Consider the following 56632-nt stretch of genomic DNA (forward strand, 5'->3'; position numbering starts at 1 on the left):
ACCGGGCGAACTTCGTCGAGCAGAAACCCGGCCTCTACCAGCGTCTTGGCATCCTTTGCCCAACTGGCCGGATTGCAACTGATATAGACGACGCGAGGGATCGAACTCTGGGCAATTTGGAGAATCTGGTCGCGCGCGCCCGCCCGCGGCGGATCCAGCAACACCGCCCCGAATTTTGACAGATCTTCCGCCGTTAGAGGATTGCGGAACAGGTCGCGATGCTGCGGGAAGACGGGCTTGCCCGATCGACGCGCCGCGCTCTGACACGCCAGATGGGCATCGCGTGACGCCTCGGCAGCCAGCACCTTCGAAGGTCCTGCCAGGCTCAGTGCAAAGGTGCCCAGGCCCGAAAACAGGTCCGCCACCGGCGTGATGCCGGCCAGCCACTCCTTCGCGGCACCAACCAATGCGCGCTCGCCGTCTTCCGTCGCTTGCAGAAACGCGCCTGCCGGAAAGGCGACCGGAACACCACCCAAGGTCATCGTGGCAGGCTCCGGCTCCCAAACTGTTTCAGGCCCCAAGCCGTCGTCTAGTGAAAGCCGCGCAAGATCATTGTCGCGAGCAAAATCCAACAGCGCCTCGGTTTGGCTCAGCCCCACTGCACGGATGCCCTTGATCCCGCACGCAACACCCTGATCAATCAACGCCAGTTCGATATCAGCGGCCAAGCGGCCTTCCCACAATTGCAACAGCTCGCGCAGCGGCGCGACCAGGGAAAAGAGCTCTGGGCGCAGCACATGGCATTCCGACAGATCAACGAGCTTGTGCGAGCGCCCCTCGCGATAGCCGATCAGGACCTGTGCGCCCCGGCGCATGGCATGAAAGGTCGCGCGGCGGCGACTGCGTGGTGGCGAGAGGTGGGCCGGAGCGACCTTGGCGGCAACGATGCTCTGTCCTTCGGCGGCATAGGTCACGCGCTCGGAAACGAATTGCGCCAGCGCGACATCATCAGCATGTTGCAGCTGGCAGCCACCGCAATTCGCAAAATGCTTGCAAGGCGGGGATTGATGGCGCGGCCCGAATTGAAGCGTACCGTCTGCCGCCAACACGTCACCTGGAACTGCGCCAGCCACATGCTGCCCATCTGCGGTAACGCCATCGCCACGTGCGGCGATGCGGAGAATCTCTTGGGCCTGGTTCACAAATACGCGGCGTAGGCGCTTGAAACCGCGTCCGCCAGCGTGCTTGCCGAAAAGGCCACACCTGCTTGCCGGGCGGCCTCATGATGGACCCAAACGCCCTGTGCGGCGGCCTGTGCGGGTTCTTCACCAGTCGCCAGCCGACTGGCGATGATCCCTGCCAGGACATCACCGCTCCCGGCGACCGAGAGCCAGCTTGATCCGGCGGGGAAATACCCCACCCCCTCGGCATGGACGAGAATTGTGTCGGGTCCCTTCGCGAGCACGATCATTCCCGTGGCCCGATGCAACGCCTCAGCGCAATCACGCTTGCTGTCGGACTTGATCGCAAAGGCGGAAGACAGGGCCTGTAATTCACCTTCATGCGGGGTGATCACAATCCGGGTCGCATCGACACCTTCCAGCATTCCCGGCTCCAGCAGCATCAAGGCATCGGCATCGAGAACCTTGCCTCCCGGGCCCGCCAGAGCCTGCGCCAGCATCTCGCGCGCGTCCGGTCCCCGGCCCAGTCCCGGACCAACCAGCACGGCCTTGATTCTTCTATCGCCCAGCGCATCAGCGAGATCAGTCAGGTCGACTACCAGATCGGCAGGAGAACTCTCTAGCTTCCGCGATGCGAACAGCTTCACATAGCCCGCCCCGCCCCCCATTGCCGCCTTTGCTGCAAGCAAGGCAGCGCCGGGCATCTCACCACCGATGACAGCGAGCAGCCCGCGCCGATATTTGTGGGAATCCGGCGTTGGCACAGCGAGCACAGGTTGCGGCCATACGGCTTCGCCACTCGCTTGGTCTCCCACCCCGATATCAACCAGTTTCTTGCTGCCCATCTGGTTCGCGGCGGGCCCGGTCCAATGTGCACGCTTCCATGCGCCAAGGGAAATCGTGCAATCATAAGCAGCAAGGCCCGCTTGCCAGCTGCCGGTATCGGCATCGACGCCGCTTGGGACATCTATCGCCACGCTGTGCACGTGGCTGTCCAGCAATTGTGCAATCATGGCAACATGCTCTGGCGACAGGGGCCGCGTCAGGCCGCTGCCAAATAGGCAATCGACAAACACGTCGCCGCTCGCATCTGTGGCCTCTGGTGAAATCTCACCGCCAAACAGGTCTGCGGCCCGCTGCGCCGCCTCCGTCTTGGGCGGGATCGGCGCAATCACGCAGACTTCCCCGCCACGCTTGGCAATTTCGCAAGCGATGACGTAGCCGTCCCCGCCATTATTGCCCGGCCCGCACAGTATCGTGACAGGGCGCCCGCCGGATATGCGCCACACCCATTCGGCTGCTCCGCAACCGGCCCGCTGCATCAATTCATGGACCGAGATTCCGGCATCCATCAGGGCCTGCTCGGCAGCCTGCATTGTGGCGACGGACAGGACCTGGCTACTGGGCATCTTCGCCCGCATTGGCCGCAGCCGGGAAACGATAGCGGTCCACCCCCACGGTCACTTCCAGAACATCGCCATCCAGCCGGTTGACCGCCCCTTCTGCCCCGTCATGGGGGATCAGCCCGGTGCCATCTCCGGCAAGGTTGAACAGCCGGAATCCGCCGCGCGGGTGATTGACCCGGAACACGGTTTCTCCCTCGCGCTCAAATTTCTGCAAAGTGCAGGACTCGGTGAAATCGGTGCCCGGGCCTATCGCGCAGGACAGCATCTGGTCCCCCTGTGCGGCGGCCATTTCGTCGACGGGATCGCTCTGCGAACAGGCAGCAAGGCTGAACAAAAGGACTGCACTAAATATCCGCATAGACATGCTTTTCCGCTTTGGCTCCGGGGTGGGTCACCGCGCCTTGATAAGCCGGGCCGACATTCTGTGCAAAGCGCCAGAGCGCGCCTGCCTGATAATCGTTCTCGCGCGGTTGCCATGCCGTGCGCCGCCGTTCGAGGATGGCCGGCTCGACCTCCAGCTCGATCATGCCGGTTTCGGCATCGATGCTGATCATATCGCCGTCCTCGACCAGGGCGATGGGCCCGCCATCGGCAGCTTCCGGGCCGACATGGCCGATACAGAAGCCCCGGGTTGCGCCAGAGAAGCGGCCATCGGTAATCAGCGCGACCTTTTCACCCATGCCCTGCCCATACAGCGCAGCGGTAGTCGACAACATTTCCCGCATGCCCGGGCCACCCTTGGGCCCTTCGTAACGGATCACAATGACGCACCCTTCGGCGATATCGCGCCGTTCGACTGCCTCGAACGCTTCTTCCTCGCACTCGAACACCCGCGCCGGACCGGTGAATTGCAACCTGTCCATCCCTGCGACTTTCACGATCGCCCCTTCCGGCGCAAGCGAGCCCTTGAGGCCCACTACGCCGCCTGTGGGCGTAATCGGGGACTTCACATCGTAGAAGACCTTCTGGTCGGGATTCCAGGTAATCTCTTCGAGGTTTTCACCCAGAGCCTTGCCCGTTACGGTGATCGGCTCGGGATCGAGGAAGCCGCCATCAAGCAGCGTTTTCATCGCCATGTAGACCCCACCTGCCTCATGCATATCCTTGGCAACATACTGTCCACCAGGCTTGAGGTCTGCGATGTAAGGCGTTGATTTGAATATCTCGGCGACATCGAACAGGTGAAAATCGATGCCACATTCATTGGCCATCGCCGGCAGATGGAGCGCCGCGTTGGTCGAGCCTCCGGTGGCCGCCACCACGCGCGCTGCATTCTCGAAAGCAGCCTTTGTACAGATGTCGCGCGGGCGCAGGTTGCGCTCCAGCAAAGTCATCACCTGCCGACCGGCGGCGACGGCGATTTCCTCGCGCGAACGATAGGGCGCAGGGGCCATATTGCTGTTGGGTAGCGACAGGCCGATCGCCTCACCTACGCATGCCATGGTGTTGGCGGTGAACTGGCCGCCACAGGCACCGTGGCCGGGGCACGCGACCTTTTCGAGCGCCTGCAGCTCCTTCAGCGGGCAATTCCCGGCGGCATGTTGCCCCACAGCCTCGAACACATCGACCACGGTCACATCCTTGCCGTGATGGGTCCCGGGCAGGATCGAGCCGCCATAGACGAAGATCGAAGGTACATTCAGGCGCAGCATAGCCATCATCATACCCGGCAAGCTCTTGTCACAACCGGCAAAGCCGACCAGCGCATCATAGCAATGCCCGCGTACCGACAGCTCGACAGAATCGGCGATCACTTCGCGGCTGGCGAGCGAGCTTTTCATGCCCTGGTGGCCCATCGCGATGCCATCGGTTACGGTGATGGTATTGAACCGGCGCGGCATGCCGCCGCCTTCCTCCACTCCGGTGCGGCAGATATCGGCCTGCGCATCCAGCGTGGTATTGCACGGCGCGCTGTCATTCCCCGCGCTTGCCACTGCAACAAAAGGCCGCGCGATTTCTTCGGAAGATAGCCCCATGGCATAATAGTAAGACCGGTGCGGCGCACGCTCCGGTCCGACCGAGACATGGCGGCTCGGCAGCCTGGATTTGTCGAATGTGTTGGTCACGCGAATTTTCTCCCGTCACCCCGGCGAACGCTGGGGTCTCGTCCCACACGGTCCGGCATTGCGGATCGAAATCCCAGCTTTCGCTGGGATGACCGATGTTTTCAAGCGCAAGCAGGCTTTAGCAGGCCCTAGCCCGCCTTCTGCCGGGTCAAACGCCGCGCAGCGCCAGGGCTGTGCGATTGGCGACATCTGCCACCAATGCAGCCCAGCGAGCCTGCTCTGCCTCGGACACGATCAGATCCTGCCGGATCTCGATGGTAAGATAGGGGCGCCCATGCGCCTCTGCGTGCCGATCCATCGTCGCGTTGAGCTGTTTGCCTGAATAGGGTTCGTTGTCGCCAACCGTCAGCCCTTCTTCACCGAACAGGCGGATGGCATGGCGCGCGGCGCTATCGTCCTGGTTGTAGAGCAATGCCACTTCCCACGGGCGCTCCTCGTCGCTCGAACGCAAGCTGGGGGTGAAGCTGTGCAGCGCGACGATCAATTCCGGCTGCGCGGCATCGAGCCACCGGGCCATCTCCGTGTGGTATGGGCGATGGAACCGGTCGAGGCGCTTTTCCAGATCGGCGCCGATATTGCCCGGGATCAAGTGCCCGTCACTGCTGATCGGCATCACACCTTCCTGGTCCTCATGACGATGCAAATCGCACACCAGCCGGCTGGCAGTGGCGATATGGGCCGGGATGCCATGCCGGCGGGCCAGCCGGTCTGCGATCCCTCCGGTGCCGATATCTACCGCGATATGCGTTTCCAGCAATTCCGCAGCGATGCCGAGCGGCACGTCGTCCGGCACAAAGTTCGAGGCATGGTCCGCCACACACACGATCCGGCCCGGAACGGGCTCGCCAACCTGGCGATAGGGCAGATCGTCCATCATCGTAAGCATCCTTGCATCTGCCACCAGCCGGGCTTCGAAAAAGCCAGCTTTTCTGCGGCCTCGCGCATGACGTCATGACGTTCATACAGCGCATAACAGGTGGCACCTGAACCAGACATACGGGCAAGAAGCGGATTGGTTTCGCGAAGCGCGGCCAACACATCCGAAATCGGCGGACACAGCGATATCGCCGGTTGCTCCAGGTCATTGCGGCCCTGCATCGCAATCTCGCGGACGCTACCCTCAGGCATTGCACCTCGATCCTCGCCATCCCACGCCGCAAAGACTGGGCCGGTCGCCAGAGGGATGCGCGGATTGACCAGCAGCACGGCCATTCCTTCAAGATCATTGGTGATCGGCAGCAACTGCGTGCCGGTTCCCCTGCCGATGCAAGCAACACTTTCCACACAGGCGGGTACATCGGCGCCAAGCCTGGCGGCGCGCTCCTGCCAATCCTCGGGCAGGCCATCCAATGCGCGCACAATCCTGAACACTGCCCCGGCATCGGCCGAGCCACCCCCCAGCCCCGCAGCTACGGGCAGGTTCTTCTCAAGCGCAATCGCCAAGCCACCTGCACGCGGCAGAGCATTCAGGGTCTTGGCAATGATATTATCAAATGGATCAGTCAGTTGCTGTCCAAACTCGCCAAAAGTTCGAACTTCGTCCTGTGCGGCCTTTCGGGCAGACAACACATCGCCGCCATCAATAAAGGCGAACAGCGTTTCGAGCTCGTGATAGCCATCCTCGCGCCGCTTGCGGACATGCAGCGCGAGGTTGATCTTGGCATAAGCGGTTTCGGTAATGGACACGCTTTAGCGGCGCAGGTCACATATTCGGATAGTTCGGTCCGCCGCCACCCTCTGGTGTGACCCAGTTGATGTTCTGGTTCGGGTCCTTGATGTCGCAGGTCTTGCAGTGGACGCAGTTTTGCGAGTTGATCACGAAGTTCATCTCGCCGCTATCCTCGTCAGCCACCCATTCGTAGACGCCGGCCGGGCAATAGCGGGTCGAAGGGCCGCCATACACCAACAGCTCGCTTTCTTTCTGCAGCTCCGGATTCTTGACCTGCAGGTGGACCGGCTGGTCCTCTGCATGGTTGGTATAGCTGAAGGCAACCGATGTCAGCCGGTCAAAGCTGATTTCATTGTCCGGTTTGGGATAGTTGATCGGCGGGAACAGATCGGCCCGGCCGGTATAGGTATAGTCCGGGCTGTGCTTCATCGCGAGCGGCAGGCCGATCTTCAGCGTGCGCATCCACATGTCGGCACCTGCCAGCACTGTACCCAGATCGCCACCAAATTTGGCCACCAGTGGCTGCGCATTCTGGACTTTCTTGAGCTCGGTCGCGATCCAGCTCTCCCGCAAATTCGCTTCGTAATCAGCGAGTTCGGTGTGCTCCTTGTCAGCCGCCAGAGCTTCTGCAGCGGCCTCTGCGGCCAGCATGCCGCTTTTCATCGCGGTGTGGCTGCCCTTGATCCGGGGCACGTTGACGAAGCCCGCTGCACAGCCAATCAGTGCGCCGCCCGGGAAGGCGAGCTTGGGCACAGACTGCCAGCCGCCTTCATTGATCGCCCGCGCGCCATAGGCCACACGCTTCCCACCCTCGAGATATTCCCTGATCGCCGGATGTGTCTTCCAGCGCTGGAATTCCTGGAACGGCGAGACGTAGGGGTTCTTGTAATCGAGCGCGGTCACGAAACCGAGCGCAACCTGGCCATTGGCCTGGTGATAGAGGAAGCCCCCGCCCCAGCTGTCGCTTTCGGAAAGCGGCCAGCCCTGCGTGTGGATCACACGGCCCGGCACATGCTTGTCGGGATCGATATCCCACAATTCCTTGATACCCAGGCCATAGACCTGCGGCTGGCAATTGGCCTCAAGGTCGAATTTCGCCTTCATTTCCTTGGTCAGGCTGCCGCGAGCACCCTCGGCGAAGAAGGTATATTTCGCCTCGATTTCCATGCCGGGCTGAAAATCGCCCTTCTCGCTGCCATCGGCGGCAATGCCCATATCCTGGGTGATGACGCCTTTGACCGCGCCATTGTCGTCAAACATTACTTCCGAAGCGGGGAAGCCGGGGAATACCATCACGCCCAAGCCTTCGGCCTGTTCGGCCAGCCAGCGGGTCAGATTGCCGAGCGAACCGGTGTAGCACCCGTCATTGCTCATAAAGGGAGGCATCATGATATGCGGCATGCCGAACTTGCCGTTCTTTGACAGCATCCAGTGCCAATTGTCGGTCACTGGCGTTTCTGCCATCGCGCAATCCATGTCGCGCCATTCGGGCAGCAGCTCGTCCAGAGATTTCGGATCGACGACCGCGCCGGACAGAATATGCGCCCCGATCTCGGAGCCTTTCTCCAAGACGACGACTTCGATCTCTTCGTTGATCTGCTTGAGACGGATCGCCGCTGCAAGGCCGGCCACGCCGCCCCCGACGATCACAACGTCACATGGCATGGATTCGCGTTCGCTCATGTCCTGTTGGACCTTTCGTTCAAACCGGTGAAACTTCGCAGAAAGCCTTGATTGCTGGGGGCGTTGAGGTCAAGACCTGCCCACGCCCATGGACACACTCGCTACCCCTGTTTCAAAGAGCGATATCGCTGCTGCGTATGACTGGTGGAAGCTGGCCGGCGTGGATCTGGAGCTGCGGGATGAGGCCACAGGCTGGCTTGATCAAGAGACCAAGCACGCTGCAGCAGACGCTACGGAAAGCGAGCCGAAAGCGGTGGTGCGCAAGCGCAAGCCGGTGGAGCCGCGCCGGGCCGCTGTTGCCTCTGCCGGAATTGCCCCGGTCGGCAGCGAGAAAGCAGAATGGCCAGGCGATCTCGCCGCATTCCGGCAATGGTGGGTCGAAGACGAAAAATTTGCATCCTCCGGTGCGTTTCCCCGAATTGCCCCGCGCGGCCCGGCGCAAGCGGAGCTGCTGGTTCTCGTTCCGCAACCCGAGGAAGGCGATAGCGATACGCTGCTGTCGGGTAAGCAGGGCGCGCTTATCAGCGGGTTCCTGAGAGCAGCTGATCTGGATGAGGAGAGCGTCTATTTCGCCTCCGTCCTGCCGCGTCATACGCTTCAGCCTGATTGGGAGGAAGTTGGCCGTGTAGGATACGGCGCGTTATGCGCGCATCACATCGCGTTGGCGGCGCCGAAACGGATAATTTCCTTCGGCCGACTCGTCGCGCCGCTTTTGCCGCACGAATCAGCGCAAGCCTCTGCAAATTTACCTAGTTTTAACCATGAAGGTCTCAGCATTCCGCTGCTGCCAGCGCGCGATGTAGCGAATTTGCTGCGTCGTCCCGGATTCCGGGCCCGGTTCTGGCAAGAGTGGCTCGAATTTACGGATGGCTAGAATGGTCAAAGCGCGCACCCTGAAAACAATGTTGGCGGTATCCCTGATGGCAGGCGGTGTCCTGGCGAGCCCTGTGCCGGTGCAGGCAAAGACCGCTGCCGAATATTTCCGCGCCCGGGCCGAGAACAACAATGTCCCCGAATTGCTCAGCAATGCGGAAAAGGCCTATTACGCAGACCTGTTCCGCGCGATCGACCAGCAGAAATGGAGCGACGTCAACGCCCTGATCGCAGAGCGGGATGATGGTCCGCTGCACCAGGTCGCCCTGGCCGAGTACTATCTTCACGCCAACAGCCCGCGGGTGGAACTGCCCCAGATCCAGAGCTGGCTGGCCAAGGGCAGTCGCCTGCCGATGGCCGAGAAGATGTCCAATCTGGGCCTCAAGCGTGGCTTGATGTCGGCGCCGTATTTGCCGCGTGAACAAAGCTTTACGCGCCAACCCTACATCACCAAGCGAATCCGGCCGCGTAGCATTGACGATGGCTCGATGCCCGCTTCTGTGCGCCGCGCGATCCTCGACCGGATCAAGAATGACGATCCCGACGGTGCCCGCCAGCTTCTCGACGGTATCGATTCCTCGCTTAGTGGCTCGGCCAAGGCAGAATGGCGCCAGCGCGTTGCGTGGAGCTATTACATCGAGAATGATGACCCTGCCGCTCTGGCCATGGCCAAGACGGTTTCGCAAGGAGCCGGCCCCTGGATCGCCGAGGGTGAGTGGGTTGCCGGCCTCGCCGCATGGCGGCTCAACGATTGCGATGAAGCGGCCGACAGCTTCCGCCGGGCCGCTGCCTATTCGATGAACCCGGAACTGGGCGCCGCCGCCCATTATTGGGCCTCGCGCGCGCTGATCCGGTGCCGTGAACCCGAAAAGGCGGCCGAGCAATTGCGCGGCGCGGCGCTGATGGACGAAACGCTTTACGGCATGCTGGCCCGCGAGCAGCTGGGTCAGCAATTGCCGGATGCCGGGGAAACACCGGATCTTTCGCCGGCCGACTGGCAACGCCTGCGCGGCAATGACAATGTCCGCGCGGCTGTTGCCTTGTCCGAACTGGGCCGGGACGATCTTGCCGACGATATCCTGCGTCATGAGGCCCGGATCGGTGATCCGGAGCAATATGATGCCTTGTCCCGCCTCGCCCGCGAACTGGGTCTGCCTGGCACCCAGCTGTGGATGGCGCGCAATACGCCGCGCGGCGGCACACCCGAACCGGCGCTGCGCTTTCCTGCCCCGAAGTGGCAGCCGATCGATGGCTGGCAAGTCGATCCGGCGCTGGCCTATGCGCACACACTCCAGGAGTCGAACTTCCGTGCCAAAGTCGTCAGCCCTGCCGGTGCGCGCGGCCTGATGCAGATTATGCCTGCTGCGGCCCGTGATCATGCAGCCAAGCTCGGCGTGCGCGGCACTGCGAGCGACTTGTCCAAGCCGGAAGTCAATCTCGCTTTCGGTCAGAAGCACTTGCAAATGCTGCGTGACAGTGGCGCGACGCAGGGCCTGCTGCCCAAAATCATGGCCGCCTATAATGCCGGCCTGACCCCAATTACGCGCTGGAACGGTGAAATCCGCGACCAGGGCGACGCGCTGCTCTATATGGAAAGTATTCCCTATTGGGAGACACGTGGCTACGTCGCGATCGTGATGCGCAATTACTGGATGTACGAACGGCAGGCCGATGCCACGTCGTCGAGCAGGATTGCCCTCGCCGAGGGCAAATGGCCGACCTTCCCCGAAGTCTCCGGCTCGGGCGGTGTCCGCATCGCCGCGCGCGACTGATGGGGATTGACGAGAGCCTCGCATTCAAGCCGATCCGGATGGCTTTGCTCACGGTATCGGACACGCGCACTCTCGCCGATGATACGTCCGGCGACATTCTGGCGGAGCGGATCGAAAGCAAGGGCCACGAACTGGTCAGCCGGGAAATCAGCAAAGACAGCATCGAGGAAATCGCCGCCCATCTCCACCGCTGGATCGACGATCCGGAGATTGACGCAATTGTCACGACAGGAGGCACCGGCTTGACCGGGCGCGATGTGACGCCCGAGGCGCTGGACAAGATCAAGAGCAAGGACATCCCTGGTTTCGGCGAATTGTTCCGCTGGCTCAGCTACGACAAGATCGGCACCAGCACCCTCCAGTCACGCGCCTGCGGTGTGGTCGCACGCGGCACCTACATCTTCGCACTGCCGGGTTCGAATGGGGCGGTAAAGGATGGCTGGGACGGCATTCTGCACTACCAGCTCGACAGCCGTCACAAGCCCTGCAACTTCGTAGAGCTCATGCCGCGCCTAAGGGAACGCTGAGCCACTTCCATTTGTTCTTATTTTGTTCTATCCATTGCCGATGGAACAGAGTCGTGAAAAACCAGTCGCTGGTCGCGGGGCGCAATCTGCGGCTGTGCCGGACCGGTTTGGCCTGGCAAGCCGCGAGGCTGATGGCGATTGGCGCGATCATGTTGCGACACTGGACGGTCCAGCCCCAAAGCTGCGCACCACGGTCACCCAAGAACATCCCAAGTCGATTGTCAGCTTCAACCAGTCGCCCGACATCTTCTTCGATCGATCCATCAATGCCTATCGCGGCTGCGAGCATGGCTGCGTCTATTGCTTTGCCCGCCCTACCCACGCCTATCACGATCTCTCGCCCGGCCTCGATTTCGAGACCAAGCTGTTTGCAAAGCCGAATGCTGCAGAATTGCTGAGGGCAACCCTGGCCAAGCCGAAGTACAGGCCAAAACCGATTGCGATGGGAACCAACACCGACCCTTACCAACCGATAGAGGCGCGCTTCCGGATTACGCGGGAGCTACTGGAGGTCTGTCTCGACACGCGCCATCCGGTCACCATCACGACCAAGTCCGACCGGGTCCTCGCTGATCTCGACTTGCTGAAGGAGTTGGCGCAGCGCAGATTGGTCGCTGTCGCGATTTCAGTCACCAGCCTCGATCCGCATCTGTCCCGCTTGCTGGAGCCGCGCGCAGCGAGCCCGGCCAAGCGAATGACTGCCCTGGCTGCACTGGTCGACGCCGGGATTCCCACCCACTGTTCTGTCGCCCCGGTCATTCCCGCCATCACGGATTGTTACATGGAGGCGATCGTCCAGCGCGCTGCGGCCATCGGGGTCGCATCCGTGGGGTGGATACCGCTGCGTCTGCCGCATGAAGTCGCCCCGCTGTTTCGCGAATGGCTGGCAGTCCATTTCCCAGAACGGGGTGACAAGGTGATGTCCATCGTCCGGTCCATTCGCAACGGGAAGGACAATGATCCCAACTTCTTTACCAGGCTGAGGCCAAGTGGTGTTTGGGCGGACCTGTTTCGGGCGCGGTTCGCCCTCGCCTGCAAGCGCGCTGCCATCGGCAAGGCGAAATTCGAGCTTGATTGCAGCCATTTCCGGCGCCCGGCCACAGGTGGTCAGTTGAGATTGTTGTAATGCGTCGTATTCTTACAAGCCCTGCAGCTTGCGTTCGCTAAGAAGGCAATGTTACCAACACACTGTATTCCAAGGGGGGACCATTATGCGCCATCTGATTTTTGCCGCCGCACTTGCAACCGGAACTGCAACCATGGCGGTCGCACCTGCCAATGCGCAGGCCTTCAATGCGTCACGCACGATTTCCAGCTTCGATTATAATACCCTCAAGGCGGTCGTCGAACAGATGGGCGCGACAATCGAACCCGGCCAGAACAATGGCTACTTGATCAAGTTCAGCAACGGCACGGCGGCGACAGCACGCTTCACCGCCTGCAGCACCGGCCAATGCCTGGGCACCAACATCTCTGCCCGCTTCGGCCTGCCGAGCGACAAGACAAAGGCGCAAGTCGCCGAGCTGGTTCGCGATTTCAACAGCCGCTGGTCAGCCGGAAAATCGTATGTGATCGAAGACGGCCGCGCGGTTGTTCAAGGCTACATGATTGCGGACGGCGGCATCTCGATGGAAAATTATCGCATGCAACTGGTCGTTTACGCCAGCATGCTGAAGAAGATGCGCGAGACGATCTACACCGACGGGTAAGCCGTTTCGTTGCACCAAAAGGGGCGCGTGATCCGATGATCGCGCGCCCCTTTGTGTTTCTGGCTTGTGTGCCCGAGCTAAGTCTCAGCCAAGATCAGCCGAAACCGTCTCCGCCCTCCCCGGGCTCGAACCGCATCAATCTGCTATCGACCAATGCCGCCGTCCGGTTGACCACGGCCAACTGATAATCGGGATCCTTGATCATTTCGAAGAACGCCCCGCTATTGGGGTATCGTGCCACGAAACCGTCGTGCCAATCCTTGTCGCCCGGCCCGGTGACCATTGCCTGGAACGCGCCGCGCCACACGATGCTGCCACCCACACGCCGGAAGATCGGGCCACTGGCTGCCCCATATTCCTGATATGCCCGCCGGCCGGACCACCCCTTGCCGGCATGGTCATGGCCATCGGGATACTCGGCCTCGTCGCGAAACCGCAGCAGGTTGAGCATATGGATCGGTTCATCGCGCGGCAGGGCCTTGAACGCATCAAAGCCCTCGCGGCTCGGATCAATGTAATACTGCGCCATCTCTAGGTCTCGAGCGTGTAGTCTGCGAAGCGATCGCGCAGATCCTTCTTGCTGATCTTCCCGGTGGCTGTGTGGGGGATGTCGTCCACAAACTCGACTGCATCGGGCAGCCACCATTTGGCAATCAGCGGCTTGAGATGTTCGATGATATCATCTGCGGTCACGTCGGAGCCTTCGTTGCGGACCACAAACAGGACCGGCCGCTCGTCCCATTTGGGATGGTACATGCCGACACAGGCGGCTTCCAGAACACCCTCATGGCCCACCGCCGCGTTCTCCAGCTCGACCGAGCTGATCCACTCGCCGCCAGACTTGATCACGTCCTTGGTCCGGTCGGTCAGCTGCAAGGTGCCGTCGGGATGGATAATGCCGACATCGCCGGTATCGAACCAGCCATCATTGCCGACCGCGTCCTCTTCGGCCTTGAAATAGCGTTTGATGATCCACGGGCCCCGGATTTGCAGCGCGCCCGATGTTTCACCATCGCGAGGCAATTCGGTGCTCATGTCGTCGAGGCTGACAATGCGCAGCTCCACTCCAAAGGTGGGGCGGCCCTGCATCGCAGTCTTGTCGACCTTCTCTTCGAACGTGAGCTGATCCCAATCCCAAGTCGGGCCACCCACTGTGCCGATCGGCGATGTTTCGGTCATGCCCCAGGCGTGCTGGACGCGCGTACCGTTCTTCATCAACCGTTCGATCATGAAGCGCGGACAGGCCGAACCACCGATGGTGGCAGCCTTGAGCGGCGGCAGATCGATGCCTTCCTTGTCGCAATACTGGAAATGCGCGAGCCAGACGGTCGGCACACCGGCGCTATCGGTCACGCCTTCGTCGATCATCAGATTGTGCAGCACCGATGGATCGTTGACGGCGCTGAACACAAATTTGATGCCCGCCATCGCGCCGGCATAGGGCAGGCCCCAGCTGGCGGCATGGAACATCGGCACCACCGGCAACATCACCGATGACGCGCTGAAATTGAAGGCGGCCGGCTGCAGGCCGGCGAGCGCATGCATCAGGGTTGATCGATGCTCATACTGCACACCCTTGGGATTGCCTGTTGTGCCGCTGGTGTAACAGATCATGCAGGGATCGGTTTCGGGGCCGGTCACCCATTCGAAATTACCATCCTGCGCGCCGATCCAGTCTTCGAAAGCGGGGCTATGCTCCCCGGAATCGTAGCAGACATAGTGCTCAACCGTAGTCCAGCGTTCTTTCATCCGGTCGACAATCGGCTGGAATGCCGCATCGTAACACAGCACCTTATCCTCCGCATGATTAACGATATATTCGAGCTGGTCGTCAAACAGCCGCGGGTTTACGGTGTGCAGCACGCCGCCCATTCCCGCGACGCCATACCAGCTGACCAGATGGCGCGAATGGTTCATCGCCAGGCTGGCAACCCGTTCACCCTTCTTGATACCGAGTGCCTGCAGCGCCTGCGCCATCTTGAGCGCATCGGTGCGCACACCGCTCCAATTGGTGCGCGTCAGCGTTCCGTCTGCCCAATGCGTAACAATCTCGCGCTGGCCCGCTTCGCGCGCGGCGTGATCGATCACATGTGTGATCCGCATGGTCCAGTCCTGCATGGCTCCGAGCATGCTGTCTCCTCTCTCTATATGTGTGGGTGCACGCCCCCCGGACGCTGCCCTGTTCTTGTCTTGAGCTCAGAATGTGCGCGAATTGCCCGCCTCGCAAGAGCGAATTTGCCGGATCTGCACTCAGGCTGCGCGGTTGAAGCGGCGCCCTTGCGGTCCGGCCTTGGGAATGAGCGTGACCTTGTCGAGTCCCTCGATCGCCTGCAATTGCTCGGCCAGCGATCCAGCCAGCTTGAAGTCGTGACCGAGGCACATCAGCGCTGTACTGTCCGGGCCCAGATGCAGGCGCGCCTGCACTTCGCCATGGCCGCTCTGGCCCGGTTGCAAAGCCAACGCCAGCTCACCCAAGGCAGCTTCGTTCAGGACGTCCAAAGTCAGCAACATCCGCTGGCTTCCGGCGACCGCCGATAGCGGACGCGCACCGCGCACCGTCACCCTGGGCGGTTCATCCGGCGACGGCGAGTCCAGCTCCACCGTCAACAACACACAGGTTCCGTCCTCGGCCCACTTCTCGAAGCTGGGGACGAGCGAATCCTCAAAACAGGCTGCGCTGAACTGGCCCGAGGAATCGGAGAAGTCGGCGCGGACAAAATCGGCCCCGCGCCGCGTCTTGCCCTTGTTCACCTTCTCCACCATCGCGGCCATTACCGCGCGTGACCTGCCACCTTGGGGCGCACCGGCCTCCATCAGCGATGCGTAAGGCCGCGCCCCATTTGCGCTGGCGACATCGCGATAGGCCTGCACCGGATGGGCGGAGAAATAGAACCCGAAATTCTCGCGCTCTTTCGCCATGCGCGTGGCCCGGTCCCAATCTTCGGCCTCGGCCAGACGCAGGCTATCACCTTGCGCCATATCGCCTCCGAACAGGGCTTCCTGTCCACTGGTCCGCTCTCGCAGAGCGGCGTCAGCGGTTGCGAGCAGCAAGTCCACATTGGCCGCAAGCTTGCCGCGATTTGGGTCCAGCCCGTCCAGCGCCCCTGCGGCGATCAAGGCTTCGAGCTGGCGAGAATTCATTGCTCCTTGCGGAAGACGCTCGAACAGATCGGCCAGACTTTCGAACGCGCCATTGGCCTCGCGCTCTTCGACAATCGCCGTCATCGCCTTGCCACCGACATTGCGAATTCCTGCCAGGGCATAGCGCACGGCATAGCCATCATCGGTCCGCTCGACCGTGAATTCGGATTCTGACCTGTTGATGTCAGGCGCAGCAACCTCGACGCCGTTTTCCTTGCCCGGATAGCGGCGTGCATCATCGACAAAGACCGCCAGTTTTTCCGACTGGTGCATATCGAAACACATTGATGCGGCGAAGAATTCTTCCGGATAATGCGCCTTGAGCCAAGCGGTCTGGTAGGCAAGCAAGGCGTAGGCGGCCGCGTGCGACTTGTTGAAGCCGTATCCGGCAAACTTGTCGATCAAATCGAACAGCTCGTTGGCCTTGGCCTTGTCGATGCCCGAAACTTCCTTGCAACCATCGACGAAGCGTCCGCGCTGCTGGTCCATTTCGGCCTGGACTTTCTTGCCCATTGCGCGGCGCAGCAAGTCGGCGTCGCCGAGGGAATAACCTGCCAGAATCTGGGCCGCCTGCATCACCTGTTCCTGATACACGAAGATGCCGTAAGTCTCTTCGAGTATTCCCTCCAGCTTGGGGTGCGGATACTCAATCGGCACTTCGCCCGCCTTGCGCTTGCCGAACAGCGGAATGTTGTCCATCGGGCCCGGCCGATAGAGCGAAACGAGCGCGATAATATCTTCGAACTTGGTCGGCTTCACCGCTGTCAGCGTGCGCCGCATGCCTTCGGATTCAAGCTGGAAGACGCCGACCGTATTGCCCTGCTTCAACAGTTGGAACACGGCGGGATCATCCCATGCCAGCCCGCCCAGATCGACTTCGATCCCGCGCTTCGCGAGCAAGTCGACGGCCTTCTGCAATACGGACAGCGTCTTGAGACCGAGGAAGTCGAATTTGACCAGGCCGGAGCTTTCGACATGTTTCATATCGAACTGGGTCACAGGCATGTCGGATCGCGGATCGCGATAAAGCGGAACCAGTTCTGCCAGTGGCCGGTCACCGATCACCACGCCAGCCGCATGGGTTGAACTGTTGCGCGGCAAGCCTTCAAGCTGCATCGCCAGATCGATCAGCCGTTTGGCCTCGTTATCGTTGTCGTATTCTTTCTTGAACTCCGCCGACCCGTTGAGAGCGCGCGGCAAGGTCCACGGGTCCGTGGGATGGTTGGGCACCATCTTGCACAGGCGATCGGTGCGGCCATAGCCATAGTCGGTGATCCGGCCACAATCCCGCAGCACAGCGCGCGCCTTGAGCTTACCGAAAGTGATGATCTGGGCGACCTTGTCCTGCCCGTAACGCTCTTGCACGTAACGGATCACTTCGCCGCGCCGCGTTTCACAAAAGTCGATATCGAAGTCCGGCATCGAAACACGTTCCGGATTAAGGAAGCGTTCGAACAGCAGGCCGAGCCGGATCGGGTCGAGATCGGTGATCGTCAACACCCACGCCACCAGCGATCCTGCGCCTGAACCACGGCCCGGGCCGACCGGAATGCCATGATCCTTGGCCCACTGGATAAAGTCGGCAACGATCAGGAAGTAACCGGGAAAGCCCATCCGGTTGATAATTCCGATCTCGTAATCGAGCCGGTCATAATAGACTTTGCGTTCTTCTTCCGAGAGGTCTTCATAGGGCTCCAGGCGTTTTGCCAGGCCAGCCCTGGACTGCTCTTCCAGCAGCTTCTTCTCGCCCTCCAGGTCACCTGCAAGGCTGGGCAGGATCGGATCTCGATAGGGCGGCGCATAAGCACAGCGCTGCGCAATCACCAGGGTGTTGGCAGTCGCTTCGGGAAGGTCTGCAAACGCCTCCTCCATCATCGCAGCCGTCTTAACGAAGCTCTCATGGTCGCTGCGCGGGCGCTCGTCCTGGTCCAGTTTCCAGTTGCCGGCGATGCACAACATCGCGTCATGCGCCTTGTGGAAATGGGCCTCGGCGAAATTGGCGGGATTGGTGGCGACCAGCGGAATGTCGCGCGCATAAGCGAGATCGATCAACGCGTCTTCGGCCGCTTCCTCTACCGGATTCCCGCGCCGTGCGAGTTCGATATAGAGCCGATCCGGGAACAGCGCCTGCAACCGGTCGAGATAGGCCGCCGCATGATCCGCCTGCTCTTCTGCGAGCAATTGTGTGAGGCCGCCTTCGCTCGCGCCGGTCAGCGCGATCAACCCCTCGGTATGACCGGTCAGATCGTCCAGCTGCACATGCGGGACCAGCTCCAGCGGGCGATCAAGATGGGCCCGGCTGACCAGATGGCACAGGTTGAGATAGCCTGCATCATCCTGCGCATAGAGCGGAAGATGATCGATAGCGTCGGAGCCCGGCCGCGCCACCCCCAGCAGCGAGCCGATAATCGGCTGGATGCCCTCACCCTTGCTCGCACCGGAGAATGCGACCGAGCCATAGAGCCCGTTGCGGTCACAAATCGCGATGGCGGGAAATCCGCGCTCTTTCGCCAGTTTCGCCAATGCCTTCGGATCGATCGCGCCTTCCAGCATCGAATAGCTGGACAGCACACGCAGCGGTACGAAGGGTTTGAAGGCCATTCCGATACTATGGATACGGCACCCGGATTCGCAAAGCCTGACTGGGGATAATCCCGTCTAAAAAGCGCACTATCCGCGCCAACATGGTGCGATAGTTTGTTGCTCTGCAGCTTAAGGCGTCTCGCCGCCTTCTTTGGCTGCGGCGATCTTCTTGCGAGTCTCGCGTATCTGGCTGACCGCCCCATACACAATCAGGGCGGCGAGGAAGATCCATACCCACACCGGAATGTCCTGCCCGAAAATCGCCAGATAGATATAGGCCGAAACGAAAAAGAACCCTGCCGCCATGGTCGGCAGCACAGTTGATTTCCCGGCCCGTGCATTCTTCACCAGCCACGCGATCGAGGCGAGGAAGAATGGCACCGCACCGACATAGATCGCCACGAACACATACGGATTGACGTTGTACTGGGCACCCTGCGCCAGAATCCATTCGTTGATTGCTTCAAGCATTGTTCAAATCCCCATCTGAATATGCTCTTGTGTTCGAGCAGTGGGCAGCGCCGGTTACAGCGATCAGTTGTCAGAGAAGCTTTTCGATATGTTTGGCAATCGACTTGGGCGAATCCTGCGGGGCGAAGCGTTTGACCACATTGCCCTCACGGTCGATCAGGAACTTGGTGAAATTCCATTTCACGTTGGTGCTGCCCATCAGGCCCTTTGCCTCTCCCTTCATCCAGTCGAACAAGGGCGAAGCATTTGCGCCGTTCACATCGACCTTCTCCATCAACGGGAAGGTGACGCCGAAATTGATCTTGCAGAATTCGGCAATCTCGTCGGCATTGCCGGGTTCTTGTGCCCCGAACTGGTTGCACGGGAAGCCGAGCACTTCGAAGCCCTGATCCTTGTATTCCTGAAACACCTCTTCCAGCCCGTCATATTGCGGGGTGAAGCCGCATTTGCTTGCCGTGTTGACCACCAGCAGGACCTTCCCCTTCTTCTCCGCAAGGTCGAGCGCCTCGCCGCGATTGGTGGTGACGGTAAAATCGGCAATGGTGGTCATTTCGGGGGATCCTTGGGACGATAGATGAAGTCGAAGCTTGTCTGCCACGAAAGGCCATGGTCCGTCGAGGCTTCTCCGTGCTGGCGTACGCTCCCGTCAGCATTCGCGGTATAGCTCATCCTGATCAACTGGTGTGGTGCAGCAGGACTCGGCCAATTGCCGGTCAGCACCATGCTTCCCTGCGCCACTCCGCCCGAGAACATCACCGCACCGGGCGAGGAACCGACCCATTTCTGGTGCCAAATCCCGGTTTCCGGATCGAGATGGTTCAGGCTGGTCCCGCCTTGCCCACGAAGCGGCATCCAATTCTCGATCACGGCGCAGCCATTGTGTTTGCGTTCGATCCGGCTGTTGGCGACTTTGGTATCTTGCCCGTTGGGGTAAACGTCCCATTCTCCAACCCAGAAGTCGAATTCGGCATGGGCCTCACTGTCGCATGATGGCGGCGCTGCAGCAGGGGCTGACTGAAGTGCGATGGCGACGAAAATTGAATACAACATAGAACCCCCAGGAATGCGTGCAGTGAGCCCCATCGACGATGCGGCAACTGCCAGGCAAGCGGAACTCGACTAGCTGCGTCGGCAGTTCCACCGAGGGATTATTCGAGAAGCCCTTCGTGCAGCCGGACGATACGGTCCATCTTGGCAGCAAGGCGTTCGTTATGCGTCGCGATCAGGGCCGCACTGCCCTCGCCCCGGACCAGTTCGAGCAATTGTTCCAGCACCGTATCCGATGTTGCCTCGTCCAGATTACCGGTCGGTTCGTCGGCCAGAATCAAATCGGGCCGGTTGGCAAGGCCACGGGCGACCGCGACACGCTGCTGCTCTCCGCCAGAGAGCTGGCTGGGCCGATGGTCGAGCCGGGCAGCAAGGCCCAGCGCCGACAGCAATTGTTCCGAGCGGGCTTCGGCTTCTGCGCGATCCGTACCGGCCACCAATTGCGGCAACACCACATTCTCTCGCGCCGAAAAATCGGGCAGCAGGTGATGGAACTGGTAAACGAAGCCAAGGTGATCGCGCCGCAAGGTCGTGCGCGCCTTTGAATCGGACTTCTCCGCCGGAGTTCCGGCAATAACGATCTCGCCCCCAAAGCCGCCTTCCAGCAGGCCGAGCGCCTGAAGCAGCGTCGATTTGCCTGAACCGGACGGGCCAAGCAGGGCCACGATTTCCCCCGGGCGAATGGTGAGATCGACTCCGCGCAAGACATCGATGCGCACCCCGCCTTGTTCGAAACTGCGGGTGACCGACCGGAGCTCTGCAACCGCCTCACTCATAGCGTAGCACCTGCACCGGGTCTGTGCTCGCCGCCTTGTAGGCCGGATACAGCGTCGCGAGGAAGCTCATTACCAGCGCCAGCAGGACGATGCCTGCAATCTCCACCGGATCGGTTTTCGAAGGCAGCGTGGTGAGGAAACGTATGGAGGGGTCCCACAGGTTCTGCCCCGTCACGATCTCGATCCCGCGCACAATCGGTTGCCGGAACGTCAGGACCAGGAAGCCGAGCGCGAGGCCAGCCAACGTGCCGATTGCGCCGACAGTGAAGCCTGTCGTTACGAAGATCTTGAGCAGGGATTTGCGTGTCGCGCCCATCGTACGCATGATGGCGATGTCGCGGGTCTTGGCGCGGACCAGCATGACCAGGCTCGACAAGATATTGAAGGCCGCGACCAACACCATGAAGCTAAGCGCGAAGAACATGGCCACGCGCTCGACCTGCAAGGCCTCGAATATCGAACTGTTGATTTGTTGCCAGGTCCGTACCTGCGCCGTCCCAGACAGGTTCTGGGCAATAGGCTCCATGATCTCCACGACGTTGTCGGCATCCTCGGTTTTCACCTCGATCATGCCGATTGTGTCGCCAGTCAGCAGCAAGGTCTGAGCGTCCGGTATCGGCATCACGACAAAGGCCTGATCATAATCATACAGGCCCACTTCGAATATCGCGGCGACTTCGTATCCGACCTGTCGAGGTACAGTCCCGAAGGGCGTAGAGCGACCGGCCGGATTGATAATCGTCACCACATCGCCGACTCGCGCACCGATATTCTCAGCGAGCCGGGCCCCGATCGCCACCACTCCCGCATCGGGTTGCAGGCGAGTAATGTCTCCGAGCACGACCTTGTCAGTCAGCTCGCCAATATCTTCCTGCGTATTGCCGCGCACAAACACGGCTTCGACCCGGCCGTTGAATGTGGTCAGAAGCGGCTGCTCGATAAGCGGGGAAGCTTCGGTCACACCGGGTGTTTCGCGGATATCGGCAAGAATATCTTCCCAATTGTCGAGTCGCCCACCGTAGGCCTGCACAATGGCATGGCCATTGAGACCAACAATCTTGTCCAGCAGCTCCGCGCGAAAGCCGTTCATCACGCTCATCACGATCACCAGCATGGCGACCGACAGCATGACGACACCAACACTGATCCCCGCGACAAGCGCGATGAACGCTTCGCTCTTGCCCGGAAGCAAGTATCGTTTGACAATGGTCCATTCAAAGGGGCTGAGCAGCAAGGTCGATCCGGTCTGTTGCCTGTTCGACAGGCCTTAGGAAGGCGAACCTTTCTGCGCAATGAAATCCGCAAGTGTTATAACCGCATTATCGCCCTTGTAATCGAGCCGTAACATCGCCATTGGGTGGCTCGCAGCGGGGAGGCAGCGGGCGCTACGCGATGATCAATACCCATCCCTTCTACGATGAACACGGCGACAAGCTTCGCGAAGAGTGCGGCGTGTTCGGTGCAATCAATGCTGATGACGCCGCGGCAGCGACCGCGCTGGGCCTGCATGCTTTGCAGCATCGCGGCCAGGAAGCGGTCGGAATTTCCAGTTTCGATGGCAAGCAATTCTACACCAGGCGCGGCCTCGGCCATGTCGCAGAGAATTTCTCCAGCCAGGAATCAATCGCCGAATTGCCCGGCTTCATGGCCTCGGGCCATGTCCGCTATTCCACCACCGGCGGTGCCGGGCTGCGCAATGTCCAGCCGCTCTATGCCGAGCTGGCGACCGGCGGATTTGCCATTGCCCACAATGGCAACATTTCAAACGCAGGGACCCTGCGCGAAGAACTGGTCCGCAAAGGTGCGATTTTCCAGTCGACCAGCGACACCGAGGTCATCATCCACCTGGTCGCCACCAGTCGATATCCCACCCTGCGCGACAAGCTGATTGACGCTCTGCGTCTGGTCGAAGGCGCCTATGCGCTGATCGTGATGACGCCGCAGGGCATGATTGCCTGTCGCGATCCGCTCGGCATCCGCCCGCTCCAGATGGGGAAGATTGGCGACGCTGTTACATTCGCGTCAGAGACTGTGGCGTTCGATGTTGTCGGCGCAGAATTCGAACGCCAAGTCGATCCCGGCGAGCTGGTGGAGGTCGGTTTGGACGGCAAGGTAACGTCCCACCGTCCTTTCGGCAGCGGCGCAGCGCGTCCGTGCATTTTCGAACACGTCTATTTCAGCCGCCCCGATTCCATTTTCGACGGACGTTCTGTTTACGAAGCGCGCAAAGCAATCGGCACCCAGCTGGCGATCGAAAACCCGTGCGATGCCGATCTGGTCGTGCCCGTGCCCGACAGCGGCGTTCCTGCCGCGATCGGCTACGCCCAGGAATCAGGCGTTCCGTTCGAACTCGGCATCATCCGCAGCCACTATGTCGGCCGCACATTCATCCAGCCTTCCGATGGCGCGCGCCATTCGGGCGTCAAGCGCAAGCACAACGCCAATCGCGGCCTTGTCGAAGGCAAACGAATCGTCCTGATCGACGATTCCATCGTGCGTGGCACCACATCGATGAAGATCGTCGAGATGATGCGCGATGCCGGCGCGACCGAAGTCCATTTCCGTGTCGCCAGCCCGCCGACTGCGCATAGTTGCTTCTACGGCGTCGATACGCCCGAACGGAGCAAACTGCTCGCGGCCCAGATGGATGTCGAACCGATGCGCGAATATATCCGCGCTGACAGCCTCGCCTTTGTTTCCATCGACGGCCTCTACCGTGCCGTCGGCGAAAAACCGCGTGATGCAGCCTGCCCGCAATTCTGCGATGCCTGTTTCACCGGAGACTATCCGACGAGCCTGACCGACCTCAGCCTCAAGGAAGACGGCGCGGCGCAGCTTTCCTTTCCTGTCAACAAAGTCGCATAAATGACTGAAGCAAAACCTCTTTCGGGCAAAACTGCCCTTGTCACAGGCGCGTCCAAAGGAATCGGAGCCGCCACCGCAAGGGCGCTCGCGGCAGCCGGTGCCCACGTGATCCTGACCGCACGCGATGTTCGCGGGCTGGAGGAGGTGGAGGACGCGATCCATGCCGATGGCGGCAATTCCACCATCGCACCGGTCGATCTGACCGAAGCCGATGGTCTGGCCCGCCTCGCAACGGCCATTGCGAGCCGCTGGGACGCGCTGGATATTCTCGTGATTTCTGCAGCTTACTTGCCGCATCTCACACCCGTCACCCAGATCGACCAGAAGCAGTTCAATCAGGCGCTGACGATCAACGTGCTCGCAACCCAGGCCCTGCTCGCCAATTTCGATCCGATGCTGAAACGCGCCGATGCCGGGCGTATCATCGGCCTGACCAGCAGCGTCGGTGCCGGACCTCGCGCCTATTGGGCCGCCTACGGATCCAGCAAGGCCGCTTTCGACAACCTACTGGAAAGCTATGCCCAGGAAGTCGAAAAGATCGGCAATGTCCGAGTCGCTATCGTCGATCCGGGGGCAACTCGCACTGACATGCGCGCCCGCGCCTATCCGGGTGAAGATCCGCAAACGGTGAAAGCGCCGGCGGAAGTTGCTGATCGGCTTGTGGAATTGCTGGCTGGCGACTTTGAAACCGGCCACCGCGAGCGGGTTGGTTAAGGGCGCTTAAGTCTGGATCGTTACCTGCGGGTAAATGCCTGCCTCCCAAAGTCATCGAAAGCGCACGTGACCTACGAGCGCAATTGGGACCAGGTGCAGGAACCATGCAAGAAATCGATGATCGCTACGCTCTCGCCGCTCAGGAAGATCGCTGCTCGCCCCGGGCGAAGCTTTCCATTCCGGCAGAACTTCGTCCGTCCGGTGGCCGCCGCTATCACACGGTGGTCCACGACCTTTCCATTTCAGGCTTCAGTGCAGCGGCGATCAACCGGATGCATGAAGGCCAGGTCTGCTGGCTAACTCTGCCCGGGCTAGAATCGCTGATGGCCCATGTTGTCTGGTGGGACAACTCCATGGTCGGCTGCGCATTCGCCGACCTGCTGAGCCCGATCGTGCATGACAACATTCTGGCCCGTTACACGGGGCAGACGGGAATGGTCTATCGGCCTCTGGGCTAACGGCAGAGGGCGGGCTAGCCCCCAGCCCTACTCTGCCGCGACTGCTTCCGCTTCTTGCATGATCGGGCCAGCCTGCCTGTCGATGGCTGCTTGGACCGCGCGATAGAACTCCTCACGCTGCGAACCCACGCCCTCGTAATCGGTCGCAGTCGGCCAGTTGGAGTTGGATGCGATCACCAGCTTGCGGGCCGGATCGATGAAGATGCCCTGGCCAAAGATGCCTTGTGCTGCGAAGCTGCCATCATCATTGGTCCACCACTGATAGCCATAGCCCTTGCCCGGCGCGCCGATATCCGCCTGCTTCACGGTGGCGGCTTCGAACCAGCCATCAGGCACGACTTTCTCGCCACCGGCAACACCGCCTCCGAGGACAAACAGGCCAAACCGCGCCATGTCGCGCGTCGATGCTTGCACGCAGCACCCGCTGATCTCATGGCCGGTTGAGCCGAGCAGCCAGGTTGCGTCCTGTTCCATCCCGAACGGAGCCCAGATCTTCTCCGAGAGATACTCGCCCAGTGGCTTGCCGGTTGCTTCGCTCACCAGCACACCGATCAGGTTGGTCTCACCCGTCTTGTAGACCCACTTCTCCCCCGGGGGTGCCTCCTGCGCCAGAGTCTTCATATAGCTGACGGTTACGTCCTCGCCATCGGCTGCCTGATGCTCGTTAAAGCGTGCGACGTCCGAATTCGGGTCGGTGTAATCCTCGTTCCACATAACGCCTGATGTCATCGTCAGCAGCTGTGCAACGGAGACGTCTTCGTAGGGCGAGCCCTCCAGCCCCGTGATATATTTGGTTACCGGATCATCGATGCTCTCGATCGCACCGTCCTTGATGGCCGCGCCGACCATGGTCGATGTCAGGCTCTTGGCGACCGAGAAACTGGTCCACTTGCCCTCCGGCCCGAAATCGAGGCCGTACCGCTCCAGAACGACCTTCCCGTCATGGACGATCACCAGAGCTGATGTGCGCTGGTCCGCGAAATATCCATCAAGATCATAGTTCAGGTCCAGTGGCAGCCCTTCCGGCAATGGATAGGTCGCTTCACCCGCCTCGATCACCCGCGCCTCCGCCAGTACCGGCAGCGCATCCATGGTGCGGAAGGCCGCATCGCGCTGTTCGACGGACCAGAAAAGGACATTGCGATCAGTCGGCAGGTTGGAAAGCAACATGCGCTGGTCGCGATCAAGGCTGAAATAGCCAACGCCCAATACCACCGCGATCACCGCGACCGCCCCCAAAATCCACTTTGTCATGCTGTTCTCTCCCCGGGCAATGTCAGCTCTTTACCAGCGTCACCTGGTGCACGTCGATATTGCCGGCGCGAAAGCCGCCCTCGCAATACATCAAGTAATAGCGCCACAGGCCCACGAACCTGTCGTCGAACCCGTCAGGCAAGGTGCCGCGCGCCACGACCTGGTCAAAATTCTCGCGCCACATGCGCAAGGTCTCTGCATAGTCGATCCCGAAATCGTGCTGGTCTGTCCATTCCAGCCCCCGCTCTTGCGCCAATTGGCGAAACTCGCTGGTCCGGATCAGCAGCCCTCCGGGAAAGACATAGGCCTGGATGAAGTCCGCGCTTTCGGCATAGGCGTCGAACAGGTCGTCCTCGATCGAGATATACTGGATCGCGGCCCGACCGCCCGGCTTCAGATTGCGCGCGATGCAGTCCATAAAGGTCGGCCAGTATTCGCGCCCCAGCGCCTCGACCATTTCGACGCTGGCGACTGCATCATATTGGCCGGTAGTATCGCGATAATCCTGCTTCAGGAAGCGCACTGTGTCAGGTGCATGGGCACGGGCCCAGGCCAATTGCTGGTCAGACAGGCTGATCGCATCGACCGCCGCGCCGCGTTCGGCTGCTGCCTTGGCCAGCGTGCCCCACCCGCAACCGATTTCCAGCAACGATTGGTCAGGCCCGACAGACAGGCGATCAAGGATCGCTGCCATCTTGGTGGCTTGCCCCTTATCGAGGTCTGCCTGATCCGTTCCGAACATGGCGCTGGAATAGGCCATTGTTTCGCCCAGCCACGAAGAATAGAAATCGTTGCCCAGATCGTAATGCGCCTGGATGTTACGCTCTGACCCTTCCTTCGTATTGCGATTGAGCCAGTGGGCGCGTTTCAAGGCCCGGCGCCAGAAGCTCTTTGCCCGTGCAGCATCGCCCAACGAGCGTGCATTGTCGCCAAAGGCAGCAAAGATCGGAACAAGGTCCGGGCTGGTCCATTCGCCCGCTTCCCACGCCTGGTACCAGCCAATCGATCCATGGGTTGCGAGCCGGAGCAGCGCGTGCCAGCTGGTGACACGGACCTCGGCCTCAAATCCGGGCTGGCGACCGCCCAGCAGGCGGGTGCTTCCATCCGGTAGATGGCCCAGGATAGAGCCTCGTTCCAATCCCGCATCGATCCGGTCCAGCACCTTGCTGAATCCCGGCGCGAGCAAGCGTGCCAGCAGCCCGGGCGCACGTTCGAAACGCGCCGCGCCCTGCAGCAGGCCCATGCCCCGGTTTGTCCCTTCGCTCGCCATGGCGAAACCTATGCCGCCCTGCCCTGCGACGGGCAAGGCTGCGCGGGCGTCATTTGGTGACCTGTCCCAACTTTGGTAAGCCAATGAAAGGAGAGACATCATGATAAATAATCCGGTCGTTCGGGCAATTGTTGCAACAGTATCTGGGTTGCTGGTGGCAGTGTTCGTGATCGCAGCTGTCGAGAGCGCGGGTCACATGATCTTTCCTCCGCCGGAGGGCCTGGATCTCACCAAGCCTGCCGATCAGGCAAGGCTGATGTCGGTGATCCCCTTCGGGGCGCAACTGGCCGTTGTGATTGCCTGGTTCCTTGGTGCCTTTGCCGGGGCCAGTGTTGCCACCTATCTCGGACGCAGTGTCATTCCGGGCTGGATCGTGGTCGGCTTTCTGGTGTTGGCCAGCATCTGGACCACCCAGATGTTCCCGCATCCGATGTGGATGATCGTGGCCGCCGGGGTTTTGCCTGTTTCAGCGAAATTGTTGGCGGACAAACTACTCGCCGCGCGACTCAATCCTTGATCGCGCGATAGGCTGCCAGCGCCCGTTCGCGGGCCTCTTTGTGGCCGATGATCTTGGCGGGATAGTCCTGCGGCAGACAACCATGCTCTTCCGGGTCATGGATGTAAGGCGTATCCAGCTCTGATAGCTCCGGCACATAGGTGCGGATATAGCCTGCAGCATCGAATTTCTCCGACTGACTGAGCGGCGCCATGATCCGCACGAACATATTGCTGTCCACGCCGGTGCCACTAACCCACTGCCAGTTGGCGCCGTTGCTGGCATAGTCGGCATCGACCAGTGTATCCCAGAACCACTGCTCGCCCACGCGCCAATCAATCAGCAGATGCTTGATCAGAAAGCTGGCGGCGATCATCCGCACGCGATTGTGCATCCAGCCCGTCTGCCACAGCTGGCGCATTCCCGCATCGACAATGGGGTAACCCGTCTGGCCCGTTTGCCACGCCTTCAGATCGGCAGCGGCCTGGGGATCGCCGTCCGGATCGCGCCACTCCAGCTTGTCGAAATCTTCGCGATAGGATTGCTTGGCATAACTGGGCGTCTGGCAAATCACGTTCTGGGCATAGTCACGCCAGATCAGCTCTTTCTCGTAGGTTTTCCAACCCTCGCTGCGTTTGTCTTTCAACGCATGCCAGATCTGAACCGGGCTAATCTCGCCGAAATGCAAATGGGGTGACAGACGGCTGGTCTTATCGACCGAAGGCAGATTGCGGGCCTCGTCATAATCGATCACGGGGTCTTCCCACTCCGCCAGCCGCTCATGCGCAGCCGCTTCGCCGACCTGCCAGAAATCGCGCATGCCGCCAGCCCAATCGGGGCGCGTGGGGAGCAGGTTCCAATCTTCCAGCGTATCGCTGCGGGGCCAGCTATCGGGGGATGAAAGCGTGTCCGGCTCCGGCACCACATCGCGTGGCGGGAATTGCGCGAGCGTTGCCTTCGAAAATGGCGTGTAGATTTTGTAGGGCGTGCCCGATCCGGTTGTCACCGCGCCCGGCGGCAGCAGGTAATTGCCGTCATGAAGCTGGAGGTCGAGCTTGTCCGCCAGCTCGCCCTGCGCCTTGCGCCACCACGGCTCGTAATGGCGATTGGCATGGATGGTTTGCGCCCCGACCTCTTCGGCAACCTTGCACAATTCCTCCACTGCGTCGCCGCGCCGCAGGACGATCTGCGCATTTCGCTGGCCGAAGGTCTTCGACAGGCTCTCCAGTGAATGATGCAGCCACCAGCGCGAGGCACCGCCGTAGGCATGGCTGCCGGCACGCTCGTCATCCAACACATACACCGCGACAACCGGGCCCTGCTGGGCCGCGTGATAAAGCGCGGGATTGTCCGCCATGCGCAGATCGCGCCTCAGCCACACAATTTGAGGTTTCGCCATATTGGCTTAGCGCCTCACTCGGCGAGAGGTTCCTGCGTTAAAGGCTCGCACCGCACATTAGGGAGTGCCACGGTGAACCGGTCCCTGGCCAATGGATCATAGAACCGCGCATCCCGCATGATCACTGAGCCGTCGTCCGCCCGTTCAGCGAAGGGCGAGCGTGACCAAAGCATGAAGGCAGCGGCTTCCTTCGACTGCTCAGCCGCATTCCCGGGAATAGCGCAAAGAACAGCTTCGGGAGCTTTGTAGTCATAGCCAATATCGGTGCCGGTCCACGCATCGGAAAACCAGCGCCCGTCTTCGGTCTGGATAATCCGTTCGCGGACCCAGAATGCGAATGGCGGCGGGCTGGCAATTGCTACAACAGGGTAAGGCTCTGCCATGATGCCGCGATTGGTCTCTGCCAGATAGGTTATCACCCAGTTCAATCCGATATAGGCGAGCGCTGCAGTCAACGCGATCCGCGCTGGCTTCATCCACTCCTTGCCACGCTTCTCGCGCCGCAGAGAGAACCACGTCGCGAAGCCCATCAGCGCCCACAGCCACACATCGATGATGAACAGCGTATCGCCGTAGAACCATTGGTTCGAAAACGGTTCCAGCAGACGGATGCCATAGACATTGAGCCAATCGAGCGCCGGATGCGTCAGACAGCCGATAAAGCTGAGCAGGAACAACCATTTGAAGCTGACCGGGCGACGATCTTCGGGCCGTTTGCCACGGCTCGCCTGCCAACGGTCAAACCCATAGAGCAACCCTGCCAGTATTAGCGGCAACAGCACCAATGCGGGCGGCCCGTGGGTGATCCCGCGGCGAAAGCCGAGATGTTCCTGCCCCTCCAGCCAGAAGAAACAGGCCGCATCAACATCTGGCAGATTCGCCCCGATGATGAGCGCGGGCATCGCCAGCCCGGTCTTTTTCTTAAGGCCCGCTTGCCCGATTAGCGCGCCGACCAGGCTGTGAGTGAGATTATCCAACGGTGTTGACCCCTAGACCGGGTCTTGCGCTGTTCCGCTCACCGTCCAGGTCTGTCCAGTGCCGAGCAGTTTCGCCAGATTGGCCGTCTTGCCCGCCGTCGATTTTGCGCGCTCTTCAGCCACCGAGGCTTCGAAGGTCGGGCGTGGATCGTCATAGAGGACACCCAGCGCCATCGGGAACGGACCAAATGGCATTTCGACCAGCATATGCGCGATCACGCGGTTGGTGGCGTCATGGACCAACACACCCGCCTCTTCCCAATTCTCCTCGGTCGCATCGACGACTTTGAGCGCCAACCCGTCGCGATCGAGCGCAATGCCCTTGTCCAGGCCTGTCTTGGGGTCGCCGAACAGCATCGGCTTGCCATGTTCGAGCCACAGCTGGCGGTCGCCGGCACCCTTGGGCGCGGCGAAATCGTCAAACACATCCTTGTTATAGACGATGCAGTTCTGGAAAATCTCGATGAAGGCAGCGCCCTGATGGGCATGGGCTGCCTTGAGCACGTCGGGCAGGTTCTTCGATACATCGAAGCCGCGGCCGACGAAGCGAGCCCCTGCGCCCAGCGCAAAACTGGCGGGATTGGCCGGACGATCGACCGACCCGACCGGGGTCGACGGACTCTTGGTCCCCTCGCGGCTGGTGGGCGAATATTGCCCCTTGGTCAGGCCGTAAATCTCGTTGTTGAACAGCATGATCTGCATGTTCACATTGCGCCGTAGCACGTGGAGCATGTGGTTACCGCCGATGGAAAGCCCATCGCCGTCGCCTGTTACCAGCCATACATCGAGATCGGGATTGGCCAGCTTCGCCCCCGTCGCCAGTGCCGGAGCGCGGCCATGGATCGTGTGGAAGCCATAGGTCTCCATGTAATACGGGAAGCGGCTGGAGCAGCCGATCCCGCTAATGAAGACCGTGTTTGACGGATCACAGCCCAGCTGCGGCAAGGTACGTTGCACGGCTTTCAGGATCGCATAATCCCCGCAACCTGGACACCAGCGGACCTCCTGGTCCGTTTCCCAATCCTTCAGAGTGGTTTCGATTTTCGTCATCTCGTTCATGACAACGCCTCCTCGATGGCGGCTTCAAGTTCGGAAATGTAAAATGGCTGCCCGCTCGTCTTGGTCAGCGGTTGGGCGTCGACCAGAAACTGGTCGCGCAGCACGGTCTTGAACTGGCCGGTGTTCATTTCGGGCACCAGCACCTTGTCATAACTCTTGAGCAATTCACCCAGGTTGCCGGGCAGCGGCCAGATATGGCGAACATGGATCTGGCTGACATCCATACCCTTCGCGCGGCTTCGGTTCACCGCCTGATGGATGGGGCCATAGGTAGAGCCCCAGCCAACAACTGCGAGTTTGCCGCCCGCCTCGCCGACGGCGATTTCCTGGTCGGGCACGGCAATGCCCAACACCTTGTTCTTGCGCGCATCGGTCATCGCCTGGTGGTTTTCCGGCCCATAATCGATGTGGCCGGTGCCTTCCGCCTTTTCGATGCCGCCGATGCGGTGCATCAAGTCAGGCGTGCCGGGCTTGATCCAAGGGCGCGCACCCTTGGCATCACGCGCATAGGGCAGCAATTCCTCTTCGCCATTGTCGTTCCGGGCGTTCTTCTGGTCGAGGAACTTGACCGGAAATGGTGTGTAGCTGGCCGGGTCCGGCACTTTCCACGGCTCGGCAGCATTGGCGATATAGCCATCGGTCAGCAGCATGACCGGGGTCATATACTCCACTGCGATACGGCACGCCTCGATCGCGCAATCGAACGCATCGCCGGGGCTGCAGGCGGCGATGACCGGCATGGGTGCATCGCCATTGCGGCCATACACGGCCTGATACAGATCGCTTTGCTCGGTCTTGGTTGGCAGGCCGGTCGACGGGCCGCCGCGCTGACTGTTGACGATGACGAGCGGCAGCTCGGTCATGATCGCCAGGCCCATTGCCTCAGTCTTGAGCGCAATTCCTGGGCCAGAGGACGACGTAACGCCGAGGCTACCTGCCCAGCTGGCGCCGACAGCGGCACAGATCGCGGCAATCTCGTCTTCCGCCTGGAAGGTGGTAACGTCATACTCCTTCAACCGCACCAGATGATGCAGGATCGCGGAGGCAGGCGTGATCGGATAGCCGCCGAAGAAGATCGGCAGATCGGCCAGTTGCGCACCGGCGACGAGGCCCACAGACACCGATTCCGCGCCGGTAATCGTGCGATACAGACCCGGCTCCGTCGGCTTGGCCGGCATCGCCACCTGCTTCAGCGGGCCAGAAAGCTCTGCCGTTTCGCCATAGGCATGACCGGCATCCAGCGCAGCAATATTGGCACCGGCAATGTCCGGCTTGTTGGCGAATTTCTGCTTCAGCCAGTCATGGATCGGCTCACGCGGGCGATCGAACATCCACAGCGCAAGGCCTAGCGTCCACATATTCTTGGACCGCAGCGCATCCTTGTTGCCAAGGCCGAACGGCTTGACAGCTTCGATTGTCAGGGCACTGATATCAAACGCCAATGTGTCATATTTGGCGAGCGTATCATCGTCCAGCGGGCTGACATCATATTTCGCCTTGTCGAGATTGCGCTTGGTAAACTCGCCCGTGTCGATGATCACCAGGCCGCCCGGCTTTAACGCGGGCAGATTGGTCTTCAAAGCGGCCGGGTTCATCGCCACCAGTACATCGGGCGTATCGCCCGCGGTGTTGATCTCGCGGCTGCCGAAATTGATCTGGAATGCCGACACGCCGAACAACGTGCCTTGCGGGGCGCGGATTTCCGCCGGGAAATCGGGGAAGGTCGCAAGATCATTGCCGGCCAGCGCAGTAGACAGCGTGAACTGCCCCCCGGTCAGCTGCATGCCGTCGCCGCTGTCGCCAGCAAAGCGAACAACAACTGCGTCGGCTTGTTCGGAAGTTTCGGGGCGTGGTGCCGCCTCAGTAGCCATAGTCTATCCTTCTTGCGCCAGTCCGTGCGCTCGGCCCGTCTGGGGGCTTGCGACCTAGGTGCGCCGATGCAGCGCGGCAATCAAGTTTTTCTGTCCCACATGCTAACAGTCTACGCGATCAGCAAAGTAGACAGGCCTGCCTTGCGCACCCTATCCCACCCGATAAATCGGGAGAGACAGAATGAATGACGGCAATCCCTTCGTGCGCGATGATGTGGCAGCCTTCCTCGCCTTGCTGGAACAGGCAGGCGGCCCGCCGATCAACGAAGTCTCGCTGGAGGAAGCGCGCGGCGCCTATATGGCGCTGCACCAGATGGCTGACCGCCCGGCCCGTGATCTCGCCGTGATCACCGATCTGACATGCCCAGGCCCGGGTGGCGATATACCCCTGCGCCTGTATGATTCCCGTGACAGCCGCGATCCTGGCCCGGTGATCTGTTTCTACCATGGCGGCGGATTCGTGATCGGCGATCTCGATACCCACCACAATCTGTGCACCGAAATCGCGCATCAGATGGATTTGCCCGTGGTGGCGGTCGATTACCGGCTCGCGCCGGAGCACCCCTTCCCCGCCCCGATCGAGGATTGCATTGCCGCCAGCCGCTGGATCGCTGACTCGCCCGAAGCATTGGGCCGCCCGGCCACCGGCATTATCCCGATTGGCGATAGCGCGGGCGGCAATGCGACCATCGTTGTAAGCCAGGCGCTGGCCCGGCAACCGGCGGACACGCCTGTCCTCCTGCAGGTGCCGATCTTCCCGCTCGCCAGCGACTCGGCAGGCTCAACCAGCCTGGAAGAATTCGCCGAGGGATTTGTCCTCACCAAGGTCGCGATCGAATTCTTCGAAGCGGGCTACCAGCCCGACAAGGCCGATCCCCGAGCCATGCCGATCCTGGGCAGCCATGCGGGCACACCGCCCTCGATCGTAGTCACCGCCAGCCTCGATCCGATCCGCGATTCCGGGCGTGATTATGCTGCGGCACTGGCGCAGGCCGGGATTGATCATGTGTTCCTGGAGGTTGCCGGCGGCACTCACAGTTTCACCAATCTGCGACAGGCAGTGCCCAGCTACCAGACCGAGCTTGAGCGGGTCTTTGCCGCGATGAAGCTGATGCTGGCGGGGAACGCCTGACCATGACCGGCAATCTCGGTTACCGTCCCTGCGTGGGCGTGATGCTGGTCAACGCGCAGGGCCAGGTCTTTGTCGGCCAGCGCCTCGACAATCCTGGCAGTGATGCGTGGCAAATGCCGCAAGGCGGGATCGACAAGGGCGAAGAGCCTGAGGCCGCCGCCTTGCGTGAACTGCGCGAGGAAACCGGCCTCGCGCCCGATCATGTCAGCATCATCGCCAGGATGGACGAACCCGTGCGCTACGATTTGCCCGAGGATCTGGTCGGCCGGATCTGGGGTGGCAAATATCGCGGGCAGGAACAGGAATGGTTTCTCGCACGATTAACCGCAGGCGACGACGCCATCGACATCGATGCCGACGACACGCCGGAATTCTCGTGTTGGAAATGGGCCGATCCCGAAACCCTGCCTGAGTTGATCGTCCCCTTCAAACGACACGTCTACCGCCAGGTACTGGAGGCATTTCGGGAGCTGGTGTGAGGAATGGCGGCTAGTGACCTCTGTCTCGGCCATACGGGTCGAGCACTACGTTTAACATAAGCGGGCTCAGGAGAACCTTATATAGCCGGTCATCTATCTCCATGAAGCTGCCAGACCATCCTGCTATTGCCTATCAAGCCAAAGATAGAAGTGCGCTGGGGAGCAGAAAAAGTCCTCCCAAATGTCTTCGCCAGCAACGTCTTCGCCGCACCACTGGCAAACCTGGCCTAAAGACTTGATTGTTTTCCTTGCTGGGCGGGTCATCATGTTACTGGTGTATTCACCTTCCTGCGTACGGTCCTCACTTACAGAATTCATCAATCGCTCAGCATCGGCAAGGTTCAGCCTACAAAGTTCATTGCCCGCCTCTGCTCCCTTACGCCACCACTCGCAGGCCTTTACCAAATCAATGGGTGTGCCACTTCCGGCGTGGTAGAAATTGCCTACATTCAACGCGGCACTTACATCACCCTGCTGGGCAGACTTAAGATACCATTCGAACGCCTTCACAAAATCCGTATTGGTGCTGATGCCACGCTTATAACGATGGCCCAGTTCTCGTTGGCTGTTGCTGTCGCCTTGTTCCGCTGCAAGTTGAAGCCAATTGAAAGCAGCGTCTTTCTCGTTGAAGCCATATTGGTCACCTTCAAGCAATACAGCGAGCACATACTGGGCTTCCGGCATGCCTGCGCTGGCTGCTGCTGTAAGATGCTTGCGAGAAGCGTTTACATCTTGATCAATCGTCTCACCAAGCATGAGTTCACGGCCAAAGAGAAAATGCCCAAATTCGCTCCCTTCTTCTGCCGATTGCTGGATCAACTCCAGATATTTGTCTGGTGCTTTCGAACAGCCGTCTCCTTTCAGATAGAGCAATGCAAGATCGGCCTTTGCATCCGCTGCTCCTAATTTCTGTGCCGCCTCGGTGTCTGAGTTTTTGGCGGCCTCCTCAATCCAGTAGAAAGCGTCAGCCTTATCTTGGTCTACACCAATTCCGCGGAGACGAGCCCTACCATACGTCAGTGCAGCCAGCGACACGCCTTGTTCAGCGGCCAATTTGGCATAACTCGCACCCAGCTCCCGATTTCTTGGAACTTGCTGGCCGTTCCAATAGCGCCAGCTAAGACTATTCATCGCTGCTTTGTTGCCTAGTTCTGACGCGGATTTTAGCGCACTAATGCCCTTCGGTATGTCTGCTGACCACCTGTTCCCGTCCAAATACAGAATACCAAGCCAATACCAGGCTTTGTCAGAACCCGAGTTGGCAATGTTTTCGATTTCCTCAAGTGCGCGTTTCTTTGTTATATTTTTGGATGCTTGTTCAAAGTTAGAAACCTGTTTGCGAAGTTCTTCGTCTTTCACTTTGCCCAATCTATTTCTCCACCTTCCATCGAGTTGGATAATATTAGCTATAGTCTTACTAAGGCAAGAAATTGCCAGTAACACCGCGAATGGTCCGAAATTGGCTCGCAAGCTGACATTCGCGGGTTACGGAACATAGGTCCACTTTTGGCCATGTCGATCTGGAAGCCGACCTTCCGCACTCTGCCCGCTGCAGGCCTTTGCGAAAACGTCGGTCAGTATTCGCCGAACTCGCCAAATCCCTACAAGCACCAGCGAGCCCGGTGAAAGACACTCAGTTCTGCGTCACCACGGCCTCGGGCATCACCGCTTCCGCAGTCAACACTCGCGGTTGCGGGCCGCGGGCGATGGCTGTGGCGAGCTTGCGGGTTTCGGGGCAGTTGGAACCGCAGAGCGACTCAAGGCGCGTCAGGTTCAGGCGTGCCTTTTCGACGGCACCCTTTTCCACCAGGGCTGCGCCCTCGCCCGACATGGCAGCGAAATTGTCCGGATCGCGCTTTAGCGTCTCGCGGTAATAGCTGATGGCCTTGCCTTGCAGCCCTTCGCGGCGCGAGGCCTCGGCAAGGTCAAGATAGATCGGGGTGAATGCCGGGTCGACGGCCAATGCCGCCTCGAACGAATCGGTTGCCTTCTGGGGTTGCCCCGCCGTCAGCGCCGCGCGTCCTTCGGCGATCAGGATCGCCGCGCGCGGATCGGGTTCGCGATCTCCGGCCTGACTCACACTCGCAGTGACTGCAAACAGCAGTGACAAAGCAGCGGCAGCAGGGGCGAAGCGCATCAGCAATTCCTTCCAGCGGGGATTCGCGGTTTCCAAGCCGTCAACCATACCGCCAGCGGTTAGCATGGCAACTGCGCGCGGGCGATGAAGAATCCATCCGTGTCGTCTTGATACGGTGTCAGGCGCATTCCCTGTCCACGCGCACTGCCCAGCGGCAAGTCGGGCGGATCGGCAACCCAGTCAGGATTGCGCAGCAAGAAACTCGCGAACCGGTCTGCGCCTTCAGCATCGAGCAGTGAGCAGGTGACAAACACCAACCTGCCGCCCGGTTTGACCAAATGCGCGGCAATATCGAACAGCCGATCCTGAATGTCGGCGAAGCGGGTCAGGCGCGAATCGCTTAGCCGCCATTTCGCTTCCGGTTTGCGCCGCCAGGTCCCCGTTCCCGAGCACGGTGCATCAATGAACACACAGTCTGCAGCGCCGGAAAACTCTTCGAGCGCCTCCAGTTCCTTGCCCGGATCGAGCAGGATGGAGCGGATCACACCTGCGCCCGCGCGCTCTGCCCGTGGAGCCAATTTGGACAGGCGCCCGCGATCAGTGTCGCTGGCCACCAGCACGCCCTGGTTTTCCATCGCAGCGGCTAGCGCAAGCGTTTTGCCCCCGGCCCCTGCGCATAGATCGATGACAGTTTCCCCGGGCTTCGCTTCGGCTGCGAGGCAGGCAATCTGACTGCCATGGTCCTGCACCTCGATCTGGCCCTCGCGATAGGCGAGCCATTGATCGACATGGCTGCCCGTCGGCAGACGCATGGCACAAGGTGCAGCGAGATGCTCTGCCTGCTCCGGCAAGACGCAAGTCTCCCGACTGGCCTTGAGCGCATTGACCCGGATATCGAGCGGTGCCCGGCCCCGCATCGCGGCCAGGGCTTCCCCTTCGATCCCGGATGCGGCGAGCTGTTTCTCGATCCAGGGTGGAGCCACGCCGCCTTCTGCGGGCGTTTCCCGGCTACCAATGGCTGGCGGGCCGTATTTGGACCCGTCGAACAGCGGTTTCAGCGCGCTATCCTCCTCCGCCAGTCGCAGCATCGCTGTGCGCCCTGTCTTGGGCACTGGTCCACAAGCCCGGATTGCGCCGTAGACCAACTCGCGCACCGCGCGCCGGTCCTTGGACCCGGCATAGCGATTGTTCCGTGCCCAGTCCGCGAAGATCCGGTCTGCCGGGGCGCCATCAGCGGTGGCCGCGGCGATTACCCGATCGAGGATTTCGATGGCAGCCTGAACCCTAGCAGAAGGGGTCACTGCTCCGGGTTCCGGTCCGGATTGGCACGATCAGAGAAGGCGCGATCGAACACGCCGTCCAACTCGTCATCGCCAGGAACAGGAATACAGAAATAGCGATACCGCGCAGGGAACTTGGCCATGTAGTCCTTACGATCCTCGAGGAACTTGGTGCCCTGCGCCTCGCACGCAGCCTGGCTGATATGCAGTGAATGCTGCAGTGCCATAGTCTCGGAAGGCTTGTCGGGATCGAAGCCGATAATGATCAGAAGGTAGGGGATTACAAGTTCCATCACAGTCTCCTACCGGGTCGGGTAATTGGGCGCCTCGCGGGTGATCGAGACATCGTGGACATGGCTCTCGGTCAGGCCTGCCCCCGTGATGCGCACAAATTGCGCACGCTCGCGCAGATCATTGATCGTGTGGCTGCCGGTATACCCCATCGCCGCCTTGATCCCGCCGACTAGCTGGTGGACTACATCCTTGGCCGGGCCTTTGTACGGCACCTGCCCCTCGATCCCTTCCGGAACCAGTTTGAGCGCCGAAACATCCTGCTGGAAATAGCGATCGGCACTGCCGCGCGCCATCGCACCAACACTGCCCATTCCGCGATAGCTCTTGTAGCTACGGCCCTGATAAATAAAGGTTTCACCCGGTGCCTCGGTGGTGCCAGCCAGCATCGAACCGATCATCACGGTCGATGCTCCGGCGGCCAGCGCCTTGGCCGCATCACCGCTGGTGCGCAGCCCGCCATCGCCGATCACCGGAACGCCGGACTTGGCCGCTTCCTCAGCGCTTTCCATGATCGCGGTCAGCTGGGGTACGCCCACTCCTGCCACCACGCGGGTGGTGCAGATCGAGCCCGGACCAATCCCGACCTTGATCCCGTCGGCCCCGGCCCCGATCAGGGCTTTGGTTGCCTCAGCAGTGGCGACATTGCCGGCGATAATCTGGACCGAATTGCTCAGCTTCTTGGCCCGCTCGACAGCCCGCGCCACGTCCTTGTTGTGACCGTGCGCCGTGTCGATAATCACCACGTCGACTTCGGCGTCGATCAGCGCTTCGGTCCGCTCGAATCCCTTGTCGCCCACGGTCGTCGCTGCGGCGACCCGCAAGCGTCCGCCGCCATCCTTGGTCGCGTGCGGGTAATTGACCGCCTTTTCCATGTCCTTGACCGTGATCAGGCCGATGCAGCGGTAATCGTCATCAACCACCAGCAGCTTCTCGATCCGGCGCTGGTGCAACATCCGCCGCGCCTCTTCCTGGCCGGTACCCAGCGGCACGGTCGCAAGATTGTCGGTCGTCATCAATTCGCGGACCAGTTGGCCAGGATTCTCGGCGAAGCGGAGATCGCGATTGGTCACGATCCCGACCAGCTTGCCTGCGGTATCGGTCACCGGAATGCCGCTGATGCGGTGCTGGTCCATAATTGCCTGCGCATCGCCCAAAGTCGCCTCGGGCGTGATCGTGATCGGATTGACCACCATGCCGCTTTCAAACCGTTTTACCGCGCGTACGGCGGCGCATTGATCGTCGACATCCAGATTGCGGTGCAAAACGCCGATCCCACCCATCTGGGCCATCGCAATCGCCATATCCGCCTCTGTCACCGTATCCATCGCAGCGGAGACGACCGGGATATTGAGGCCGATCTCGCGGGTCAGATGGGTACTGGTGTTGGCCATGCTGGGCAGCACGTCGCTTTCAGCCGGGCGTAGCAATACGTCGTCGAATGTCAGGCCGAGGGGAATGTCTTTGATGGGCACGAGGCGGCTTTCTAAACTGGAGCAGCGGGAGGAATCGTGCGCCGCCCCTTAACCGGAACCGCGCCGCGCGGCTAGAGGGAGTTCCTCACTCCTCCCCGACCGGATAGGCGACAGTGCTGCCAAAGTGCTTCAAAAGCGCAATATGGAGGAAGATGTCGTCTGTGGCGCCGCCCAATTCCATATCAGGCGACCATTCGTCATTGGCCTTGTGATAGGGCCCGTTGAGGAATGCGGAGAACGCCTCTTCATCGCCAAAGGAACTGGTCACCAACACCACCGGCACATCGCGGCTGAGCAAAGCCCAGCCATCCTGACGGCGGACAAATTGCTGATGCTCTTCCAGCACGTCCAGCTCGACACCGATGGCCTCGGTCACCTGTTTAATACCGGCATCGAGCGGCGTGCGCTCCCACCCGATAACCGTCGCCGGGGCCCCGCGCGGAGCGATGGCGACTGTATCCATGTTGAAGGCCGCCACGATTGTCGGGAGCGGAAATGGCGGATCTTTGGCGAAGGCTTCCGCGCCCAGCAGGCCCAGCTCCTCCGCCGTGGTGCCCATCACGTACAGATCACGGTCGAGCGGGCCGTCTTGCGCGATCCGGCGTGCAGTCTCCAGCATCACGCCGATCCCGCTCGCATTGTCGACCGCGCCGTTGCACAGTCGGTCTTCCGCATCCTCGGGTCCGCACATGCCCAGGTGATCCCAATGGGCTAGCAGCATCACTGCGCCACTATCCGGAACCGAGCCGGGAAGCTTGCCGATCACATTGGCCGTCTCGGTCCGGTCTACCGCGAAAGTACCACTGATCGCCACCGGCGTACGGCGCTGGAAGGCCCCTGCCTCTTGCTCCTGCGCCAAAGCGAGCAGCGAGGGCACATCATGCCCCACCGCTTGCGCAAATTGCGCAGATGCCTCTGGCGAAAGGGCCACATAGGGCACCGCACCCGGCTTTGCCGAGGAAAGGCCCCAGCTTCCGCGTGCGAAGGACCGACTGGCCTGGCCGAAACGCTGCGTATCCTCTTCGCCGAACAGGATGATGATCGCATCGAAGCCCGCATCGGACATGGTCCTGCCCTCGCCCGCAAAGATCGCGTCGGCAAACATCACTGCCGAGCGTCCTTTTTGCGATCCGTCCGGCGGCGGCTCCGCGCCAGGTGCCAACACTGTCAGGCGGCTATCCTCGATAGCCAGCGCTGGTTGATCATGCCGGACAACCAATTGATAACCGGAAATCGCCACATTGCCGATGGTAAGCTCTGCCGTTTCGGGCCGGATCCGCACCAGTTCCACCGGCTGGCGCCAGCTGCCATCTGCTACCCCTGAAACAAAGCCATAGCTTTCGAGCGCATCGACCAAATAGGTCTGCGTCTTGCGACCGCCTTCGGTGCCTGGCTCGCGCCCGCCATATTCTGCCGATGCGAGGGTACGAATGTGATTGTCCAACGTGGCTTGCGCCAGTTCGAACTGGCGTTCTGCATTGGGTGTCGTCTGGCATCCTGCCAGTGCCAGCACCGCCAATGCGGCAAAAACGCCTCTTGCCCCGATCATATGCGCCCCGTTCTTTCCTGTTGCGCGGCAGCCCTATTCCGCTGTCCAGCCGCCGTCGATACTCCAATTTGCGCCCGTCACATTCCCCGCTTCTTCGCGGCACAGGAATACGGCCAATGCGCCTATCTCGTTTGGCTGGACGAATTTCTTCGTCGGCTGCTTGGCAAGCAGGACATCGTTGATCACTTCCTCGCGCGATAGGCCGCGCGCTGTCATCGTATCGGGGATCTGGCCTTCGATCAGCGGGGTCCAGACATAGCCAGGGCTGATGCAGTTCGCCGTCACGCCTGTTTGCGCCAGTTCCAACGCGATTGTCTTGGTGAACCCGTCAATCCCGTGTTTCGATGCGTTATAGGCGCTCTTGAAGGGCGATGCGGTTTTCGAATGCGCGCTGGCGGTGTTGATGATCCGGCCCCAGCCCTTTTCCTTCATCGAAGGCACAGCCAGCCGCGTCGTGTGGAAAGCCGCTGTCAGGTTGAGTGCGATAATCAGGTTCCACTTGTCAGTCGGGAAATCCTCCACCGCGCTGACATGCTGCATCCCGGCATTGTTGACGAGGATATCGACCGGCCCGGCATCCGCCATCATCGCCTCGACCGCTGCCACATCGGTCAGGTCGGTGTCGAAATGTGTGGCGCCTCCCATCTCTTCGCGCAGGGCGGCGATTGCCTTATCCTCGCCGAAACCGTTGAGGATCACTTCGGCACCTTCGGCATGCATGGCACGCGCGACTGCAAGCCCGATTCCCGAGGTTGAACCAGTGACCAGCGCACGTTTGCCGGAAAGGGACATCGATAACTCCTGCCTAATGGGTGGACGTGCAGCCGGTTTTGCGGGCAAAGTGGCGCATGTCCAGCCCAATTGACGGGTGAAGAGAGTTTCGGGGAGCGGGAATGCGGCTTAATCCATTCAACACAGACAATATCCGGGTTCGTTCCAGCGGCGGCGGGGGACGTGGCTTCCCTGGCGGCGGCGGAGGCAAGGCGGGCTGCGGCACGCTCGCTATCGTGCTGGTCGGCGCGCTCGTTTTCGGGATTGATCCGGGCCAGATGCTCGGCGTGGTGGACGGCGCGCAACAATCAGCGCCGACCCAGCAGCAAGGCGGCGCGTTGAGCGAGCAGGAAATCTGCACCAGCAGCGAGTACGCGCAGGAAGCGTGTAACGCTCTGCAATCGCTCAACCAGACATGGGAGCCGGAATTCCGCCGTGCCGGTATTCAGTTCGAACAACCCTTCCTCGATCTGTATCGCGATGGCCGGGTCAGCACACAGGGATGTGGCAATGCCTCCTCTGCTGCCGGGCCGTTCTACTGCCCCGCTGACATGGGCATCTATATCGACACCAGTTTCTATGACACGATGGCGCGCCAGATGGGTGCCGGGGGCGACTTCGCCCGCTATTATGTGATGGCGCATGAATACGGCCATCACATCCAGAACCTGACCGGCCTCGCCACACAGGTGCGCAGCCTGCAGCAGCAGAATCCGCGCCGGTCCAATGAATTACAGGTCCGGATGGAGCTTCAGGCCGACTGCTATGCCGGCGTCTGGGCAGGCAAGAACCGCAACCTGATCGAACGCGGCGATATGGAAGAAGGCATGCAAGCAGCCAGCGCGATCGGCGATGACACGCTGCAACGTAATGCGGGCCAGCGGATCAATCCCGAAGGCTTCACCCACGGCACCAGTGCCCAGCGCATGGAAGCCTTGCGTGCCGGGCTACAATCCGCAGATGACACCGTTTGCGACCGCTACTTCGACTTCAGGTGAGTATCATGATCAAGACAGCACTATCGTCCAGCTTCGCCATGATGATAATGGCGGCGAGTGTACCCCTTGCGGCACAGGACGAGCCCGAACGGGTCGATAAGGGGCCTGATGTTGAAGACGTCGCAATGACCCCGATCCAGGACCTGAACCTGGCCAAAGACGAGATTCCGGCGGTGCTCGCAACAGCCGCAGCTGATCCCTATGCCACCGGCGACCTGGGCAATTGCCGGGCTATAGGCAATGAAATCGGCGATCTGACAGCGGTGCTCGGGCCCGATCTCGATGTCGAGGACGGGGAAGACGGCTTGAGCGTTGGCAAGGCTGCGCAAAGCGCGGTGGGATCGCTAATCCCGTTCCGCGGCATCTTGCGCGAAGTGACCGGCGCTGCCGACAACCAGCGCAAATTCGAAGCGGCCATTCTCGCCGGAGCCGTCCGTCGCGGTTTCCTGAAAGGCCTGGGGCAACAGCGCGGTTGCGCCTATCCGGCCCGCCCTGCCTTCACCGGCGAAATCACGGTCAAGGATGGGGACGAATAGCGGCCGAAAGGGCGCCATCCTTCACTCGGTGCGGATGACGCCCCCTCGCTAAGAGCTCCTTGGGGGGTAGCTCTATTCGGTGAACTTCAATCGGCTTGGTTGAGCTCGCGAATGGCTTGCTCGACGCCGGCCAGAGCTTCGCGGCGTTGTGCATCGGTCAGGCTGCGTTCTTCACGGATCGCTGCGCGCGCTTCCTCGAGCGCTTCAGCCGCCATCTGGCGGGCGTCCCGCGCAATTCCCTCTGCACACAGGGCAAAGGCGAAGGTGCCATCGCGCGATGTGATGCTGCGCGCCTGGCCATCGGCCTTGTCGCAATCCAGCTTGGCCAGTTTGGCCACCTTGCCTTCGAATTCCTTGCCGTAGCGAAGCTCGATCCGGTTGCTCAAACGCTCGCCCAATTCTTCCCAGCGGATTTCGCGGTCTTTCAGACGCTTTTCGAGGCGTTTCTCGAGCTTCTCGCGATCTTCGTCGGACAGGCCTTCGCCATCTTCGTCAAAGAACGCGAAGGTGTTGACCCTGCGATTGACGATCTTGACCTTGCCGTCTTTGCCCTTGCGATTGATGACCGTCACGGTCTCTCCGTCATCGCTGTCGAATTCACGCTCGATCACGATGCGGCGGGTTTTCTTGCCGTCTTCACCACCGCCCATTGTCGCGTCGAATTCTTCGTCAAGCGTCGGGGCAAGCGGAGCCGCAGGTGCTTCAGGCGCCCTGGGTGGAGCAGGTGGAGCTGGCGGCAATTCAGCTGCCGGAGGCGCAGGCGGCGCAGGTGGTTCTCGCATCGTTTCCGCGTAGGAAATCGACGCCGTCAGCGGCAGGGCCAGTGCGCCTGCCAGCAGCAGCGCACGGCCGCCCCAGCGACGCGTGGTGGAAATATCGGACATTTTCAGGCTCCTCAAACGATGGATAATCGATTTGTCGCCAAGCACCGGACAGGCCATCGGAGCGGCCAGCGCAGCTCCTCTGGCAAAAGCGGGACCTGCAGCAAAACTGGCTATGGTATGCGCATATGTTGCACGCATCTCGGCATCCGCAGTCCCCACGACGCGCGCATCGCACGCCGCCTCCTGGTCGCGCCGCAAGGCACGCCAGCCAACCCAGCCGAGCGGGTTGAACCAATGCAGCGCGAACAGCGGCTGCACGGCGAAATTCACAATCAAGTCGCCCCCGCGATGGTGGGCCAGCTCATGCGCCAGCGCGAGATCACGCACCGAACGATCGGACAGGGCGAGGAAGCGCGGCGGGAGGGCAACGACCTTGTCGAACACACCGAAGGCCAGCGGCGTTTTGGTGGCAGGCGTCTCGACCAGGCGAACACCGCCCTCGCGCCCCACTTCGCGGGCATCGGCCAGCAGCGCGTCCCGCATGTCAAAATAGGCGCGAAACCGCATCACCATGAAGACCACAGCACCGGCCAGCCATATCGCCAGAAGAAACGGCACAATGTCAGAGAGTGACATCGCAATGCTCGTCGCGGCTGCAGGCACGGGCGTTCCTATAGACTCCGCCGACATCAGAGCGGGATTACTCGCAATCACCATGACAGGATCGGCGCCTGGTGCGGCGGCAACCTGTGGATTCGGGTTCATCCAGGCCGGCAGGGTAATGCCCGGCATGATCAGGCGCAGGAAAGGGAGCAGCCACAGGGCATAGGCTGCCTGAGGCCCGAACCAACGGGATACCGGCCGGCGTAACAGCAAGACGAATCCGATCAGCGCGCCTGTCCACAACAGGGTTTCCAGCAGCCAGCTCATGGGCGCAGCTCCTTCAACAGCGCCTCAATCTCAGCCAAGTCATCATCGGTCAGCGCCTCGGTATCGGCGAGATGCGCCACCAGAGAGGCGGCTTTTCCTCCAAACAGTCTATCGACCAACCGGCGGCTCTCGCCCCCAACATAATCGGCGCGGGCAATGGCGGGGGTGTAAAGGAAGCGGCGACCGTCAGGCTCGGTCGCAACCGCATCCTTGGACACGAGGCGCGAAAGCAGCGTCTTGACCGTGGCCAGGCTCCAGTCGCGGCTGCGGCAGACAGCTTCGCACACTTCGGCAGCGGTCAGCGGGCTTGTCTCCCACAGCGCTTCCATAACGGCATGTTCGGCCTCGCTGATTTGCGGCGGGGCGGATTTCCGATTGCTGTCCCTCATGCTCATCTCCCGTGATGCGCTACTGACTACATCTGTAGGCATAACGATTACGTCTGTAAACATGAAGGCTGGATGAACATGCATCGCCCATCGACGAACGACATTCCTGGCAAGATTATCGGGCGATTTGCGGCATTTGGCAAAGCAGGTTAGCCTGTACGCAAGACACGAGAGGAGCCCCCGAAATGCCAATCCTTGCCCTCGCCCCGTTTCTGGTGCTCGCCCCGTTGGCGGGCCAGAACGGCGATCCCAAGCCACCCACCGCAGAGGAAGCAGCACGGGAGCGGCCGATCGTGGTGACCGGCCAGCGCGAGGAAGAACGGGTTGGTGTCCAGTCCGATTCCCGCATTCGCAAGAAGCCCCGCTTCACCAACGAGAACATCCGCAGCGCCACCGGCATTGCCGGCCTTTCGCCGGGATCAGGCATGCGCCCGCTCAGCGGTCGCAATCCGGTGTTCAAGAAGCGTATCATCCAATGCGTCAGCGACAATGAAGCCATCGGGGAGCGCGCCACCTGTTTGCTGGCTAATGCGCAGGAGGATGTCGCTGCAGGCAATATCGGCCTTGGTGCTGACGCCTATCGCTACCTCGTATCGTCCGACGAATTTGCCGCAACCGAGCGACTGGCAGGGGGCCAGAAGCTGTATGCGCTGGGCGAAGAAACCGGCAATGATGGGATGCGCGAAGAGGCGCTGATCCGGCTGGTGGAAAGTGACACGCTGCCTGCCAACCAAGCGCGTTCTGCACGCCGGACCCTGGTGGCCATGGCGCTCAAACAGGATGATACCGTGCTGGCGATTGACCGGTTGGAAGATGTGGTCGCAGCCGACCCCGCCGATGCGCAGAGTCTCGCCAATCTTGCCATCCTGCTGCGGCGCGAAGGCCGCTCCGGAGCCAGTGATCGCATGCGGCAGGCCATCGCAGCGATTGAACAGTCGGGCCAGCCCGCCCCGCAAGCCTGGACCGATTTTGCCGAGGCTTCGGAATGAAGACGCTCTGGAAACATGCTCTCGCCCTTGTCGCGATGTTGTCCACGCCAGCACTGGCCGCACAAGACAGCGCGCCGAACCCGCCACCGCAACCGGAGTTCGAAACCGTTGATATCGTGCTGGAGACGACGTTGGGGGACATCACGATTGCGCTGGAAACCGAGCGCGCACCGATAACGGCGGCCAATTTTCTGCGCTATGTCGATCAGAAGCGCTTTGATGGCATCGTCTTCTATCGGGCTATGACACTGGGCCGGGGCGATGAACCCAACGGGCTGGTCCAGGCCGGTACACAATGGGACCCGGACCGTATCCTCGATCCCATCCCGCACGAGCCCACCACGCAGACGGGCCTGACCCATACCAATGGCGCTCTGTCCATGGCGATGGGCGAACCAGGCACCGCCAATGGCGATTGGTCGATCATGGTCGGCGACCAGACCGGAATGGACGCGAACCCCGAGGCGACCGATCCGATCTGGCAAAACGGCTATGCGGCATTCGGCTATGTCACGGCGGGGATGGATGTCGTGAAGGCGATCCACGCCGCACCGACCGATCCCGACAAGGGCGAAGGCTGGATGAAAGGCCAGATGCTGGCCGACCCGGTCACCATCGTGACAGCGCGGCGCGCTGGGCCAGAGTAAGAACTATTCCTTGAAAGAAGGCTGCCCGACCGGCTCGGTCGCTGTCGCAGGCATCGCGGCTTCCAAGCTGGTGAGCCACTCGGCAACATTCTCGCCAATCACTACTTGCGGAAGCGATGGCCGCAGGCGGCTGCTTTTTTCCCACTTGGCAATTTCCAGCTGTGCCTCGCGCGAGGCATCGGACAGGTTGACCGGCTTGCGCAGAGCCCGGTTGATCAAGGCGTCTCCGAAATAGGTCCAGTCATTCTCCGCCCGGCACCCGAATGACGGGCGCTCGGCATGTGCCGCCGTCAGGATCGCGGTGTCCGCACTCTTCAAAGGCTCCACGAACACGCCGGAATAGCAGGCACTTATCATCAGGATGCGCCGCTTGATCTCCAATTCTTCGAGTATCTTAAACAACCGTTTGGGCGAGAGGATGCCATAGCCGGTATCGCCATAGTGATAAGCCACGCCCATCGGCAGGCCATGGCTGGTTGAATAAAGGACCAGCACGTCCTCCTCCGGATCCATCAGCTCTGCGATCCGGGCCAACCCCAGTGTCAGCGCAGTGATCGAACCTTGCGGCAGATTGTCTCCGCCGCGCCCATCCGGCCCCGCCAGCACCAGCGTGCGTCCGTCGGCACCATAACGCCGGCCAAGAACCCGCCCTGCCTCGCGCGTTTCGCGCGAAAAGACCGGATCACTATCGAGCGCCACCGTCAGGACATAGGCATCGACCGTGCCGGGCCGATGCGGCTGAAGCTCTGCCAACGCCGCATCAAGCCGACGCCGCTCCTGCAAAATATCCTGCACCGACAGATTGCGCCGCAATTCCGGCCCCAAGGCCAGGCTCCTCTGCACCGCATCACGCGCTGCGCCACTGCCCAATCCGGGCCATGGCTGCGTGTGTTCAGGGGGTTGGTCGGGCACAGGCTCGGGCTGAGCCTGGGCTACTGACATTGTCGCAAAACCGCCCACAATCATAGCGAGGCAGAGAGGCGTTATCGCGACGAGTCTGGTCCAAGACATTCAAGTGGCAGACTGCCCCTTGAATGCTCGTGGCGTCAAGAGGGCTTACCTGAGTGGCAAAATTGCCCTTCTAATATGGACCCCATCACCAATTTCGACGGTTCGGAACCCTTTAGACTGAGCGCAAGACCCCATTCCTGTACCGCGTTAGATCGACCGCCATCTGCGCGGGACGAAAGCCCTCGCCTTGCAGCAGCCGTTTCCAATCGGCGGCATGATCGAAATGCTGCAGCTGACGATGGTAGTAGTTGATGTATTCCAACACTGCGAGCGCCGCCGCAATGCTCGCAGTGCAGCGATCACCGAATGAGGCTGACATCGAAGGATACAGCCAGCTAATGAGGCAGAGCGCCGCCACGCTGAAACTGCTTACGGCGAGAGGCCACTGGAGCTTGGCCGCGAGTGCCATGGTGCGAAACAGCGGCGTATGCAGCCCTTGGACACTCAGCAGCTTGGCCCGCCAATACAGACCGCCGATCACCAGCAAGCCTGCCATGGGCACAATCGAGATGAAGCTGAGCCAGCCGAGCGAGTAGCCCTGTATATAGGACAAGGCGATCATCGCTGCCGGAAGCAGGAGGACGTTACCGAGCTCCATTTTCCAATAGCCACTCAGCCGATCAACGATTGCCGACTTGCGATTGCTCATAGCTTGCCGGCAGTTTTGCCTAGTACACCCGCTTCTTCGGCTTGATGTACTCCGCATCGTCGGTCAGCGTGTATTCGTGGACCGGGCGGTAGTCGATTTTCATATCGCCTTTGCCGCTGCCCTTGGCGCCGCCGCCCCAGCCGTCAAACCAGGTGATGGTGTGCTTCATCCATTCCTTGTCGTCACGATCGGGGAAGTCCTCATGCGCGTGCGCGCCGCGGCTTTCCTTGCGGTTTTCCGCGCTGGCGATGGTGACATTGGCCTGCGCCATCAGGTTGTCGAGCTCGAGCGTTTCGATCAGGTCGCTGTTCCAGATCAGCGAGCGGTCTGACACGGCAATATCGGCCATGCTTGTGTTGACTTCTGCCAGCAGATCCTTGCCTTCGGCCAGCAGCTTGCTGTCGCGGAACACTGCGGCGTGTTTCTGCATGCCCTTTTGCATGTTCTCGCGGATTTTGGCGGTCGGCGTACCACCCGACGCATGGCGGAAATGGTCGACCCGCGACAGGGCCAGTTCAGCACTGTCAGCCGGTAGCGCATCATGCGCGGCATTCGGCTTGAGGTTTTCTTTCAGGTGCAGACCGGTCGCACGGCCAAACACCACCAGATCGATCAGCGAGTTGGAGCCAAGCCGGTTGGCACCGTGCACTGATACGCAGGCAGCTTCGCCGACAGCGTAGAGGCCGGGCACGACGTGATCAGGATCATCCTTCTTTCCGGAGGTGACCTGCCCGTGATAATTGCACGGAATCCCGCCCATGTTGTAATGCACCGTCGGGGTGACTGGCAGCGGCTGGCGGGTCAGGTCGACGCCGGCGAAAATCTTGCCGCTTTCGGTGATGCCGGGCAGCCGTTCAGCCAGAACCTTGGGATCGATGTGGTCGAGGTGCAGGTGGATGTGATCGCCATCCGCGCCCTGTCCGCGCCCTTCGCGCATTTCCAGCGCCATCGAGCGGGAGACAACATCGCGACTGGCGAGATCCTTCGCACTCGGCGCATAGCGTTCCATGAAACGCTCGCCTTCGGAGTTGGTGAGATAGCCGCCCTCGCCGCGAGCACCCTCTGTGATGAGGACGCCGGCGCCATAAATGCCGGTCGGGTGGAACTGGACGAATTCCATGTCCTGCAAAGGCAGGCCAGCGCGCAGCACCATGCCGCCGCCATCGCCGGTGCAGGTGTGGGCGCTGGTCGCGGTGTAGTAGCACCGGCCATAGCCGCCGGTCGCCAGAACCACGGCATGCGCCTTGAAGCGGTGGATGGTGCCGTCATCCAGGCACATCGCGATCACGCCGCGGCATTTGGGGCCGTCGGGCGTGTCTTCCATGATCAGGTCGAGCGCGAAATACTCGATGAAGAAGTCGGCGTCATATTTCAGGCTCTGCTGATAGAGCGCGTGCAGCATGGCGTGGCCGGTGCGGTCGGCCGCGGCGCAGGTGCGCTGCACGGGCGGACCATCACCCATGTTCTGCATGTGACCGCCAAACGGGCGCTGGTAAATCGTGCCGTCTTCATTGCGGCTGAAAGGCACGCCAGCATGTTCCAGCTCGTACACTGCGGCGGGGGCTTCGCGCGCGAGATACTCGATCGCGTCCTGGTCACCCAGCCAGTCGGCACCCTTCACCGTGTCATACATATGCCATGACCAGTGATCGGGCGTGTTGTTGCCGAGCGAAGCGGCGATGCCGCCTTGTGCCGCCACTGTGTGGCTTCGGGTCGGGAAAACCTTGGAGATATTGGCTGTCTTGAGCCCTGCCTCGGCCGCGCCCATCGTAGCGCGCAGGCCCGAACCGCCGGCACCCACGACGACAACGTCAAAAGTGTGATCGATTATCTGGTAAGCAGGAACGGTGTTGGTATCGGACGCCATCAGGCGGCACCTCCGGTAACAGGGGCAAGAGCAAGGCGGGCGACGCAGAAGATGCCGAAGACACCGCCTGCGATCACGGCCAGATTAAGAGCAGCAAGCGTGGCAAATTTCAGGCCGGCTTCGTGGACGTAATCCTCGATCAGCACGGTCAGGCCGAGCCGGGCGTGCCAGAAGATGCTGACAATCAGCAGAACCATGGCCGCCGCCGGGATCGGCTGGGCGAGCCAGCTGCTGACGGTCTCATAGCCAAGATCCGGCAGCAGGATGAAGCTGGTCAAAAGCCACAGCGCCAACACCAGATTGCCAATCGCGGTGAGGCGGTGGACGACCCAGTGATGCGCGCCCTCTTTGGCAGAGCCGAGGCCGCGAACACGGCCGATGGAAGTTCCGTTACCCATGGTTCAGTACCTCAGCGCAGCAGGATGAGGGCCCAGAAGCCCGCAGTCAGAAGAATGGCGATAATCGGCGAAGCGATCGACCAGAACCGGTTGGTATCCAGTTCATACCCGGCACCGATATCCAGTACGAAGTGACGCAGCCCGCTCATCATATGGGTGAAGAAGGCCCAGCTCAGGCCGATCAGCACGAAATAGCCGAGCGGGGTCGTGGCCAGGAAAGAGAAGGTCTCGTACGCCTCCGGCCCACTGGCCAATGCGCCCAGCCACCACAGGAATACCCCGAGGCCGACAAGTGCCATCCCGTCGCCCGTGATACGGTGCAGGATGGAGACCAGCATATGCGGGCCCCATTTCCAGATTTGCAGATGCGGTGAAAGTGGGCGGTTGGCCATAAAACGTCTGTCCCGAAAAATACCGGTGAATTGCGCACCCACTTAGCGAAAGTGCGCGCGCACGCAAGGATGGGCTTTTGGTTGTATCCCTGTTTTGCCCCCGGCGACCTGCCCCAGAACCGGGTTGTCCGTCAACGCTCGACAGCACGGCCGATTTCTGTGATTTGCCGGAAGCATGACGACTATCCTTCTGACCGGATCGAGCCGCGGCATAGGTGCGGCAACCCGCGACGCGCTGGCCGAGCGTGGTGCCAAAGTGATCGGCCACTCCACCAAAGGGGCAAATGAAGGTGAAATTGCCGCCGATTTTACCGAGCCCGTCGCCCCCCAGATGCTGTGGCAGGACGCGCTTGTCCAAGCGGGCGGCACGATCGACGTGCTGATCAACAATGCCGGGCTGTTCGATCCCAACCCGCTAAATTCCGCCGACATCCGGTGGCTGGATGCGTGGGAAGATACCTTGCGGATCAACCTGACGGCTTCTGCCCAGCTGAGCCGGTTCGCGGTGCAGCATTGGCTCGAACGTGGGGTTGAAGGCCGGATCGTCCACATAGCCAGCCGCGCAGGGCATCGCGGCGATTCCCCCGCGCACTGGCATTACGCCGCCGCAAAGGGAGGCATGCTGGCCATGCACAAGACCATTGCCCGCGCCTATGCCAGCGAGGGCATCCTCAGCTACGCCATCACCCCCGGCTTTACCGATACCGCCATGGCGGGCGATTATCTTGATAGCCGCGGTGGGCCGGGCCTGTTGGCCGATATCCCCCTTGGCCGCGTGGCCGAGCCGGAAGAAATCGCCACGATCGCTTCCTGGTGCGCGCTCGACGCCCCACCCAGCCTGACCGGTGCAACTCTCGACGCAAATGGAGCAAGCTATGTTCGCTAGGAGAGCATTTGTCGCACTCGCCTTCGTCGCCTTGGCCGGATGCCATACCGCAAGCGGAGGAACCGCGGTTCCGCTCGATCTCGATACGATGGAGGAATTCGCGGCCTCCTGCGAACCATGGGACACTTGGTCAAAACCAGGCCCGATCTTCGCCGTGGACGACGATGTTTACGGCGGAACCCGCTATGTCGGCAGCTGCGGGATCACTATGCTGGCTGTCCACACCGATGACGGGGTGGTTCTGCTCGATACAGGCGAAGCGCAGTTCCATGATCAGTTGATCACCAATCTTGGCCGTGCGGGCATCAAGCCTGCCGATGTGAAGTATATCCTCACCAGCCATGAGCATTACGACCATGTCGGCGGGCTTGCCGCTATGCAGAATGCAACGGGCGCGCGGATTGTCACAAGCGAACCGGCCAAACCGGTCATCGAGAGCGGTAAGCTTGCCACGGACGATCCGCAATCCGGCATGCACGACCCGATGGAACCGGCGCGCGTCTGGCAGACAGTGGGAGACGGCGAGACCCTCGATCTCGATGGCAAATCATTCATGGCCATTGCCGTTCCCGGTCACACACCCGGGGCCTTGGCGTGGCAGTGGGAAACACAGATCGGCAGCCGCCGCGTTACCATTGTCTATGCGGATAGCCTTTCGCCGGTCAGCGGCGACGCGTACAAATTCTCGGCAAACCCTGACTATGTTGCACAATATCGCGCCGGGTTGGAGCGATTGCGCGCAGCGGATTGTGATATCCTGCTGACACCGCACCCGAGCGCGAGCAAAATGCTCGAGCGCGCGGCTTCCGGCAGTCTGGTAGGCGGGATGACCTGCACCGAATATGCCGACAGTATTGAACAACGCCTCGACAAAAGGCTGGCCGAGGAAGCGGAGTGAGCACGTCGTGGAAAATCACGGCCTTCGCGCCCAAGCCCGCGGTCCAGGCCGCGCTGTTGGCACAGGACGCGATCGAGGATTGGGACTATGACCTTGTCATCTCGGGTAGCGAAGTGGCCGAGGATACGCCCGACGACTGGGTGCTGGAGGCTTGGTTTCCCCGCAAGCCGGGCAAGGCACAACAGAATGCGTTGAAGAACCTGTTCGAGGGCACACCGCCCGAATTTCAGGTGGAGAAACTGCCAGATCAGGATTGGGTGACGCTCAGCCAGCTGGGTGTCGATCCGATCCGCGCTGGCCGTTTCCATGTCCACACGCCGGAACATGATGCCGACCCTGCGCCCGGGGTGGTCAACTTTGCGATACCGGCCAGCCAGGCCTTTGGCACCGGCCAGCACGAGACGACAGCCGCCTGCCTCGCCATGCTTGACCGGATGAAACAGCAGGGTGTGGTTGCCCGCAATATCGCGGATATCGGCACCGGCACCGGATTGCTGGCCTTTGGCGCACTCGCTCTGTGGCCGCGTGCGGTCGCCACAGCGAGCGATATCGACGCAGTCTGTGTCCCCGTGGTGGAAGAAAACTGCCGCCAGAATGGCATCAGGCTGGGCAGCGGTCGTGGGTCCCTGACCATGGTCGTTGCTGCGGGGACCGACCATCCGCTCATCCATGCTCGCGGCCCCTATGATTTGCTGATTGCCAATATTCTCGCCGGACCTCTGATCGCGCTCGCGTCGGATTTTGCAGCGCAAGTCCCTAGCGGCGGCAACTTGTTGCTGGCCGGGCTGCTCGAAACGCAGGAACGTGATGTCAGGAGAGCCTACCGTATGGCGGGCTTCCGGCTTTCACACCGGATCATCAATGGCGATTGGTCGATCCTGTGGCTGCGCAAGCGACCTTAGCCAGAACCAGCCAACTGCAAGAGTCCGGGCATCGGATCGTCTTGGCTGGACGACGTCCTTCCGCCACGAAAACGTACGTGCCAGACCCGGCAGCCAGCGGATCAAATTGTCGCGCCATCCCTGCACGCACTGCCAGACCGGAACTTAGACCGTCGCCAAGGTTTGGTCAGGGGTAGTCACAATTCTATCAAGCGAGACCCAGATCATGGCAAAAACCCTCCTAATTACTGGCGCATCTTCGGGTATCGGTGCGGCAACGGCCAAAGCCGCTGCAAAGGCAGGCTGGAATGTCGCCCTGCTCGCCCGATCCGCCGAGTCGCTCGACACCTTGGCCGAAGAGATTGGTGACGCTGCCCTGGCCATCCCCTGTGATGTGACCGATCGCCAGGCGCTGGTCGAGGCAGTGGAACAGACCACGGCGCGTTTCGGCAAGCTCGACGCAGTTTATGCAAACGCCGGAACCGGTGTGAACAGCCCCGGGATCGAGCAGGGCGACCCGGATGAATGGCACGATCTAATTCACATCAACATCCTGGCCGTGCTTTACACCGCGCACGCCACTCTGCCCGAATTGCGCAAGACCAAGGGGCAATTCATCGTCACCGGATCCAAGGCCGGCCGCGAACATTTCAAAGGCTCGGTCTACAGCGCGACAAAATGGTTTGTGCACGGCTTTGCTGGCAATCTGGCGGAAGAAATGCGCGAATTTGGCGGGCGCTGCTGCGTGATATCGCCGGGCATGGTCAACACCGCGTTTTTCGATGAACCCAAGCCAAGCAAACTTCAGCCCGAGGATATCGCCGATGCGGTGGTATTCACTTTGGAGCAGCCCGACACGTCATCTGTACGTGAAATTCACCTGATGCCCAACGACTGATCGCTATTGGGCGAGGCGCTGTTCCAGAAAGTCCAAGGCAGCGCGGGTGAAGGCTTCCATATTGGCTATCCGCGCGTCGCTTTCAGTTTGGGTGATGTGGGTCCACGCGCCATCCGGGCTGACCACTGCGGCGCAACTGGTGCCCGCAGGTGTACCGCTGGGATGGCTGCTGCCGCCAACGGAGCCACTTTCCGCCAGCCCCCAATCCGCCTGAAAGTTGTCCCGGATGGAGCGCGCCTGCAGCAGCGCATACTCCTCACTCGCCCCGCGCATCCCGCGATAGGCCTCGCGCGGCTGGGCAAACAGGACGTCCCTGGCCCGTAGCGAATAGACCACCGCGCCTCCGACAAAGAAATCGAGCGCGCCGGGAACGGTCAGCAAGGAGGCTGCGATCATGCCGCCGGTCGCCCCATCTGCGACCGCGATTTTCTCGTCCCGCTCTCTTAGCAAGCCTGCGATACGGAGGGCTTGGGGGTGAAGGTCGCGCAGCATCAGCTTTCCTCGATTGGCGGGAGCATGGCAGGCGGCACCGCCTCGCCCTTGGCTTGATAGTGATAGGCCACTGTCGCGGCGACAATCCGGTGCATCAGTTCCATCCGTTCCGGCACAGGCGTCGCCGTGCGACCGATCATCACCACGACGGCATAGCGGTGGCCATCGGGAGCTGTCAGAATGCCCACATCATTATAGCCTGCCTGCTCCCCAATCACGCCCGGCGGAACGGTGTCGAGGACCTGACCGGTGCCGGTCTTGTGACCGATCGACCAGCCTTCGGGCACGCCGCCTTTCAGGCGATTGGGGCCGCTTTTGACAGCATCGAGCAGGCGCAGGAACAGATCGGTGGTTGGCGGTTCCAGCAGGTCGCCTTGCGCCAGACGCGCGAGCGCCGCTGCGATGGCATTGGGGCTCGCGCCGTCGACCGGATCATTGACATAGCCGTTGAAGGCAATCTCGCGCTGGGCTGCCGGAACTGTCTTGCGGACTTCGAAGAAGCGTTTGCCGATAGAATAGGACGGATCCCATTCCAAACCGGCCAGTGCGCTTTGCATCGCGCGTTCGCCCGGTCCGAATTTTATCGCACCCAGATCGCCAGCGGCGATGGCATTGCGTACCCCGGGTGGCCCGCCAACCCGCCGTAGCAGCATATCGTTGGCAGTATTGTCGCTTTCGGTGATCGC

Annotated in this window: 56 protein-coding genes (2 of these 56 cut by a window edge); 19 read left to right on the forward strand and 37 right to left on the reverse strand. The window is 61.0% G+C overall.

The features are described from left to right. The 7 genes from ABD653_RS03280 to ABD653_RS03310 all read right to left on the reverse strand — a co-directional run. Window positions 1-1142: the 5' portion of a class I SAM-dependent RNA methyltransferase gene (locus tag ABD653_RS03280; protein WP_160779840.1), read on the reverse strand. It extends 58 nt beyond the left edge of the window; the window shows 1142 of its 1200 coding nt (coding positions 1-1142); its start codon is at window positions 1140-1142; the stop codon falls past the left edge of the window. Next, window positions 1139-2530: an NAD(P)H-hydrate epimerase gene (locus ABD653_RS03285; protein WP_160779841.1), complete on the reverse strand. Its 1392-nt coding sequence runs from the start codon at window positions 2528-2530 to the stop codon at window positions 1139-1141. Before ABD653_RS03285 ends, ABD653_RS03280 begins: the two co-directional genes overlap by 4 nt. Continuing rightward, window positions 2520-2816 carry a hypothetical protein gene (locus ABD653_RS03290; protein WP_344705268.1) on the reverse strand — a complete coding sequence of 99 codons (297 nt, stop codon included), beginning with the start codon at window positions 2814-2816 and terminating at the stop codon, window positions 2520-2522. Before ABD653_RS03290 ends, ABD653_RS03285 begins: the two co-directional genes overlap by 11 nt. A 55-nt stretch (window positions 2817-2871) precedes the next feature. Then, a complete protein-coding gene (ilvD, locus tag ABD653_RS03295) occupies window positions 2872-4593 on the reverse strand; it encodes a dihydroxy-acid dehydratase (protein ID WP_160779843.1) in 1722 nt (573 codons plus the stop codon). A gap of 148 nt (window positions 4594-4741) precedes the next feature. Next, window positions 4742-5470 carry an N-formylglutamate amidohydrolase gene (locus ABD653_RS03300; protein ID WP_160779844.1) on the reverse strand — a complete coding sequence of 243 codons (729 nt, stop codon included), beginning with the start codon at window positions 5468-5470 and terminating at the stop codon, window positions 4742-4744. Further along, window positions 5467-6279 (reverse strand): 4-(cytidine 5'-diphospho)-2-C-methyl-D-erythritol kinase, encoded by an 813-nt coding sequence (locus ABD653_RS03305; RefSeq protein ID WP_160779845.1) that lies wholly within the window; start codon window positions 6277-6279, stop codon window positions 5467-5469. The genes ABD653_RS03300 and ABD653_RS03305 overlap by 4 nt, the downstream gene beginning before the upstream one ends. Window positions 6280-6295: 16 nt before the next feature. Continuing rightward, a complete protein-coding gene (locus tag ABD653_RS03310) occupies window positions 6296-7945 on the reverse strand; it encodes an electron transfer flavoprotein-ubiquinone oxidoreductase (protein WP_160779846.1) in 1650 nt (549 codons plus the stop codon). 88 nt (window positions 7946-8033) lie between these two features. Here ABD653_RS03310 and ABD653_RS03315 point away from each other — a divergent pair, with 88 nt between their 5' ends. The 5 genes from ABD653_RS03315 (at window position 8034) to ABD653_RS03335 (ending at window position 12826) form a co-directional block, all read left to right on the forward strand. After that, window positions 8034-8819, forward strand: a complete 786-nt coding sequence (locus ABD653_RS03315; RefSeq protein WP_160779847.1) for a uracil-DNA glycosylase family protein — start codon at window positions 8034-8036, stop codon at window positions 8817-8819. A gap of 28 nt (window positions 8820-8847) precedes the next feature. Beyond that, entirely contained in the window at window positions 8848-10590 is a 1743-nt protein-coding gene (locus tag ABD653_RS03320) for a transglycosylase SLT domain-containing protein (protein WP_344705269.1), read from the forward strand. After that, complete coding sequence (gene moaB, locus ABD653_RS03325) at window positions 10590-11117, forward strand: molybdenum cofactor biosynthesis protein B (protein ID WP_160779849.1); 528 nt, start codon at window positions 10590-10592, stop codon at window positions 11115-11117. Before ABD653_RS03320 ends, moaB begins: the two co-directional genes overlap by 1 nt. A 40-nt stretch (window positions 11118-11157) precedes the next feature. Continuing rightward, a complete protein-coding gene (locus ABD653_RS03330) occupies window positions 11158-12243 on the forward strand; it encodes a PA0069 family radical SAM protein (protein WP_160779850.1) in 1086 nt (361 codons plus the stop codon). An 85-nt stretch (window positions 12244-12328) separates the two neighbouring features. Next, window positions 12329-12826 (forward strand): YbjN domain-containing protein, encoded by a 498-nt coding sequence (locus ABD653_RS03335; protein ID WP_160779851.1) that lies wholly within the window; start codon window positions 12329-12331, stop codon window positions 12824-12826. A 94-nt stretch (window positions 12827-12920) separates the two neighbouring features. Here the strand turns inward: ABD653_RS03335 and ABD653_RS03340 are convergent, their stop codons facing one another. The 8 genes from ABD653_RS03340 to ABD653_RS03375 form a co-directional block, all read right to left on the reverse strand. Beyond that, entirely contained in the window at window positions 12921-13355 is a 435-nt protein-coding gene (locus ABD653_RS03340; RefSeq protein WP_160779852.1) for a DUF1330 domain-containing protein, read from the reverse strand. Window positions 13356-13357: 2 nt separating this feature from the next. Further along, window positions 13358-14956, reverse strand: coding sequence for a long-chain fatty acid--CoA ligase (locus ABD653_RS03345; protein WP_160779853.1), 1599 nt, complete (start codon window positions 14954-14956; stop codon window positions 13358-13360). Between the two features lie 120 nt (window positions 14957-15076). Next, complete coding sequence (gene dnaE, locus ABD653_RS03350) at window positions 15077-18568, reverse strand: DNA polymerase III subunit alpha (protein WP_160779854.1); 3492 nt, start codon at window positions 18566-18568, stop codon at window positions 15077-15079. A gap of 111 nt (window positions 18569-18679) precedes the next feature. Continuing rightward, complete coding sequence (locus ABD653_RS03355; RefSeq protein WP_160779855.1) at window positions 18680-19021, reverse strand: hypothetical protein; 342 nt, start codon at window positions 19019-19021, stop codon at window positions 18680-18682. A gap of 70 nt (window positions 19022-19091) precedes the next feature. After that, window positions 19092-19571, reverse strand: a complete 480-nt coding sequence (locus ABD653_RS03360; RefSeq protein WP_160779856.1) for a glutathione peroxidase — start codon at window positions 19569-19571, stop codon at window positions 19092-19094. Further along, window positions 19568-20071: a hypothetical protein gene (locus ABD653_RS03365; RefSeq protein WP_160779857.1), complete on the reverse strand. Its 504-nt coding sequence runs from the start codon at window positions 20069-20071 to the stop codon at window positions 19568-19570. Before ABD653_RS03365 ends, ABD653_RS03360 begins: the two co-directional genes overlap by 4 nt. Window positions 20072-20169: 98 nt before the next feature. Then, window positions 20170-20844, reverse strand: a complete 675-nt coding sequence (locus ABD653_RS03370) for an ABC transporter ATP-binding protein (protein ID WP_160779858.1) — start codon at window positions 20842-20844, stop codon at window positions 20170-20172. Beyond that, window positions 20837-22078: a lipoprotein-releasing ABC transporter permease subunit gene (locus ABD653_RS03375; protein WP_160779859.1), complete on the reverse strand. Its 1242-nt coding sequence runs from the start codon at window positions 22076-22078 to the stop codon at window positions 20837-20839. The genes ABD653_RS03370 and ABD653_RS03375 overlap by 8 nt, the downstream gene beginning before the upstream one ends. A 158-nt stretch (window positions 22079-22236) precedes the next feature. Between ABD653_RS03375 and purF the strand changes: the two genes are divergently transcribed. From purF to ABD653_RS03390, 3 genes are all read left to right on the forward strand, one after another. Continuing rightward, on the forward strand, window positions 22237-23709 hold the full coding sequence (gene purF, locus ABD653_RS03380) for an amidophosphoribosyltransferase (protein WP_160779860.1): 1473 nt from the start codon (window positions 22237-22239) through the stop codon (window positions 23707-23709). Continuing rightward, entirely contained in the window at window positions 23710-24423 is a 714-nt protein-coding gene (locus ABD653_RS03385; RefSeq protein WP_160779861.1) for an SDR family NAD(P)-dependent oxidoreductase, read from the forward strand. Window positions 24424-24527: 104 nt separating this feature from the next. After that, a complete protein-coding gene (locus ABD653_RS03390; RefSeq protein WP_160779862.1) occupies window positions 24528-24881 on the forward strand; it encodes a PilZ domain-containing protein in 354 nt (117 codons plus the stop codon). Window positions 24882-24908: 27 nt separating this feature from the next. Here the strand turns inward: ABD653_RS03390 and ABD653_RS03395 are convergent, their stop codons facing one another. Both ABD653_RS03395 and ABD653_RS03400 read right to left on the reverse strand, forming a co-directional pair. Further along, window positions 24909-26135, reverse strand: a complete 1227-nt coding sequence (locus ABD653_RS03395) for a serine hydrolase domain-containing protein (RefSeq protein ID WP_160779863.1) — start codon at window positions 26133-26135, stop codon at window positions 24909-24911. A gap of 22 nt (window positions 26136-26157) precedes the next feature. Beyond that, on the reverse strand, window positions 26158-27405 hold the full coding sequence (locus ABD653_RS03400; protein WP_160780475.1) for an SAM-dependent methyltransferase: 1248 nt from the start codon (window positions 27403-27405) through the stop codon (window positions 26158-26160). A gap of 100 nt (window positions 27406-27505) precedes the next feature. Between ABD653_RS03400 and ABD653_RS03405 the strand changes: the two genes are divergently transcribed. Beyond that, window positions 27506-27922, forward strand: a complete 417-nt coding sequence (locus ABD653_RS03405) for a hypothetical protein (RefSeq protein WP_160779864.1) — start codon at window positions 27506-27508, stop codon at window positions 27920-27922. Here ABD653_RS03405 and ABD653_RS03410 read toward each other — a convergent pair. From ABD653_RS03410 to ABD653_RS03425, 4 genes are read right to left on the reverse strand one after another with little or no spacing between them, the layout of a single operon-like run. Beyond that, complete coding sequence (locus ABD653_RS03410; protein ID WP_160779865.1) at window positions 27912-29300, reverse strand: cryptochrome/photolyase family protein; 1389 nt, start codon at window positions 29298-29300, stop codon at window positions 27912-27914. The genes ABD653_RS03405 and ABD653_RS03410 overlap by 11 nt on opposite strands. Window positions 29301-29314: 14 nt before the next feature. Continuing rightward, window positions 29315-30277, reverse strand: a complete 963-nt coding sequence (locus ABD653_RS03415; RefSeq protein ID WP_160779866.1) for a metal-dependent hydrolase — start codon at window positions 30275-30277, stop codon at window positions 29315-29317. Between the two features lie 12 nt (window positions 30278-30289). Beyond that, window positions 30290-31336 carry a 2-oxoacid:ferredoxin oxidoreductase subunit beta gene (locus tag ABD653_RS03420; protein ID WP_160779867.1) on the reverse strand — a complete coding sequence of 349 codons (1047 nt, stop codon included), beginning with the start codon at window positions 31334-31336 and terminating at the stop codon, window positions 30290-30292. Further along, on the reverse strand, window positions 31333-33207 hold the full coding sequence (locus ABD653_RS03425) for a 2-oxoacid:acceptor oxidoreductase subunit alpha (RefSeq protein WP_160779868.1): 1875 nt from the start codon (window positions 33205-33207) through the stop codon (window positions 31333-31335). Before ABD653_RS03425 ends, ABD653_RS03420 begins: the two co-directional genes overlap by 4 nt. A gap of 181 nt (window positions 33208-33388) precedes the next feature. Here ABD653_RS03425 and ABD653_RS03430 point away from each other — a divergent pair, with 181 nt between their 5' ends. Continuing rightward, window positions 33389-34339 carry an alpha/beta hydrolase gene (locus ABD653_RS03430; RefSeq protein ID WP_160779869.1) on the forward strand — a complete coding sequence of 317 codons (951 nt, stop codon included), beginning with the start codon at window positions 33389-33391 and terminating at the stop codon, window positions 34337-34339. A gap of 2 nt (window positions 34340-34341) precedes the next feature. After that, window positions 34342-34818: an RNA pyrophosphohydrolase gene (locus ABD653_RS03435; RefSeq protein WP_160779870.1), complete on the forward strand. Its 477-nt coding sequence runs from the start codon at window positions 34342-34344 to the stop codon at window positions 34816-34818. Between the two features lie 123 nt (window positions 34819-34941). Here the strand turns inward: ABD653_RS03435 and ABD653_RS03440 are convergent, their stop codons facing one another. From ABD653_RS03440 to ABD653_RS03470, 7 genes are all read right to left on the reverse strand, one after another. After that, entirely contained in the window at window positions 34942-36177 is a 1236-nt protein-coding gene (locus tag ABD653_RS03440; protein ID WP_160779871.1) for a tetratricopeptide repeat protein, read from the reverse strand. 274 nt (window positions 36178-36451) lie between these two features. Next, window positions 36452-36955, reverse strand: a complete 504-nt coding sequence (locus ABD653_RS03445; RefSeq protein ID WP_199801136.1) for a tetratricopeptide repeat protein — start codon at window positions 36953-36955, stop codon at window positions 36452-36454. Window positions 36956-37014: 59 nt separating this feature from the next. Continuing rightward, a complete protein-coding gene (locus ABD653_RS03450) occupies window positions 37015-38196 on the reverse strand; it encodes an RsmB/NOP family class I SAM-dependent RNA methyltransferase (protein WP_160779872.1) in 1182 nt (393 codons plus the stop codon). Further along, entirely contained in the window at window positions 38193-38468 is a 276-nt protein-coding gene (locus ABD653_RS03455; protein WP_160779873.1) for a hypothetical protein, read from the reverse strand. The genes ABD653_RS03450 and ABD653_RS03455 overlap by 4 nt, the downstream gene beginning before the upstream one ends. Before the next feature lie 9 nt (window positions 38469-38477). Further along, window positions 38478-39941, reverse strand: coding sequence for an IMP dehydrogenase (gene guaB / locus ABD653_RS03460; protein WP_160779874.1), 1464 nt, complete (start codon window positions 39939-39941; stop codon window positions 38478-38480). Window positions 39942-40026: 85 nt separating this feature from the next. After that, entirely contained in the window at window positions 40027-41490 is a 1464-nt protein-coding gene (locus ABD653_RS03465) for a M28 family peptidase (RefSeq protein ID WP_160779875.1), read from the reverse strand. A gap of 33 nt (window positions 41491-41523) precedes the next feature. Further along, entirely contained in the window at window positions 41524-42282 is a 759-nt protein-coding gene (locus ABD653_RS03470; RefSeq protein ID WP_160779876.1) for a 3-hydroxybutyrate dehydrogenase, read from the reverse strand. Between the two features lie 101 nt (window positions 42283-42383). Here ABD653_RS03470 and ypfJ point away from each other — a divergent pair, with 101 nt between their 5' ends. Together ypfJ and ABD653_RS03480 are read left to right on the forward strand one after the other, a co-directional pair. Next, the gene (ypfJ, locus tag ABD653_RS03475) at window positions 42384-43259 is read left to right on the forward strand and encodes a KPN_02809 family neutral zinc metallopeptidase (RefSeq protein WP_160779877.1); all 876 of its coding nucleotides are present in this window, start codon (window positions 42384-42386) and stop codon (window positions 43257-43259) included. Window positions 43260-43264: 5 nt separating this feature from the next. Then, entirely contained in the window at window positions 43265-43795 is a 531-nt protein-coding gene (locus ABD653_RS03480) for a hypothetical protein (protein ID WP_234032199.1), read from the forward strand. Between the two features lie 86 nt (window positions 43796-43881). Here ABD653_RS03480 and ABD653_RS03485 read toward each other — a convergent pair whose 3' ends face one another. Both ABD653_RS03485 and ABD653_RS03490 read right to left on the reverse strand, forming a co-directional pair. Beyond that, the gene (locus tag ABD653_RS03485) at window positions 43882-45549 is read right to left on the reverse strand and encodes a M56 family metallopeptidase (RefSeq protein WP_160779878.1); all 1668 of its coding nucleotides are present in this window, start codon (window positions 45547-45549) and stop codon (window positions 43882-43884) included. Then, on the reverse strand, window positions 45546-45938 hold the full coding sequence (locus ABD653_RS03490; protein WP_160779879.1) for a BlaI/MecI/CopY family transcriptional regulator: 393 nt from the start codon (window positions 45936-45938) through the stop codon (window positions 45546-45548). The genes ABD653_RS03485 and ABD653_RS03490 overlap by 4 nt, the downstream gene beginning before the upstream one ends. A gap of 185 nt (window positions 45939-46123) precedes the next feature. On the opposite strand from ABD653_RS03490, the gene ABD653_RS03495 reads away from it, so the two are divergent. Both ABD653_RS03495 and ABD653_RS03500 read left to right on the forward strand, forming a co-directional pair. After that, window positions 46124-46927 (forward strand): tetratricopeptide repeat protein, encoded by an 804-nt coding sequence (locus ABD653_RS03495; protein WP_160779880.1) that lies wholly within the window; start codon window positions 46124-46126, stop codon window positions 46925-46927. Next, window positions 46924-47574 carry a peptidylprolyl isomerase gene (locus ABD653_RS03500; RefSeq protein WP_160779881.1) on the forward strand — a complete coding sequence of 217 codons (651 nt, stop codon included), beginning with the start codon at window positions 46924-46926 and terminating at the stop codon, window positions 47572-47574. The genes ABD653_RS03495 and ABD653_RS03500 overlap by 4 nt, the downstream gene beginning before the upstream one ends. A gap of 3 nt (window positions 47575-47577) precedes the next feature. Here ABD653_RS03500 and ABD653_RS03505 read toward each other — a convergent pair whose 3' ends face one another. The 5 genes from ABD653_RS03505 to sdhC form a co-directional block, all read right to left on the reverse strand. Further along, window positions 47578-48516 carry a C13 family peptidase gene (locus tag ABD653_RS03505; protein WP_160779882.1) on the reverse strand — a complete coding sequence of 313 codons (939 nt, stop codon included), beginning with the start codon at window positions 48514-48516 and terminating at the stop codon, window positions 47578-47580. A gap of 181 nt (window positions 48517-48697) precedes the next feature. Continuing rightward, the gene (locus tag ABD653_RS03510) at window positions 48698-49234 is read right to left on the reverse strand and encodes a hypothetical protein (protein ID WP_160779883.1); all 537 of its coding nucleotides are present in this window, start codon (window positions 49232-49234) and stop codon (window positions 48698-48700) included. 19 nt (window positions 49235-49253) lie between these two features. Beyond that, window positions 49254-51101 carry a succinate dehydrogenase flavoprotein subunit gene (sdhA, locus tag ABD653_RS03515; RefSeq protein WP_160779884.1) on the reverse strand — a complete coding sequence of 616 codons (1848 nt, stop codon included), beginning with the start codon at window positions 51099-51101 and terminating at the stop codon, window positions 49254-49256. Continuing rightward, window positions 51101-51499, reverse strand: coding sequence for a succinate dehydrogenase, hydrophobic membrane anchor protein (gene sdhD / locus ABD653_RS03520; RefSeq protein ID WP_160779885.1), 399 nt, complete (start codon window positions 51497-51499; stop codon window positions 51101-51103). Before sdhD ends, sdhA begins: the two co-directional genes overlap by 1 nt. Before the next feature lie 11 nt (window positions 51500-51510). Continuing rightward, on the reverse strand, window positions 51511-51891 hold the full coding sequence (sdhC, locus tag ABD653_RS03525; RefSeq protein ID WP_160779886.1) for a succinate dehydrogenase, cytochrome b556 subunit: 381 nt from the start codon (window positions 51889-51891) through the stop codon (window positions 51511-51513). 175 nt (window positions 51892-52066) lie between these two features. On the opposite strand from sdhC, the gene ABD653_RS03530 reads away from it, so the two are divergent. The 4 genes from ABD653_RS03530 to ABD653_RS03545 all read left to right on the forward strand — a co-directional run bounded on the left by ABD653_RS03530 (window position 52067) and on the right by ABD653_RS03545 (window position 55454). Continuing rightward, window positions 52067-52777, forward strand: coding sequence for an SDR family NAD(P)-dependent oxidoreductase (locus ABD653_RS03530; protein WP_160779887.1), 711 nt, complete (start codon window positions 52067-52069; stop codon window positions 52775-52777). Then, window positions 52767-53675, forward strand: coding sequence for an MBL fold metallo-hydrolase (locus tag ABD653_RS03535; protein WP_160779888.1), 909 nt, complete (start codon window positions 52767-52769; stop codon window positions 53673-53675). Before ABD653_RS03530 ends, ABD653_RS03535 begins: the two co-directional genes overlap by 11 nt. Then, on the forward strand, window positions 53672-54577 hold the full coding sequence (locus ABD653_RS03540) for a 50S ribosomal protein L11 methyltransferase (RefSeq protein WP_160779889.1): 906 nt from the start codon (window positions 53672-53674) through the stop codon (window positions 54575-54577). The genes ABD653_RS03535 and ABD653_RS03540 overlap by 4 nt, the downstream gene beginning before the upstream one ends. A gap of 205 nt (window positions 54578-54782) precedes the next feature. After that, the gene (locus tag ABD653_RS03545; RefSeq protein ID WP_160779890.1) at window positions 54783-55454 is read left to right on the forward strand and encodes an SDR family oxidoreductase; all 672 of its coding nucleotides are present in this window, start codon (window positions 54783-54785) and stop codon (window positions 55452-55454) included. A 3-nt stretch (window positions 55455-55457) separates the two neighbouring features. Here the strand turns inward: ABD653_RS03545 and ABD653_RS03550 are convergent, their stop codons facing one another. Together ABD653_RS03550 and ABD653_RS03555 are read right to left on the reverse strand one after the other, a co-directional pair. Then, window positions 55458-55946: a CinA family protein gene (locus tag ABD653_RS03550; RefSeq protein WP_160779891.1), complete on the reverse strand. Its 489-nt coding sequence runs from the start codon at window positions 55944-55946 to the stop codon at window positions 55458-55460. Next, on the reverse strand, window positions 55946-56632 hold the 3' portion of the coding sequence (locus tag ABD653_RS03555; RefSeq protein WP_160779892.1) for a serine hydrolase. Its footprint extends 507 nt past the window's final position; the window shows 687 of its 1194 coding nt (coding positions 508-1194); the start codon falls outside the window, past its right edge; its stop codon occupies window positions 55946-55948. Before ABD653_RS03555 ends, ABD653_RS03550 begins: the two co-directional genes overlap by 1 nt.

The sequence above is a fragment of the Parerythrobacter jejuensis genome (assembly GCF_039536765.1).
Classification (GTDB): domain Bacteria; phylum Pseudomonadota; class Alphaproteobacteria; order Sphingomonadales; family Sphingomonadaceae; genus Parerythrobacter; species Parerythrobacter jejuensis.

Excerpts from the sequence above, each read along its gene's own strand:
- ABD653_RS03285 (WP_160779841.1), bottom strand. The coding sequence starts at position 2,530 with ATGCCCAGTAGCCAGGTCCTGTCCGTCGCCACAATGCAGGCTGCCGAG.
- ABD653_RS03290 (WP_344705268.1), bottom strand. The coding sequence starts at position 2,816 with ATGGCCGCCGCACAGGGGGACCAGATGCTGTCCTGCGCGATAGGCCCG.
- ABD653_RS03300 (WP_160779844.1), bottom strand. The coding sequence starts at position 5,470 with ATGATGGACGATCTGCCCTATCGCCAGGTTGGCGAGCCCGTTCCGGGC.
- ABD653_RS03310 (WP_160779846.1), bottom strand. The coding sequence starts at position 7,945 with ATGAGCGAACGCGAATCCATGCCATGTGACGTTGTGATCGTCGGGGGC.
- ABD653_RS03315 (WP_160779847.1), top strand. The coding sequence starts at position 8,034 with ATGGACACACTCGCTACCCCTGTTTCAAAGAGCGATATCGCTGCTGCG.
- ABD653_RS03320 (WP_344705269.1), top strand. The coding sequence starts at position 8,848 with ATGTTGGCGGTATCCCTGATGGCAGGCGGTGTCCTGGCGAGCCCTGTG.
- moaB (WP_160779849.1), top strand. The coding sequence starts at position 10,590 with ATGGGGATTGACGAGAGCCTCGCATTCAAGCCGATCCGGATGGCTTTG.
- ABD653_RS03330 (WP_160779850.1), top strand. The coding sequence starts at position 11,158 with ATGGAACAGAGTCGTGAAAAACCAGTCGCTGGTCGCGGGGCGCAATCT.
- ABD653_RS03335 (WP_160779851.1), top strand. The coding sequence starts at position 12,329 with ATGCGCCATCTGATTTTTGCCGCCGCACTTGCAACCGGAACTGCAACC.
- ABD653_RS03340 (WP_160779852.1), bottom strand. The coding sequence starts at position 13,355 with ATGGCGCAGTATTACATTGATCCGAGCCGCGAGGGCTTTGATGCGTTC.
- ABD653_RS03345 (WP_160779853.1), bottom strand. The coding sequence starts at position 14,956 with ATGCTCGGAGCCATGCAGGACTGGACCATGCGGATCACACATGTGATC.
- dnaE (WP_160779854.1), bottom strand. The coding sequence starts at position 18,568 with ATGGCCTTCAAACCCTTCGTACCGCTGCGTGTGCTGTCCAGCTATTCG.
- ABD653_RS03355 (WP_160779855.1), bottom strand. The coding sequence starts at position 19,021 with ATGCTTGAAGCAATCAACGAATGGATTCTGGCGCAGGGTGCCCAGTAC.
- ABD653_RS03360 (WP_160779856.1), bottom strand. The coding sequence starts at position 19,571 with ATGACCACCATTGCCGATTTTACCGTCACCACCAATCGCGGCGAGGCG.
- ABD653_RS03365 (WP_160779857.1), bottom strand. The coding sequence starts at position 20,071 with ATGTTGTATTCAATTTTCGTCGCCATCGCACTTCAGTCAGCCCCTGCT.
- ABD653_RS03370 (WP_160779858.1), bottom strand. The coding sequence starts at position 20,844 with ATGAGTGAGGCGGTTGCAGAGCTCCGGTCGGTCACCCGCAGTTTCGAA.
- purF (WP_160779860.1), top strand. The coding sequence starts at position 22,237 with ATGATCAATACCCATCCCTTCTACGATGAACACGGCGACAAGCTTCGC.
- ABD653_RS03385 (WP_160779861.1), top strand. The coding sequence starts at position 23,710 with ATGACTGAAGCAAAACCTCTTTCGGGCAAAACTGCCCTTGTCACAGGC.
- ABD653_RS03390 (WP_160779862.1), top strand. The coding sequence starts at position 24,528 with ATGCAAGAAATCGATGATCGCTACGCTCTCGCCGCTCAGGAAGATCGC.
- ABD653_RS03395 (WP_160779863.1), bottom strand. The coding sequence starts at position 26,135 with ATGACAAAGTGGATTTTGGGGGCGGTCGCGGTGATCGCGGTGGTATTG.
- ABD653_RS03400 (WP_160780475.1), bottom strand. The coding sequence starts at position 27,405 with ATGGCGAGCGAAGGGACAAACCGGGGCATGGGCCTGCTGCAGGGCGCG.
- ABD653_RS03405 (WP_160779864.1), top strand. The coding sequence starts at position 27,506 with ATGATAAATAATCCGGTCGTTCGGGCAATTGTTGCAACAGTATCTGGG.
- ABD653_RS03410 (WP_160779865.1), bottom strand. The coding sequence starts at position 29,300 with ATGGCGAAACCTCAAATTGTGTGGCTGAGGCGCGATCTGCGCATGGCG.
- ABD653_RS03420 (WP_160779867.1), bottom strand. The coding sequence starts at position 31,336 with ATGAACGAGATGACGAAAATCGAAACCACTCTGAAGGATTGGGAAACG.
- ABD653_RS03425 (WP_160779868.1), bottom strand. The coding sequence starts at position 33,207 with ATGGCTACTGAGGCGGCACCACGCCCCGAAACTTCCGAACAAGCCGAC.
- ABD653_RS03430 (WP_160779869.1), top strand. The coding sequence starts at position 33,389 with ATGAATGACGGCAATCCCTTCGTGCGCGATGATGTGGCAGCCTTCCTC.
- ABD653_RS03435 (WP_160779870.1), top strand. The coding sequence starts at position 34,342 with ATGACCGGCAATCTCGGTTACCGTCCCTGCGTGGGCGTGATGCTGGTC.
- ABD653_RS03445 (WP_199801136.1), bottom strand. The coding sequence starts at position 36,955 with ATGCGCTTCGCCCCTGCTGCCGCTGCTTTGTCACTGCTGTTTGCAGTC.
- ABD653_RS03455 (WP_160779873.1), bottom strand. The coding sequence starts at position 38,468 with ATGGAACTTGTAATCCCCTACCTTCTGATCATTATCGGCTTCGATCCC.
- ABD653_RS03465 (WP_160779875.1), bottom strand. The coding sequence starts at position 41,490 with ATGATCGGGGCAAGAGGCGTTTTTGCCGCATTGGCGGTGCTGGCACTG.
- ABD653_RS03470 (WP_160779876.1), bottom strand. The coding sequence starts at position 42,282 with ATGTCCCTTTCCGGCAAACGTGCGCTGGTCACTGGTTCAACCTCGGGA.
- ypfJ (WP_160779877.1), top strand. The coding sequence starts at position 42,384 with ATGCGGCTTAATCCATTCAACACAGACAATATCCGGGTTCGTTCCAGC.
- ABD653_RS03480 (WP_234032199.1), top strand. The coding sequence starts at position 43,265 with ATGATCAAGACAGCACTATCGTCCAGCTTCGCCATGATGATAATGGCG.
- ABD653_RS03485 (WP_160779878.1), bottom strand. The coding sequence starts at position 45,549 with ATGAGCTGGCTGCTGGAAACCCTGTTGTGGACAGGCGCGCTGATCGGA.
- ABD653_RS03490 (WP_160779879.1), bottom strand. The coding sequence starts at position 45,938 with ATGAGGGACAGCAATCGGAAATCCGCCCCGCCGCAAATCAGCGAGGCC.
- ABD653_RS03495 (WP_160779880.1), top strand. The coding sequence starts at position 46,124 with ATGCCAATCCTTGCCCTCGCCCCGTTTCTGGTGCTCGCCCCGTTGGCG.
- ABD653_RS03500 (WP_160779881.1), top strand. The coding sequence starts at position 46,924 with ATGAAGACGCTCTGGAAACATGCTCTCGCCCTTGTCGCGATGTTGTCC.
- ABD653_RS03505 (WP_160779882.1), bottom strand. The coding sequence starts at position 48,516 with ATGTCAGTAGCCCAGGCTCAGCCCGAGCCTGTGCCCGACCAACCCCCT.
- ABD653_RS03510 (WP_160779883.1), bottom strand. The coding sequence starts at position 49,234 with ATGAGCAATCGCAAGTCGGCAATCGTTGATCGGCTGAGTGGCTATTGG.
- sdhA (WP_160779884.1), bottom strand. The coding sequence starts at position 51,101 with ATGGCGTCCGATACCAACACCGTTCCTGCTTACCAGATAATCGATCAC.
- sdhD (WP_160779885.1), bottom strand. The coding sequence starts at position 51,499 with ATGGGTAACGGAACTTCCATCGGCCGTGTTCGCGGCCTCGGCTCTGCC.
- sdhC (WP_160779886.1), bottom strand. The coding sequence starts at position 51,891 with ATGGCCAACCGCCCACTTTCACCGCATCTGCAAATCTGGAAATGGGGC.
- ABD653_RS03530 (WP_160779887.1), top strand. The coding sequence starts at position 52,067 with ATGACGACTATCCTTCTGACCGGATCGAGCCGCGGCATAGGTGCGGCA.
- ABD653_RS03535 (WP_160779888.1), top strand. The coding sequence starts at position 52,767 with ATGTTCGCTAGGAGAGCATTTGTCGCACTCGCCTTCGTCGCCTTGGCC.
- ABD653_RS03545 (WP_160779890.1), top strand. The coding sequence starts at position 54,783 with ATGGCAAAAACCCTCCTAATTACTGGCGCATCTTCGGGTATCGGTGCG.
- ABD653_RS03550 (WP_160779891.1), bottom strand. The coding sequence starts at position 55,946 with ATGCTGCGCGACCTTCACCCCCAAGCCCTCCGTATCGCAGGCTTGCTA.